This window comes from Acinetobacter towneri DSM 14962 = CIP 107472 (genome assembly GCF_000368785.1).
In the GTDB taxonomy this organism is placed as follows: domain Bacteria; phylum Pseudomonadota; class Gammaproteobacteria; order Pseudomonadales; family Moraxellaceae; genus Acinetobacter; species Acinetobacter towneri.
The window spans coordinates 492,796-549,491 of record NZ_KB849689.1 but is presented as its reverse complement, the minus strand read 5'-3'; the positions used below and the strand labels follow the sequence as shown (position 1 = coordinate 549,491).

General features: G+C 40.4%; 66 protein-coding genes, 1 tRNA gene and 1 pseudogene (2 of these 68 only partly in view). 18 read left to right on the top strand and 50 right to left on the bottom strand.

All coding sequences use genetic code 11. From position 1 onward, the window contains the following. Positions 1-1,091 carry the 3' portion of an ISNCY family transposase gene (locus F947_RS06990; RefSeq protein ID WP_026438381.1) on the top strand. It extends 244 nt beyond the left edge of the window, so the window shows 1,091 of its 1,335 coding nt (coding positions 245-1,335); the start codon falls outside the window, past its left edge; the stop codon is at positions 1,089-1,091. Positions 1,092-1,281: 190 nt separating this feature from the next. Here F947_RS06990 and F947_RS06985 read toward each other — a convergent pair whose 3' ends face one another. After that, positions 1,282-1,740 (bottom strand): DUF2147 domain-containing protein, encoded by a 459-nt coding sequence (locus tag F947_RS06985; protein WP_004973733.1) that lies wholly within the window; start codon positions 1,738-1,740, stop codon positions 1,282-1,284. 421 nt (positions 1,741-2,161) lie between these two features. On the opposite strand from F947_RS06985, the gene F947_RS06980 reads away from it, so the two are divergent. From F947_RS06980 to F947_RS06965, 4 genes are all read left to right on the top strand, one after another. Then, the gene (locus F947_RS06980; protein ID WP_004973731.1) at positions 2,162-4,021 is read left to right on the top strand and encodes an ABC transporter ATP-binding protein; all 1,860 of its coding nucleotides are present in this window, start codon (positions 2,162-2,164) and stop codon (positions 4,019-4,021) included. A gap of 227 nt (positions 4,022-4,248) precedes the next feature. Then, the gene (locus F947_RS06975) at positions 4,249-5,277 is read left to right on the top strand and encodes a helix-turn-helix domain-containing protein (protein ID WP_004973729.1); all 1,029 of its coding nucleotides are present in this window, start codon (positions 4,249-4,251) and stop codon (positions 5,275-5,277) included. 71 nt (positions 5,278-5,348) lie between these two features. After that, positions 5,349-5,723, top strand: coding sequence for a glycine cleavage system protein GcvH (gene gcvH, locus F947_RS06970; protein ID WP_004973727.1), 375 nt, complete (start codon positions 5,349-5,351; stop codon positions 5,721-5,723). 294 nt (positions 5,724-6,017) lie between these two features. Then, positions 6,018-7,208: an MFS transporter gene (locus F947_RS06965; protein ID WP_004973725.1), complete on the top strand. Its 1,191-nt coding sequence runs from the start codon at positions 6,018-6,020 to the stop codon at positions 7,206-7,208. Between the two features lie 123 nt (positions 7,209-7,331). Here F947_RS06965 and F947_RS06960 read toward each other — a convergent pair whose 3' ends face one another. Beyond that, on the bottom strand, positions 7,332-8,390 hold the full coding sequence (locus tag F947_RS06960; RefSeq protein WP_004973722.1) for a 3-deoxy-7-phosphoheptulonate synthase: 1,059 nt from the start codon (positions 8,388-8,390) through the stop codon (positions 7,332-7,334). A gap of 517 nt (positions 8,391-8,907) precedes the next feature. Then, entirely contained in the window at positions 8,908-10,023 is a 1,116-nt protein-coding gene (locus tag F947_RS06955; protein ID WP_004973720.1) for an S-(hydroxymethyl)glutathione dehydrogenase/class III alcohol dehydrogenase, read from the bottom strand. A 237-nt stretch (positions 10,024-10,260) separates the two neighbouring features. Here F947_RS06955 and F947_RS06950 point away from each other — a divergent pair, with 237 nt between their 5' ends. Then, entirely contained in the window at positions 10,261-11,784 is a 1,524-nt protein-coding gene (locus F947_RS06950) for a phospholipase D family protein (RefSeq protein WP_096902554.1), read from the top strand. A 77-nt stretch (positions 11,785-11,861) separates the two neighbouring features. Here F947_RS06950 and F947_RS06945 read toward each other — a convergent pair whose 3' ends face one another. Together F947_RS06945 and F947_RS06940 are read right to left on the bottom strand one after the other, a co-directional pair. Continuing rightward, the gene (locus F947_RS06945; protein ID WP_004973715.1) at positions 11,862-12,446 is read right to left on the bottom strand and encodes a uracil-DNA glycosylase family protein; all 585 of its coding nucleotides are present in this window, start codon (positions 12,444-12,446) and stop codon (positions 11,862-11,864) included. A gap of 391 nt (positions 12,447-12,837) precedes the next feature. Then, entirely contained in the window at positions 12,838-13,665 is an 828-nt protein-coding gene (locus F947_RS06940) for a BRO-N domain-containing protein (RefSeq protein ID WP_004973713.1), read from the bottom strand. A 169-nt stretch (positions 13,666-13,834) separates the two neighbouring features. Here F947_RS06940 and F947_RS14940 point away from each other — a divergent pair. Further along, positions 13,835-13,966 (top strand): annotated as a pseudogene (locus tag F947_RS14940) (Arc family DNA-binding protein); the annotation flags it as partial. A gap of 410 nt (positions 13,967-14,376) precedes the next feature. Then, the gene (locus F947_RS06930) at positions 14,377-15,048 is read left to right on the top strand and encodes a hypothetical protein (protein ID WP_004973710.1); all 672 of its coding nucleotides are present in this window, start codon (positions 14,377-14,379) and stop codon (positions 15,046-15,048) included. Positions 15,049-15,107: 59 nt separating this feature from the next. Here F947_RS06930 and F947_RS06925 read toward each other — a convergent pair whose 3' ends face one another. After that, on the bottom strand, positions 15,108-17,087 hold the full coding sequence (locus F947_RS06925) for an ATP-binding protein (RefSeq protein WP_004973709.1): 1,980 nt from the start codon (positions 17,085-17,087) through the stop codon (positions 15,108-15,110). A gap of 204 nt (positions 17,088-17,291) precedes the next feature. Here F947_RS06925 and F947_RS06920 point away from each other — a divergent pair, with 204 nt between their 5' ends. Together F947_RS06920 and F947_RS06915 are read left to right on the top strand one after the other, a co-directional pair. Beyond that, positions 17,292-17,966 carry a hypothetical protein gene (locus F947_RS06920; RefSeq protein ID WP_004973708.1) on the top strand — a complete coding sequence of 225 codons (675 nt, stop codon included), beginning with the start codon at positions 17,292-17,294 and terminating at the stop codon, positions 17,964-17,966. Between the two features lie 120 nt (positions 17,967-18,086). Beyond that, the gene (locus tag F947_RS06915; protein ID WP_154648278.1) at positions 18,087-18,389 is read left to right on the top strand and encodes a hypothetical protein; all 303 of its coding nucleotides are present in this window, start codon (positions 18,087-18,089) and stop codon (positions 18,387-18,389) included. Between the two features lie 33 nt (positions 18,390-18,422). Here the strand turns inward: F947_RS06915 and F947_RS06910 are convergent, their stop codons facing one another. From F947_RS06910 to F947_RS06715, 41 genes are all read right to left on the bottom strand, one after another. After that, entirely contained in the window at positions 18,423-18,998 is a 576-nt protein-coding gene (locus tag F947_RS06910; protein ID WP_004973704.1) for a glycoside hydrolase family 19 protein, read from the bottom strand. 5 nt (positions 18,999-19,003) lie between these two features. Beyond that, positions 19,004-19,372, bottom strand: a complete 369-nt coding sequence (locus F947_RS06905; RefSeq protein ID WP_004973697.1) for a hypothetical protein — start codon at positions 19,370-19,372, stop codon at positions 19,004-19,006. Positions 19,373-19,430: 58 nt separating this feature from the next. After that, the gene (locus F947_RS06900) at positions 19,431-19,661 is read right to left on the bottom strand and encodes a hypothetical protein (RefSeq protein WP_004973696.1); all 231 of its coding nucleotides are present in this window, start codon (positions 19,659-19,661) and stop codon (positions 19,431-19,433) included. Then, positions 19,654-21,732, bottom strand: coding sequence for a hypothetical protein (locus F947_RS06895; protein ID WP_004973695.1), 2,079 nt, complete (start codon positions 21,730-21,732; stop codon positions 19,654-19,656). Before F947_RS06895 ends, F947_RS06900 begins: the two co-directional genes overlap by 8 nt. Before the next feature lie 17 nt (positions 21,733-21,749). Further along, positions 21,750-22,136, bottom strand: a complete 387-nt coding sequence (locus tag F947_RS06890; protein ID WP_004973694.1) for a hypothetical protein — start codon at positions 22,134-22,136, stop codon at positions 21,750-21,752. Continuing rightward, positions 22,133-22,399: a hypothetical protein gene (locus F947_RS06885; protein ID WP_004973693.1), complete on the bottom strand. Its 267-nt coding sequence runs from the start codon at positions 22,397-22,399 to the stop codon at positions 22,133-22,135. Before F947_RS06885 ends, F947_RS06890 begins: the two co-directional genes overlap by 4 nt. Beyond that, positions 22,396-23,634 (bottom strand): hypothetical protein, encoded by a 1,239-nt coding sequence (locus tag F947_RS06880; protein ID WP_004973692.1) that lies wholly within the window; start codon positions 23,632-23,634, stop codon positions 22,396-22,398. The genes F947_RS06885 and F947_RS06880 overlap by 4 nt, the downstream gene beginning before the upstream one ends. 52 nt (positions 23,635-23,686) lie before the next feature. Continuing rightward, the gene (locus F947_RS06875) at positions 23,687-25,303 is read right to left on the bottom strand and encodes a hypothetical protein (protein ID WP_004973691.1); all 1,617 of its coding nucleotides are present in this window, start codon (positions 25,301-25,303) and stop codon (positions 23,687-23,689) included. 11 nt (positions 25,304-25,314) lie between these two features. Next, positions 25,315-27,285 (bottom strand): hypothetical protein, encoded by a 1,971-nt coding sequence (locus F947_RS06870; protein WP_004973688.1) that lies wholly within the window; start codon positions 27,283-27,285, stop codon positions 25,315-25,317. Beyond that, positions 27,285-27,686: a hypothetical protein gene (locus F947_RS06865; protein ID WP_004973687.1), complete on the bottom strand. Its 402-nt coding sequence runs from the start codon at positions 27,684-27,686 to the stop codon at positions 27,285-27,287. Before F947_RS06865 ends, F947_RS06870 begins: the two co-directional genes overlap by 1 nt. Then, positions 27,686-31,198 carry a tape measure protein gene (locus F947_RS06860; protein ID WP_004973686.1) on the bottom strand — a complete coding sequence of 1,171 codons (3,513 nt, stop codon included), beginning with the start codon at positions 31,196-31,198 and terminating at the stop codon, positions 27,686-27,688. The genes F947_RS06865 and F947_RS06860 overlap by 1 nt, the downstream gene beginning before the upstream one ends. Before the next feature lie 71 nt (positions 31,199-31,269). Continuing rightward, the gene (locus F947_RS14055) at positions 31,270-31,752 is read right to left on the bottom strand and encodes a hypothetical protein (protein ID WP_004973683.1); all 483 of its coding nucleotides are present in this window, start codon (positions 31,750-31,752) and stop codon (positions 31,270-31,272) included. Continuing rightward, positions 31,752-32,165, bottom strand: coding sequence for a hypothetical protein (locus tag F947_RS06850; protein ID WP_004973681.1), 414 nt, complete (start codon positions 32,163-32,165; stop codon positions 31,752-31,754). Before F947_RS06850 ends, F947_RS14055 begins: the two co-directional genes overlap by 1 nt. Next, positions 32,165-32,452: a hypothetical protein gene (locus F947_RS06845; protein WP_004973679.1), complete on the bottom strand. Its 288-nt coding sequence runs from the start codon at positions 32,450-32,452 to the stop codon at positions 32,165-32,167. The genes F947_RS06850 and F947_RS06845 overlap by 1 nt, the downstream gene beginning before the upstream one ends. Before the next feature lie 52 nt (positions 32,453-32,504). Next, positions 32,505-33,074 carry a hypothetical protein gene (locus F947_RS06840; protein ID WP_004973678.1) on the bottom strand — a complete coding sequence of 190 codons (570 nt, stop codon included), beginning with the start codon at positions 33,072-33,074 and terminating at the stop codon, positions 32,505-32,507. 74 nt (positions 33,075-33,148) lie between these two features. Beyond that, a complete protein-coding gene (locus tag F947_RS06835; protein ID WP_004973675.1) occupies positions 33,149-33,679 on the bottom strand; it encodes a phage antirepressor Ant in 531 nt (176 codons plus the stop codon). 268 nt (positions 33,680-33,947) lie between these two features. Then, positions 33,948-34,709 carry a phage tail tube protein gene (locus F947_RS06830; RefSeq protein WP_004973673.1) on the bottom strand — a complete coding sequence of 254 codons (762 nt, stop codon included), beginning with the start codon at positions 34,707-34,709 and terminating at the stop codon, positions 33,948-33,950. After that, a complete protein-coding gene (locus F947_RS14715) occupies positions 34,709-34,876 on the bottom strand; it encodes a hypothetical protein (protein ID WP_004973671.1) in 168 nt (55 codons plus the stop codon). Before F947_RS14715 ends, F947_RS06830 begins: the two co-directional genes overlap by 1 nt. Positions 34,877-34,885: 9 nt before the next feature. Beyond that, positions 34,886-35,308, bottom strand: coding sequence for a phage tail terminator protein (locus F947_RS06825; RefSeq protein ID WP_004973669.1), 423 nt, complete (start codon positions 35,306-35,308; stop codon positions 34,886-34,888). Next, positions 35,301-35,849 (bottom strand): phage virion morphogenesis family protein, encoded by a 549-nt coding sequence (locus tag F947_RS06820; RefSeq protein WP_004973666.1) that lies wholly within the window; start codon positions 35,847-35,849, stop codon positions 35,301-35,303. Before F947_RS06820 ends, F947_RS06825 begins: the two co-directional genes overlap by 8 nt. Positions 35,850-35,856: 7 nt before the next feature. Beyond that, positions 35,857-36,300: a gp436 family protein gene (locus F947_RS06815; protein WP_004973662.1), complete on the bottom strand. Its 444-nt coding sequence runs from the start codon at positions 36,298-36,300 to the stop codon at positions 35,857-35,859. Between the two features lie 5 nt (positions 36,301-36,305). Next, positions 36,306-36,485, bottom strand: coding sequence for a hypothetical protein (locus F947_RS06810; RefSeq protein ID WP_004973660.1), 180 nt, complete (start codon positions 36,483-36,485; stop codon positions 36,306-36,308). A gap of 10 nt (positions 36,486-36,495) precedes the next feature. Further along, positions 36,496-37,575, bottom strand: coding sequence for a major capsid protein (locus F947_RS06805; RefSeq protein WP_004973658.1), 1,080 nt, complete (start codon positions 37,573-37,575; stop codon positions 36,496-36,498). A 3-nt stretch (positions 37,576-37,578) separates the two neighbouring features. Continuing rightward, positions 37,579-37,944, bottom strand: coding sequence for a hypothetical protein (locus F947_RS06800; protein WP_004973656.1), 366 nt, complete (start codon positions 37,942-37,944; stop codon positions 37,579-37,581). Positions 37,945-37,947: 3 nt separating this feature from the next. Further along, entirely contained in the window at positions 37,948-38,907 is a 960-nt protein-coding gene (locus F947_RS06795; RefSeq protein WP_004973654.1) for a hypothetical protein, read from the bottom strand. A 56-nt stretch (positions 38,908-38,963) separates the two neighbouring features. Continuing rightward, positions 38,964-40,169 (bottom strand): phage head morphogenesis protein, encoded by a 1,206-nt coding sequence (locus tag F947_RS06790; protein ID WP_004973652.1) that lies wholly within the window; start codon positions 40,167-40,169, stop codon positions 38,964-38,966. After that, positions 40,147-40,350 (bottom strand): hypothetical protein, encoded by a 204-nt coding sequence (locus F947_RS06785; RefSeq protein ID WP_004973650.1) that lies wholly within the window; start codon positions 40,348-40,350, stop codon positions 40,147-40,149. Before F947_RS06785 ends, F947_RS06790 begins: the two co-directional genes overlap by 23 nt. Next, positions 40,350-41,837 (bottom strand): phage portal protein family protein, encoded by a 1,488-nt coding sequence (locus F947_RS06780; RefSeq protein ID WP_004973648.1) that lies wholly within the window; start codon positions 41,835-41,837, stop codon positions 40,350-40,352. Before F947_RS06780 ends, F947_RS06785 begins: the two co-directional genes overlap by 1 nt. Positions 41,838-41,847: 10 nt before the next feature. After that, entirely contained in the window at positions 41,848-43,410 is a 1,563-nt protein-coding gene (gene terL, locus F947_RS06775) for a phage terminase large subunit (RefSeq protein WP_004973646.1), read from the bottom strand. Beyond that, positions 43,388-43,864: a DUF2280 domain-containing protein gene (locus F947_RS06770; protein WP_004973644.1), complete on the bottom strand. Its 477-nt coding sequence runs from the start codon at positions 43,862-43,864 to the stop codon at positions 43,388-43,390. The genes terL and F947_RS06770 overlap by 23 nt, the downstream gene beginning before the upstream one ends. A 46-nt stretch (positions 43,865-43,910) precedes the next feature. After that, complete coding sequence (locus F947_RS06765; protein ID WP_026438383.1) at positions 43,911-44,540, bottom strand: putative metallopeptidase; 630 nt, start codon at positions 44,538-44,540, stop codon at positions 43,911-43,913. A 177-nt stretch (positions 44,541-44,717) separates the two neighbouring features. Then, the gene (locus F947_RS06760) at positions 44,718-44,918 is read right to left on the bottom strand and encodes a hypothetical protein (protein WP_228619193.1); all 201 of its coding nucleotides are present in this window, start codon (positions 44,916-44,918) and stop codon (positions 44,718-44,720) included. 335 nt (positions 44,919-45,253) lie between these two features. Then, a tRNA-Arg gene (locus tag F947_RS06755) sits at positions 45,254-45,330 on the bottom strand. A gap of 214 nt (positions 45,331-45,544) precedes the next feature. Further along, positions 45,545-46,099 carry a hypothetical protein gene (locus tag F947_RS06750; protein WP_004973638.1) on the bottom strand — a complete coding sequence of 185 codons (555 nt, stop codon included), beginning with the start codon at positions 46,097-46,099 and terminating at the stop codon, positions 45,545-45,547. Then, positions 46,096-46,494 carry a DUF559 domain-containing protein gene (locus F947_RS06745; RefSeq protein WP_004973636.1) on the bottom strand — a complete coding sequence of 133 codons (399 nt, stop codon included), beginning with the start codon at positions 46,492-46,494 and terminating at the stop codon, positions 46,096-46,098. Before F947_RS06745 ends, F947_RS06750 begins: the two co-directional genes overlap by 4 nt. Before the next feature lie 5 nt (positions 46,495-46,499). Then, on the bottom strand, positions 46,500-47,243 hold the full coding sequence (locus F947_RS06740; RefSeq protein WP_004973635.1) for an ATP-binding protein: 744 nt from the start codon (positions 47,241-47,243) through the stop codon (positions 46,500-46,502). Beyond that, on the bottom strand, positions 47,240-48,133 hold the full coding sequence (locus F947_RS06735; RefSeq protein ID WP_004973632.1) for a YdaU family protein: 894 nt from the start codon (positions 48,131-48,133) through the stop codon (positions 47,240-47,242). Before F947_RS06735 ends, F947_RS06740 begins: the two co-directional genes overlap by 4 nt. Then, entirely contained in the window at positions 48,130-48,453 is a 324-nt protein-coding gene (locus tag F947_RS06730) for a hypothetical protein (protein WP_004973631.1), read from the bottom strand. Before F947_RS06730 ends, F947_RS06735 begins: the two co-directional genes overlap by 4 nt. Next, complete coding sequence (locus F947_RS06725; RefSeq protein ID WP_004973629.1) at positions 48,450-48,716, bottom strand: hypothetical protein; 267 nt, start codon at positions 48,714-48,716, stop codon at positions 48,450-48,452. Before F947_RS06725 ends, F947_RS06730 begins: the two co-directional genes overlap by 4 nt. Before the next feature lie 56 nt (positions 48,717-48,772). After that, on the bottom strand, positions 48,773-49,219 hold the full coding sequence (locus tag F947_RS06720) for a phage regulatory CII family protein (protein WP_004973627.1): 447 nt from the start codon (positions 49,217-49,219) through the stop codon (positions 48,773-48,775). Positions 49,220-49,242: 23 nt separating this feature from the next. Next, positions 49,243-49,488: a transcriptional regulator gene (locus F947_RS06715; protein WP_004973626.1), complete on the bottom strand. Its 246-nt coding sequence runs from the start codon at positions 49,486-49,488 to the stop codon at positions 49,243-49,245. Position 49,489: 1 nt separating this feature from the next. On the opposite strand from F947_RS06715, the gene F947_RS06710 reads away from it, so the two are divergent. The 4 genes from F947_RS06710 to F947_RS06690 all read left to right on the top strand — a co-directional run bounded on the left by F947_RS06710 (position 49,490) and on the right by F947_RS06690 (position 53,590). Continuing rightward, entirely contained in the window at positions 49,490-50,269 is a 780-nt protein-coding gene (locus F947_RS06710; RefSeq protein WP_004973622.1) for a LexA family protein, read from the top strand. Positions 50,270-50,342: 73 nt separating this feature from the next. Beyond that, a complete protein-coding gene (locus tag F947_RS06705; protein WP_004973620.1) occupies positions 50,343-52,076 on the top strand; it encodes an AAA family ATPase in 1,734 nt (577 codons plus the stop codon). A 28-nt stretch (positions 52,077-52,104) separates the two neighbouring features. Then, a complete protein-coding gene (locus F947_RS06700; protein WP_004973616.1) occupies positions 52,105-52,965 on the top strand; it encodes a DNA adenine methylase in 861 nt (286 codons plus the stop codon). Between the two features lie 280 nt (positions 52,966-53,245). After that, positions 53,246-53,590 (top strand): hypothetical protein, encoded by a 345-nt coding sequence (locus tag F947_RS06690; protein ID WP_004973613.1) that lies wholly within the window; start codon positions 53,246-53,248, stop codon positions 53,588-53,590. An 8-nt stretch (positions 53,591-53,598) separates the two neighbouring features. Here the strand turns inward: F947_RS06690 and F947_RS06685 are convergent, their stop codons facing one another. After that, positions 53,599-53,919 carry an addiction module antidote protein gene (locus tag F947_RS06685; RefSeq protein WP_004973611.1) on the bottom strand — a complete coding sequence of 107 codons (321 nt, stop codon included), beginning with the start codon at positions 53,917-53,919 and terminating at the stop codon, positions 53,599-53,601. After that, a complete protein-coding gene (locus F947_RS06680) occupies positions 53,912-54,229 on the bottom strand; it encodes a type II toxin-antitoxin system RelE/ParE family toxin (RefSeq protein WP_004973609.1) in 318 nt (105 codons plus the stop codon). Before F947_RS06680 ends, F947_RS06685 begins: the two co-directional genes overlap by 8 nt. 269 nt (positions 54,230-54,498) lie before the next feature. On the opposite strand from F947_RS06680, the gene F947_RS14050 reads away from it, so the two are divergent. Both F947_RS14050 and F947_RS14710 read left to right on the top strand, forming a co-directional pair. Next, positions 54,499-55,077 (top strand): hypothetical protein, encoded by a 579-nt coding sequence (locus F947_RS14050; protein ID WP_004973606.1) that lies wholly within the window; start codon positions 54,499-54,501, stop codon positions 55,075-55,077. Between the two features lie 205 nt (positions 55,078-55,282). Then, on the top strand, positions 55,283-55,456 hold the full coding sequence (locus F947_RS14710) for a hypothetical protein (protein WP_004973602.1): 174 nt from the start codon (positions 55,283-55,285) through the stop codon (positions 55,454-55,456). On the opposite strand, the gene F947_RS14705 is transcribed toward F947_RS14710, so the two are convergent. Beyond that, on the bottom strand, positions 55,453-55,623 hold the full coding sequence (locus F947_RS14705) for a hypothetical protein (protein ID WP_004973601.1): 171 nt from the start codon (positions 55,621-55,623) through the stop codon (positions 55,453-55,455). The genes F947_RS14710 and F947_RS14705 overlap by 4 nt on opposite strands. A 195-nt stretch (positions 55,624-55,818) precedes the next feature. On the opposite strand from F947_RS14705, the gene F947_RS06670 reads away from it, so the two are divergent. Both F947_RS06670 and F947_RS06665 read left to right on the top strand, forming a co-directional pair. Next, a complete protein-coding gene (locus tag F947_RS06670) occupies positions 55,819-56,043 on the top strand; it encodes a hypothetical protein (RefSeq protein ID WP_004973600.1) in 225 nt (74 codons plus the stop codon). Then, a protein-coding gene (locus tag F947_RS06665; RefSeq protein ID WP_004973599.1) for a YqaJ viral recombinase family nuclease crosses the window boundary here: on the top strand, positions 56,043-56,696 show its 5' portion. It continues 324 nt past the right edge of the window; the window shows 654 of its 978 coding nt (coding positions 1-654); its start codon is at positions 56,043-56,045; its stop codon lies off the right edge, out of view. The genes F947_RS06670 and F947_RS06665 overlap by 1 nt, the downstream gene beginning before the upstream one ends.

The window sequence follows — 56,696 nt, the reverse complement described above, 5'->3', positions numbered from 1 at the left end:
AACATCTGCTGGGCTTTGGTTCCACCTTGGCGCATGAGAAACTCAACAGCATGTTTGACCTGAATATCCCTGTAGAAACGCTTCGGCGCTGGATGACTGCAAATGGTCTCTGGATTCCGCGATCCAAGCGCCAGAAACGTCCATATCAACCTCGATATAACCGCGATTGCTTTGGTGAGCTAATCCAGATTGATGGCTCATATCACGATTGGTTTGAAGGACGTGACGCTAAATGCTGCTTGTTGGTTTATATTGATGATGCCACTGGAAAGCTGTTGCATCTGCGCTTTTGTGAGGCCGAAACGACCTTTGATTATATGCTTTCAACCCGAGCCTACATTGAGCAATACGGCAAGCATTTGGCCTTTTATAGCGATAAACACTCAGTATTTCGAGTCAATCAGAAATCCAAGCAAGACAGCCAGATCACGCAATTTGGCAGGATTCTCAACGAATTAAACATCGATATTATCTTTGCCAACTCACCACAGGCCAAAGGACGTGTGGAACGCGCCAACAGAACTCTGCAGGATCGCCTGATCAAGGAAATGCGTTTGGAAGGCATCTGCTCAATTACCGAGGCCAATGCTTGGCTGCCCTGCTTCATTGAGCAGTTCAATCAGAAGTTTGCCAAGTGTGCGAGAAACTCGAAGAACTTGCATCGACCTTTAACGGAATCTGATGCTGAGCTAGAGGATATTTTTACCTGGCAGGAACCGCGTAAGGTCACGAAGAATCTGACTATCACGTATGACAAGTGTATTTATATGCTTGAGCCAACACCACTGAACCACAAACTTGTTGGGCAATACATAACATTTTTAGAGTATCCAGATGGTACTGTGGCCATCATGCACGAAGGACGGAAGATCAACTACAGTATTTTCAATAAACTGGCTAGACTGCAGCAGAATGAAGTAGTTGAGAATAAAAGATTAGGTGCGGTTCTGGCCCATATCCAGCAACAACATGAAGAGTTGGAAAAACAAAATAAAAGTTCCCGTGCCAAGAAAAGTATGCCGAGTCGTAAAGCTCAGAAAGTTGTTATTGAACAAAGAAATTTAAATCCTGTTCTTGACTCTTGCAGTTAAAAACAGGACATTTTAAATGGTTTATCGCATAGACATTTTAATTGGTGAATAACATGAATATATTAAGCAATTGATATATATGGGTTTATTTTGAGTGTTCGGTGTCTCAATTTATCTTATCATTCACAAAAAGATAAAAAGCTACTCAATCTTTCAATCAAGTAGCTTCAAAAATACGCCGTACAATCTGTTAAAGTTTTTTCCAAGTCATCGTGCTAATCGCATTCGCGCTCTTGGCTTTGCCATATACTTTCATTTGATTATTCGCCGCATTTAATTGAGCATCAATTTTATAGACATAACCATCTTTCGGGTTAATCCATTGTCCTTGCGAAAATTGTTTCGGATTTGAATTTGCCACTAAGCCTTCTAATGCCTGCATGCCTTTTATGGGCTGATTCTTTAAGTTGCCTTGGCATTTACTGCATACCTCTAATTGAATTGTGCCTACCGATAACAAATTTCGAGTAATTACAGCACTATATTCCGAAGTTTTAGAGTTCTTACGAATCACAATTTCTGCAACATAATGCCCTGTATGATCATCAATGACTTTCCATGTACCAATCAATGGATCAAATGGCATGGCTTGAGCAGGAAAAATAAATCCCAAATATAGTGCAATTGCACCTAAAAAATTACGCATCATAAAAATATCAACTTAAAACCAATTTACAGCACGGTTGTGCTAAAAATGGGCGTGATTATAGCAATCAATGTTGAATTTAAATTAATTTTTTCATTAAAATTAAATGTTTATATGCTATTGGTTCGATGAAATATCATTAAAAATGTGAACCAATACGCTTTTTGTGGATGGATAATTTTTGATGTGTTGCAGCTTTATGTATAAAAGTGAATCTATAACGTGATTTTGTATGCAAATTAATCATCTATATTTCTATTTTCAACATTTGCTGTGTTATGGCGTAAACTAGACCTACAAGCTGTATCACTATAAGTTAAGAAATATTCACAGGAATGCTCTTAACTTTATCCTAAGTTTTTGTTTTTACTGTCTTAAATTTATCTATCTTTAAATTTAGGTTTAGTCATCAAGGTAACATCGTATGCTCAAGTGGTTCGAGAAACTTATAGATCCTTATCCAAATAAAGGTTTGACCGAACCCTTGCCAACCACGTTTTTTGCCTTTGTTTGGCAAGCAGCTTCAGGTGTACGTCCATATTTATTGTTATTGGTTTTATGTACTGCAGGCGCTGCCAGCTTTGAAGCTTTGCTATATGCAAAAATTGGCGATTTAGTCACATGGCTTAGTCAAAGTCAGCCAGATACTTTCCTTGCGCAACATCAGCAGAACCTTACTTTGCTGTTTTGTATTTTATTGGCCAATATCTTTTTTGCCAGTGCGCAGTCAATTGTGAAGCATCAAATATTATACAGTGGTTTTCCAATGCGTTTGCGTTGGCGTTTCCACAATTTAATGTTGCAACAAAGTCTGGATTTTTTCCATAATGATTTTGCAGGAAGACTCTCTGCCAAAGTCATGCAAACCGCCTTAGCAGTACGTGAGTTTTGGGTCATTTTGGGCGATATGCTTGCCTATGTATTCATTTACTTTATTACGATTAGTCTGGTATTGGGCGCAATTTCTCCAATGCTCATTTTGCCGTTATTGCTATGGTTGGCTTTATTTATTCTTGCAGCAGCTTATTTTATTCCGCGTTTGAGCAAAGTATCTAATGAACAAGCCGATGCACGTGCGGTGATGACAGGACGCGTGACCGATGCTTATACCAATATTCAAACCGTAAAATTATTTGCGCATGCAGGTCGCGAAAGCCAATATGCCAAAGCGTCGATGCAAGAGTTTATGTTGACGGTTTATAAACAAATGCGTTTGGGCGCTCAATATGAAATCAGCATCAATTTATTAAGCGTGGTGTTGTATGTGGGCGTTTTAGGTACAGCAATTTGGCTCTGGTTAAATGGCCGTGCAGAATTGGGGATTATTGCTGCCACTACAGCCATGATTCTTAAACTCAACAGTATTGCCGAGTTTATGATGTGGCAGACCTCTGCCCTGTTTGAAAATGTCGGCACCATTCAAGATGGTATGAAAACTCTCGGACGTCCAATTGCGATTCAAGACAAAGCCGATGCAAAACCATTACAAGTTGCTCAGGGCGAAATTCAGTTTAAAGATGTCAGTTTTGCTTATAACAGTAAAAACGTGATTGATCAGTTTAATCTGCATATTCGTGCAGGCGAAAAAATTGGTATCGTGGGACGTTCAGGCGCAGGTAAATCGACCTTAATTCAATTGCTTTTACATTTTTATGAGCTCAAACACGGCTCAATTATGATTGATGGGCAAAATATTGAAGATGTAACCCAAGACAGTTTGCGTAAAAATATTGCACTTGTCACTCAAGATACTTCGCTATTACACCGTACTGTGGCTGAAAATATTAAATATGGTCGTCCTGACGCGACTGATGCAGAAATGTTTGAAGCTGTACGCAAAGCCAAAGCCGAAGAATTTATTCCACAATTGACCGATTTACGTGGCAAAAAAGGCTATGAAGCCTACGTGGGCGAACGGGGTGTTAAACTTTCAGGTGGACAACGTCAACGTATTGCCATTGCCCGTGTTTTCTTAAAAGATGCACCTATTTTAATTTTAGATGAAGCCACCAGTGCGCTCGACTCTGAGGTTGAAGCGGCAATTCAATCGAGCCTCGATGAACTCATGCAAGGTAAAACTGTAATCGCGATTGCACACAGACTATCTACCATTGCACAAATGGATCGTTTAATTGTGCTCGATCAAGGACGTATTGCAGAACAAGGTACGCATGATGAACTGGTGGCTATGAACGGAATTTATGCACAACTTTGGCAGCGTCAAACAGGTGGTTTTTTAATTGAACAAGATAAAATCGTAAAACCATCGACTGATAAAAATTAGCATCTCCAGCAACTTTGCTGTAACTCAGGCTTTGATGAAATGCAGATTTATCGCATATAGTCAAAGCCTGTTTTGTCTAACAATTTCCATAGAATTTCTTTAATTTTCATGCCAAGATGCAATATGTCATCTACGTTCTTATGTCGCCGTTTGGCAAACTAAGATATGCATAGATGACAGTCGCTAAGGCAAATTAAAATAAAATTAGCAAATGCAATGGAACATGCATGAAAACAATATCAGCACGTCAGGAACAAGGTGTTCCAGGGGTTTATGGCTTATTGGTTTTGGATGTTGTATCCCGTTGGGGTTATAACGCAGATACCTTATTTGCACCATTTCAACTCAATAGCGAAATGTTGGCAGACCCAGAATGTCGTATTCCTACACCTATTGCCAATGAGTTGGTTAAACATGCTTTAAAACTTACAGGCGAATCGACGCTCGGTTATCATCTTGGTACGCAAATGCGCATTTCCATTCATGGCTTTATTGGCTATGCGATTATGACTGCGCATGAAATTAGTGATGCGTTGATTTTAGCCAATCGTTTTATTCAACTGCGTATGCCCTTTTTACAATTGTTTTTCTCAACTTTTGGTGAAAAAGCCAGTCTGCAATTGCAGTGTGATATTCACATGGAACCTTTACGCACAGAAATTGCCATCGCTTTAATTATTGGCATGATTACCATGAGTAAAGCCATGACAGGTACCGAACACTTTACAGGTGAAGTCGATTTTGACTTTCCTAAACCTGCAGGTTTTGATCAGTATTTTTCGAAATTTCCTTATCATCAATTCCGTTTTGATCAGCCGTATTTAGGTTTAAGTTTTGACAAGCAATATCTAGGCTTAAAAATGATTAATGCCGATCCTATTGCCAGTCAAATTGCGATTAATCAATGTGAAGCCGAACTTTCTGCTTTAGGTGAACGTCGCCGCATTTCTATGCGAGTACGTGATATTTTAACCCACGCAGAACAGCATTATTTAAGCATTGAAAATGTTGCCGACTATCTACACATGTCCGACCGCACACTCAAACGTCAACTGGCTGCAGAAGGTACTTCATTTTCAAACTTGGTCGATGAAGTACGTTATCGGCATGCAACTTCCCTGCTTTCCCGTACAGACTACACGCTAGAACAAATTGCCGATGAATTGGGTTATAGCGATGTGGCAAATTTTAGTCGTGCTTTTAAACGCTGGAGTGGACGCAGTCCGAGCAATTGGCGTAAAGATCCGTATTTATAAACTTTTGTTTTTAGCAAAAAGCATGTATAAAACATGGCAAAAAGATTCGATACAATTTAAGGAGTTATCAAATGAATCACCCAGCGGAATTAAAATATGCAAAAACACATGAATGGGTGCGTATTGAAGGTGATTTGGTCGTCACAGGCATTTCAGACCACGCACAAGATGCTTTAGGTGATTTGGTCTATGTAGAAGCACCTGAAGTTGGTCAAAAAGTAATTGCGGGTGAACAAGCAGGTGTGGTTGAGTCTGTTAAAACAGCTTCAGATATTCACGCCCCTGTTTCAGGCGAAGTAGTTGAAGTAAATAGCAATTTAGACGATGACCCTGACTTTGTAAATGATGAACCGTATGGCAAAGGCTGGATTTATAAAATCAAGCCAGACAATATGGCAGATGTGGAACAGCTTTTATCAAGTGCGGACTATGAATCTGGCTTATAAGCCTTAAATTTGTAGTGTTTAATCGCTCAAATTCAAAGAAATCAGCTTCGGCTGATTTTTTTTGCATTGCAATTTGCGAAATAAATAAAATTATCTTTATTTGATAAAACAATTAAAAAAATAGAATTAAAATCTAATTTTAGTTTTAATTTTATTAAATAACTATACTTTTCACACAAATAGGTTTATTATTTTTTGCATGATCTTACTGTGTGATGACTTCCAATAACAAAGCATCTGTATAACAAAGTACACATTGCACGCTACTCCACTCACCATATATAGGTTTAAGTTATGTCAGCTATAAATGTCGAACATTTATGGAATAAGTCGTTTATTCTCTGCTTATTCAATAACTTGTTCTTATTCATATTTTATTTTGCGCAAACGACAATTTTGCCTATTTATATTGTGAATGAGTTGGGTGGTAGCTTGTCACAGGCAGGTTTAGCCATGACTTTGTTTATGTTATCTGCAATCGCGATTCGCCCATTTAGCGGTTTGATTATTGAAAAATTTGGTGTAAAGAAAACCTTATATGTTTCTGAAATCATGTTTTGTCTGTGTAGCGTGGCATACATTTTTGTAGATAGTTTACTGTTTCTACTCGTACTGCGTTTTTTACATGGGATTTGGTTCAGCATTGTCACCACAGTTACCGTCCCTATTGCCAATAACTTTATTCCAGACAGTCGCAAAGGTGAAGGTATGGGCTATTTTTTGGTGTCAGTAAATTTAGGGATTGTATTGGGACCTTTAATTGGTTTAAGTCTGATTCAAAGTGTTTCTTATGCCAGTATTTCTACCTTACTATCCGTCAGTGTTTGGGTAGGTTTCGCCTTCTGTTTAATGATTCCAATTGCGACCCAAAAAGTAAAAACTGAAACAACACCTAAACGTAAATTAGGGCTTCAAGATTTTATAGAGAAAAAAGCAATTCCTGTATCACTCATGGCGATGATGGTTTCTTTCGCGTATGCCAGTATTATGTCATTTATTTCCACCTTTGCAGAATCACGCAATATGCTGTCTTATGCGAGTTTATTCTTCGTGATATTTGCAGTTTCGATGATGATTTTGCGCCCAATTACAGGCAAAATTTATGATCGTAAAGGGGCGAGTTATGTGATTTATCCTGCAATTATATTATTTGCTTTAGGATTAATTGTCTTGAGTCAGGTACACAGTGTATTCGGTTTTATGTTGGCTGCTGCATTAATTGGTGTAGGGTTCGGGTCTGCCCAACCTTGCCTGCAAACCATTTCAATTCAACGCTCCCCTAAAGATCGTATTGGTCATGCCACATCTACGTATTTTTGTTGTTACGATATTGGTATCGCCTTAGGCGCGTTAATTCTAGGTTGGATTATTGCGGGTTATGACTATACCGCAGCGTATTTGCTCTGTGCTGTTGTGACCTTAATCAGTTTAATTTTCTATAAATTTGTTGTGGCTAAACAACCTAATGCAGATATTCAGGCTTAGTTTTTAATAGCAGCAAAAGAATTGTTATTTTAAAAACTAATCTAAGAAGAGTTGATTTTTAAATACTCTCCCACCCAAAAAACCTGAAATTTCAGGTTTTTTGGGTTTCTGGAGTTTTATTTTTTATGCAGTTTTAGCCAAAACCTGACGATTTAAGCTTTCAGCGACCTCAATAAGCAGTTGTTCAGTCTTATCCCAACCCAAGCAGCCATCGGTAACAGATTGACCATAAGTCATCTCGCAAGAAATCTTTTGATTTCCATCCACCAAATGACTTTCTAACATGATGCCACGGACTTGCGTCTGTTCACGTTCTGCCACAATGGTACGCAAGACTTGCGGTTGTTGTTGTGGGTCTTTATGGCTGTTACCGTGACTACAGTCAATAATCAATGCAGGCAACTGCCCTTTGGCTTTTTGCTGAATTTTCTCAATTTCTACCAATTGATAATTTGGCCCTGAATTTGCGCCACGTAAAATTAAATGCGCGTGTGGATTACCTTGTGATGACAAAATAGCAGGTAAACCCGACTGGCTCATTCCCATGAATTGATGTGGATGACTTGCCGATTGAATTGCATCTAATGCAATTTGAATTGAGCCATCAGTTCCGTTTTTGAAACCAATGCTATACGGCATGGCGCTAGAAATTTCACGGTGAATTTGTGATTCACTGGTACGTGCGCCAATTGCACCCCAAGCCAGTACATCATCAAAATATCCCGTTGCCATTGGGCTTAAAATTTCAGAAGCAATTGGTAAACCCATTTCTATAATTTGTAGATACAGTTCACGTGATTTTTCTAAGCCTAATTGCATGTTTGCAGAGCCATCTAAGTCTGGGTCATACAAAAAGCCTTTCCAGCCTACCGTAGTACGTGGCTTTTCGATATAGGCGCGCATCACCAAGAAAATTTGATCTGAAACTTGGCTTTGTAATTGTTTTAATTTTTCTGCGTATTCGAGTGCTGCTTGCGGATCATGAATTGAACAAGGTCCTGTAATGACCAATAAGCGAGGGTCTGTGCCCGCTAAAATGTTCTGAATAATCTGTCGATGTTGTGCGATTTGTTGTTTTAGCGCAGATGAAAGTGGGAGTTGCGCTTTGAGTTGATGCGGTAAACTTAAACTAATTTCAGTATTGTTGGTCTGTTGTTGTAAAGCAGTATTTAAAGCATTCATTGGTCTGTTCCTTTGGACTGTTTCTCTTTTTTACAGTCCGATCATTTATTTCAGCGTTATGGGGCTAATGGATTGCAAGGTTTGAGTCATAGATTGACTAAAGTAAAACCAATAAAAGTTGCTAAAGTATGAATAATTAACGTTGTACATGATTAAATCTCCGAAAAACCTATAAAATTCAAAACACCAGACATAAAAAAACCTGATCAGGGTTGCCGATCAGGTATCAACTGGTGGGCAACCTTTTGCCCGAACGCGACTCAGGCAATCATTGAAACTGCCAAAAGTAATAGTAAGCGTTTGCGATTAAAGGTTGCTTTAACATCTTGTTTTCATCAAAAAATGAGCTGTTAAAATTAAAATACGCTGTATTGTTCCGTTTGGCAATCCTTTTTGTAAAATAATTTTTATTGGATGTATTTATTAAAATTAAGCTGCTGTTTTAGCGAATTCAGGGGTTAAAAAAACCAAGCCGAAGCTTGGTTTTTGTTGGGTCTTTATTTAAGCGCGTTACTCATCATTGATCAAAATGAATCACACTACGAATAGATTTACCCTCATGCATTAAATCAAAGGCTTCATTAATTTGGTCTAGCCCCATGGTGTGCGTTACAAATGGTTCGAGTTGAATATCACCCTTCATGGCTTCTTCAACCATGCCTGGCAATTGCGAACGACCTTTTACACCACCAAACGCAGTTCCTTTCCAAGTACGACCTGTCACCAATTGGAATGGACGAGTTGAAATTTCCTGACCTGCACCTGCAACACCAATAATAATGGATTGTCCCCAACCACGATGCGCACATTCCAAAGCGGAACGCATCACATTGGTATTTCCAATACATTCAAAAGAATGATCTACGCCCCAACCTGTTTTTTCCACAATGACTTCCTGAATTGGGCGGTCATAATCTTTTGGATTTAAGAATTCGGTTGCACCAAATTGTTCTGCCAATTTGAATTTCTCTGGGTTGGTATCAATGGCGATAATACGGCTGGCTTTGGCTTTATGCGCACCTTGCACAACTGCTAAACCAATACCACCTAAGCCAAATACCGCAACGGTATCGCCTTCTTGGACTTTTGCAGTATTTTTAACTGCACCTAAACCAGTTGTAACACCGCAACCTAATAAGCAAACTTGCTCATGATTGGCTTCAGGATTAATTTTTGCTAAAGATACTTCAGCAACTACCGTATATTCACTAAAGGTTGAACAGCCCATGTAGTGATAAATCGGTTGTCCATTATAAGAAAAACGTGTCGTGCCATCAGGCATTAAACCTTTACCTTGTGTCGCACGTACGGAAACGCATAGGTTGGTTTTACCAGATTTACAGAATAAACATTCGCCACATTCTGCTGTGTAAAGCGGAATCACATGATCGCCTGGTTGAACACTGGTCACACCCTCACCAACTTCAACCACAATACCTGCACCTTCATGGCCAAGAACTGCAGGGAAAACACCTTCAGGATCTTCACCCGATAAGGTAAATGCATCGGTATGGCATACCCCTGTGTGGGTAATTTTGACCAAGACTTCTCCAGCCTGCGGCGGTGCAACATCAATTTCAACAATTTCAAGCGGCTGACCTGGGCCGAATGCGACGGCTGCACGTGATTTCATGAGCAAATTATCCCTAAAAAATACATTAACAGATGATAAGGGGCTGCTGACAATTCGTCTATGTTTGCGATGTGAGAGAGATATCTCGCAAGCTATTTATAAAATATCAACAGACTCTCACAATACCCTCTTTCTATTCAGAGTTTCAAGCATTAACATGAGGATAATCTCCATGTATAAATACAGAATGACTTAAGAATAATCATGAAGATCCAAAGACCTTGTTACTGGCTTGGAATGTTGGCTTTTTTCGCTATTTTACTGACAGGATGCAGTTTACCGATGAATCAAGCGAGCAAAGATAGCCCTGTTGAGCATTATGTAGATCATTGGCTGAATGGTCAGGAAATTGATGCACATTTATCCCAAAATTTAACAGCGTATCTTTCTCTAAATGATGCCTTTAGTAGTATCGCCTCGCGTTTATATTTGATTCAAAAAGCACAGCACCATTTAGATTTACAATATTACATTTGGGAAGATGATTTAATTGGTCAGTTGATGTTGGCTGAACTGCTCAAAGCAGCAGATCGTGGTGTAAAAGTTCGTTTATTAATTGATGATCAAAATGGTACGCAACTTGATCCAACCTTAAAACGGCTTGCTCAGCATCCTAATTTTGAAATAAAAATTTTCAATCCGTACAAATATCGGCATTTTCGTGTGATGGATTATTTGTTTCGTTTTAAACAAATCAATCGCCGTATGCACAATAAACTAATTATTGCCGATGGGGCGATTGCCGTGACAGGTGGGCGTAATATTAGCCGTGAATATTTTGATGCCAGTGAAAATTTTCAATTTACTGATATGGATATTCTATTCTATGGCAGTGCTGTCCCCCAAGCCAATGCCGTGTTTTTAGAGTTTTGGAATGACGAACTAAGCTATTCAGTAAAGCAATTATTAGGCACAGGCAACGCGTTGCAATTGAGAGAATTGCGTAATCGCTATGAATTAAATGCCAAATATAAAGATAAAATTCGTGAACGTGTGGCTAACGCGCAAGAAGAAGTCAGCATCAAATTAGAACAACATCCTGTACAGTGGGTACGTGCGCATTTTGTGGCAGATTCTCCGAATAAAATTCGGGGTACAGCTCAAGGCGAGCAACTGATTTACAAACAAATGTTAAAGTTAATGGGTGAGCCCAAACAACATTTAGAACTGGTTTCTGCCTATTTTGTCCCAACAGAAGATGGTCTTAAAACACTCACTCAACTGGCTGAAAAAGGAATACAGATACGTGTATTGACCAATTCATTTTTAGCCAATGATGTGCCTTTGGTACATGCATTTTATCAGCAGTATCGCGTAGATTTACTTAAATCAGGTATTCGTTTATATGAATTTAAGCCTTATATTGAACGAAAAAAGCGTACTTGGTATGAAGTTGCAACGGGTAACGTAATTCCTGCCAAAGGCAAAAACGCCTCGAGTTTACATGCCAAATTCTTTGATATAGATGGCATGGTCTTTGTAGGTTCTTTTAACCTTGATCCTCGTTCTGCAAAATTAAATACCGAAGTTGGCTTGGTGTTAGAGTCTGAACAATTGCAAAACGATGTTTCTCAATCTTTAGACCGCTATTTGCCACAAATTGCGTATGAACTGCAATTAGACGAAAACGGTCAAATTATTTGGTTAGATCATCAGGCAGATGGCAGTATTCAAACGTATCATCATGATCCTGAAACCACACAGTTTCAGCGTTTTATGATGAAAACAGTTTCATTATTCCCTATTGAATGGATGATGTAATGACAATAGATAGACATTAATTATGGAAGCGTATTTTTCTTTCTCTGCCATCACTGTCTACAATTATTTAAAGTTACTTATAGTAAGCCTATTTCTTTAAATAAGTTAAAATACGCTTCTGCCTTTTTCTCTAAAGCTAAAGGATAGGCTCGTGAAGATGAAGGCATCCGATATAAATGCAGCTCACGCTTGGCAAAATAGCAATGTGTCGCCTGCCCAATTTGAGGTTTTTCGGCAGATTCAGGCATAGATAACATGAGTGTATCAGTCGCTTTATCGCCTGTGGTCATAATGCTTTGACATAAAGGTATCTTGCTTAAAAGTGCTGCAATATCCATTGGTTTTTCAATCTGTAAAAATTTGTCTGATGCATTGCCTTTTAAGCGAATCACCTGCTGCGCCGTATCTGAAATAGCAATGCCAGTGGTGTTTAAAAAATCAATAATTTTATGAAGATGAAAATTTTTAGCTTCTAAATCTAAAAAGTAGTTTTTATCTTGAAAAAAGCATAAGCCCAAAATTCGCCACATATCATTTTGATAATTCGGATAATAAAAATCCATTTTCCAACGGCTTTTAGGTGGTGGAAAACTCCCAAGCATTAACAGCTTGGCATTGGCTGGTAAAAAGGGTTCGAGTGGATGGGTTTCTATTTCTGACATTGTTTAAAATCAATAAGTTATAATGCAATTTAAAAAATAATTTTGACTAAATACCAAAAGATTGTTTATTAAATTTTAGCATAATTACAGGTTTTTCAACGATACAATACATTCCATTAAATGCTTTTTAAATTAATGCCTGCAAAATTCCTGCAAAACTTTTGCAAAACCATTATGGAAAATATAGAACGCATTGACCATTATGACAAAATAAAATTATAAAAATTTGGTACTAAAATGGGTGAATTTTCATAAAAAAATAGCGAAAAGTAAGTCACTACTGACTTAAAAACATCGTCTAATACGCTGTTCTCTGGAATGAAAAAGGCACCATAAGATTAATGCCAGTCACTCTCTTAACTGACTGGCATTAACCCAAAGGTGGCTAAAACTAAATGACAGGAGTTAAACTGCGGCATTCTGACAGTGCTTTGTAGCCTATCCCGCCCTTATGCCAATCATGTCTTTGCGCCAACTCATAAATTGGCATGTAGACTTCCCTGCCTACAATTTGCCGTGCATCTTCTGCAGCAAATTTAAAATGGTCATGGATACCATGTCCCATGGTTGGGCTGAGCTTTCTAATTGAAGCTCCAAATTCTGTCCACCAGTGATTGAGCCATAGCGCATGCAGTGCCATTGAACGTGAGCGATCTGAAACAGCAGTTTGGCTTTTCTCTGCTTGGGAGAATAACGCTATTAAGTGATGCACGTATTCTACTGCTACTGGTATAGCTTCATACGGAATATCTTCGATATGCTCTACATTGAAGCGTTGATGCACAAGTTTATAGGCTTCTGAGTAATTTAAGTGTTTGGTTTTAGCCACGAGCATATTCACAGCATTGGTTAGTGGTTCACGCTCTGATTTGTGGGTTTTGGCTACTGGTGCATCTACCGCTTTGTCCAAAATATCTAAAACCCATTTTCGGAATTGCTTAGCGATAACTGTTTTGGAAAACATAGCAATTAGGTGAGCACCACGAAGCGAGAAAATACGGTTTTCCATTTCCACTTTACCCGTCTTTCTAACGACACTCATTTTGAGGGTCGTTGTCATTGATGCAGTAAACTCATCTTTATTACGCTCATACACTTGAGTAACTGCATCAGATTTTACATAACCTAGTGCCCCTGCCAATTCGCTCGCAGTTAACCAAACTTGCCCATCTTGCTGTATGGGATTAAATTTAACTTCATTAAATGTTAGACTAATCATGTCTTTTCTCCTGGTAGAGAATTAGATAGAGCCCCTTGTTTGATGTGAGAGTCGCAAGGGGTTTTTTATCCCCATTGGGGATGCATTAAACTGTATTCTTCAAAATATATGTTGTCAATCCCCATTGGGGATATTATTATAAAAATAATTTGGACTGAACTAACTAAAAATGGCTAGAAATTTAGACGTCGAATACAAAATGCGTATGACGCAAGAGCTAAAAGACAAAATTGTCGAATCGGCTAAAGAACTAAATCGCTCAATGAATGCGGATATTGTGGCTCGACTTGAAGAAAGCTTTTTGAGAAATGAGAGTTCTGCTCCTGCCAGTTCTGATGTAAAAATCATTCATTTAAAAAATGGAAAAAAACGTGTGGTTTATGGAAAGTTGCTCAATACGCTTGATTTAGACTACACACAAGAACTCTCTGCCCTACAAAATGACATTCACCTTTCTCTAGAAGTATTAAGTGGCTCTTCTTTTTGGAATTCATTAAAGTTTTTCAATAAAGATGTTTTGGTTTTTAAGGGCGACAATCATATTGATGTTGTAGATAACGGTAAAAGAAGTCTTGGTTGGTTGGTTGTAGAAGATCATGATGTCAGTACTTAAAAAAGAAGTGATGAAAATTAATTTTAAGCTTAACTAAAACTCTTAAATTTAATAAGTATGAATATCAGCAAACTAAATTATCAATGGGGCCTTTTTAAATGGATATTTTTTCTAATATATGGGGCTTTCTTAAAGAGTATAGTGGTATTTTTGCTAGTATTCCTGTACTGATCTACTTAACAAACCTTGTTATTTTAAAATTTATTAAAAAAGATGAACTGGTGCTTCAAAAGGACTTAAACATTCAATTAGAGCGAGAGAAAGCTAATTTTAATGCCAAACTTGAACGAATAAAGGCACACTATACTCAAGAGAATGAAAAGTTAAAAAGCGAATTGTCATATCAAAATGCAAGATTACAAATTGCATATTCAGGCGTATATAAAGATCAAGCTGAAGCATTACGTTCACTTTATACTTTAATCTTAGAATTTGAAGTAGCAATACGGGATAGAAGGAATCCAAATATTATAGATTCGAGCAAATATAAAAAGCCTGCCGAAATACTAGAAACTTTTAAGATTGAATTCTACAAAAATGCTATTTTTTTACCTCATCATCTCGATGAAAAAATATTTGAAATTATTGGCTTTGGATTTTCGAAATTTCTTTTCGATAAGTTTTTGCTTGCTGAACAAAAGGCAATTCAGGGTGATTTGGATGAGGCAAACAAACTTAGTGATGAAGGCTTTGTTAATGATGCTGAATTTATTAAACTTAGAGATGATTTTAGAAATGAAATAAGAAAAATCTTAGCCATCAACGAGTAATAAAAAGCCCCTCAAGGGGCTTTTATATTCTGTTTCTGACTCTGAAAATTATTTCATCCTTAAATCTTAGGGATGAATTTATCATGTGCCTCTTTTAAATATTTTTGAGAGCTTTCTTGAGTAACTTCATATTGAAGATGTTCGTTAATAAACTGCAACTTAGCACGTGCATTAGCAATAACCTCTGACCACGTTTTAGCCCATACTGTAATATTATGCTGAGCTGAATCATGAATTAAACCTTTAGGTTTATTTCTTTGGTTAGCTTCATCTTCAGCAAAATCGTCTAACTCATTGGAAATAGCTAAAAAGGTCCACTTAGCTGGAATATTATGAAATCGCTCATCTGTGGCCACAGCAGTGGCATATTTTTTGATTTGAACAATAACTTCAGCATCTACTTTTTTAGATGGTCTCTTCAATTCAACAATTAAATAATCAAACTCGCCATGACGTGTTTGATTGACTTTACTTAACATCAAATCAATACGCCCAGTTCTCCCATCGGACAAGAGCACTGGATCAATACTTTCTATTGGATCTTCACGATCTCCAAGTTTTGATATATGCTTTTTCAATACTGTTTCTAACCGTTCCTCAGACAGAGACAAAGTAAAGTTTTCATCAAAAATCCAAGCTTCATTTTCCAAAATTTTGTGTAATTGATCTCTTTCAGTGAATACCTTTTTAGTTTTCTCTCCATATATAAGATTTTCTAATTCATCAAGAAAATTTAATCTATTCGCCACAATTGTGGCAGAAGAAATAATAGAAGACAGTGTTGTATTATCTAATAGCTCAGCCAATTTATCTTGATCCTCTTTCTTTAAGTCCAAAACCTCAGTAATAATTTTTTGAACAGATTCTGGATTTTCTGTAATAGCTTGAGCAATTAGTTTAAACATAAATTTCTTAGAAGTCTTTTCGGTTTTTTCAAAATTAGGTAAAAATGTTTGTACATTCGCGGCAAGAATGTCAAATACCTCTCGCTCCGCTTTTTCAACAGAAGTGAAACTTGTTTTATCTTGATATGGATAAATATTTTGGTCTTTCCACTCTTGAATAATCCCACTGTATTTTTCAGCCATTCTTTTTCTGAAATGTTCTTGAGTTGTAGAAACAGCTATATCAAGAATTTTCACTACTGTGGGTTCAAGTTCTTTTAATGAGAGCATTCCTTCATTTTCTAATTCCTGAAAATACTCACTTTTCAAATAAGCAGTAAAGTTAAATCCCTTTGCTTTAATCCTATTTTTAGGCTCGTACTCTTCTAAAGAAATTCCTTTAGCTGAACATAAGTTTATAACGCGCTCTGTTTCAATATTCCATTCAATAATAGTTAGTTTAACTGGGTGTGTTGTAATTTCACTGCAATCTTCAGTTAAATCATAATCTTTTGAACAAGCTTGTACACTTTTTGGATCAATTTTGATTCCATTAAAATTTAACTGAAGATGCGGAAACTCTGTTAGGTAAACTGCAAAAATTTTTGTAAGCTCATTTCTTGTTTTTTCTTTTAATAACTCATTTGCCTTATTATACAAGTTAGAAATAGTAACTTTAGTACCCTTTTGACCATTATTATTACTTTCTAATGCACTAGTTTTAAATTCTTCAATTTTATTATGATTACCAATTATTGAATAAGTGCTATAGGAGTTCTGATCTTCAAATGTAGTATTCCATTCAATATCTGCACCTAGACAAAAAGCTTTAAATCTTCCCCTGCCATTTTGACCATGTAAAGGATGATGATAAGTTTCTTTTTTAAATTTTTTCCATGAATCGCCAATTGCTCCAAAATATGTATTTGCGTCCTTAAAAGGGATCCCGTTACCTTGGTCTTCAACGATAATCGTATCTAGTCCGCCTAAAGAGGTTGAGTTAAGCGTCACCGAAACAATTTTAGAAGATGCATCAAAACCATTCCAAATGAGTTCACTTAATGCTTTCGTTGCAGAAGCTTCTGTTAAAGTTTTAATGTGTCCTGGTGTTGCCACTATTTTTAAAGGCTTGAAATCCTTAACTCTATTACCCATGTTCCCCCTTCCCAAATGTTGCTGATACAACAATTATTTAATTGAAAATATGGAACATATTGAAGCATCTTTAGCAGATCCGTCAATGATTAAAGTTAATAATAACAGGTATATAAATAAATATTTTTAATTTTGTGCATAAAGTTGGTGTTTTGTGCGTAAAATTAAAATATCATGTTAATTCATTGTAGTGAGATTGTCAGAATGGCCTTTAGAGCAGATGAAGAAATAAAAGATGGACGAGCTTGGGCTGAAAACTATCTTCTTTCTCGACTTAATGATTTAAGCATTGAGGAGCGAAGAGAGAGTAAAAGTTTTCTAGAAGATTTGTTTATTGATTTAGGCCCAGTTATAGATTGGTATCCTGATTGGCATCCTTTATTAAATATCCAAAAAAATTCTAGAAATGTTGTTGTTCCGCATGCAGATTGTGGATACAAGGACTTAGATCATACAGTTTTCTTTGCTCATGGTTTTATTACTTGTCCGTATGCTGATGGACAGCGAGTCATTGATTCTGTGCATCAACAGTTAAGAAATAATCATGCTTTGATTACTGCAGAACGCTTAGGAGTGAAATTTTATAGCTCAAAAGCAACAGCAATATTGGTAAAGTGTGAATGGAGCAAACCACTCTACGAAGATGGAACCATACCTTTGTCTACAGCTATGCCATTAATCTTAGAGAAAGCCATAGAAGCCTCAAAGATGAGTAGTTGTGCTGAAACGTGGGATAATATGTTGCCACACTTATTGGGTAAACCTCATGGGCGTAGATCTTCTTTATTTGTAAATCAAGAAACAGGTCAGGCTATAAAAAAAACATGGGAAATGTTAATTAATTCTGGAATGTTTGGCCCAATTAATACACGCAAATAAAATGGGCACCTTTGGGTGCTCTTCAAAAGGATCTTAAAGGATGCTTAGCACAGCTTTGCTGTGTACTTATTTATTTGAATGTTTTATGCTCAAACTAATTGTGTTTTTATTATGGTTCTCATGGATTTAATTGTTCGTTTTTTTGTTTGGGTGGCGAATTGCTTTTTAAGTGGGAAAGCTAAAGCTTGCGCTTTTGCGGTACTAGGAATGTTTTTATCATACCTATTTTTAAAGATTGCACCCCTTCTTTTGAAAGTTGCACTCATTTTTAACCCAAATCTTGAGTTATATATTTTTAATAACTTAATGGCATTTGAAGTCGGCTTTTTTGTTATTTACATGCTACCTGTCCTGATCGGATCGTATTTAAGCTATAAGCAGCTTAAATTTATATACTACAAAGAAAGCCATAGATATATTTAATAAAAATACAGCCCGCACTTAGCGGGCTTTTTATCACACCCAGCCTTTCAGCTTTGCTAAGTGTGATTTACGATCTTCAAAACCGTTATAACCACCATTGATACGACGTGTCACAGCCCTTACATCATCTTGATCTGCCAACAAATTAAGTCCATTGTCAGCCCAGAACTTGCAAGCGACCATCAACCCGATGCTTGGGATTGCTACAATTTCAGGATTATTTTCAAAGTCGATGCCTAGTTGTTGTCCATACTTACGATAGTTTGCGCGGCCAGTGAGCTGAATCGGTCCGCGTCCTTTAAATCGCTTGCCATCCCCAACTTGTGTATTACCTAAATCAGCACGTCCTTCATAAGCAGAACCTGAAGCTATTTCTTCCATGTATCGGAAGTTTCCAGATTCATGTGCTAACTGTGCAAAGAAGTGCGTGAAGCGAAGTGAGTTATCAAGAATACCGAAGTTTCGCAGATGAACATTAGCAGCAAGACCGAGTTCTTCAGCTCGGCTTTGTGAAGCACCAAGTTTTCTGAATACTGCAGTTAATGTGCCACGACCAATGATGCCATCATCCGCAACACTGACTATTTTTTGCAGTTTCTTAATTTGCATCTTATTCACTTACCACCCCCGATAATCGCAACGAAAGCGGCTTTCACTTCAGCAATAACTTCTGCTAATGATTTACCATGCATGAGTGCGATGGATTGATAAACAATACCGATGGCCAACAATCCGAATACAGCAAAAATCAGCATCACAAAGCCTTGTGCCATGTGTGAATACTGGCTTAATTCGTAGTATTCAATGAATGCCGCACCGCCATATAAACTGACCGACACACTGAATAAGAATTTACCGATCACGCCTAACGTGACTTGGATTTTCCCGTCTTTATCAATATCCCCGCTAAGCACTAAAGCAAGGATTGCCCCCACAACTGCTGGAACTAATTTAATAAACCATGGTAATGCGTTTTCTTGCATTGTCTTTTCTCCAGACATAAAAAAACGCCCTTTCGGACGCTTGCTTCAATTTAAATTTTTACACTTCAATCTGCACTACATCGCCGCTTGCCGCCAAGCGTTTAATCTCCCCATCTGAAATGAAAACCGTTGAACCGACGTTGTAGCGAGTCGTACTGGTACACATCACCAAGCCCGACCCATCTACAACTAAAACTTTATAATTCGGATGATTTTCATGCGTGATTTGCCCCACAAATTCAGGCGCTTTAGGCATTAAATCAATCAATCGCTGCAGTGCATTACTCACGATTCACACGCTCCACTTTGACAGTTTGGTTCACCTTTGCATGGCTAAATGACACACTGACACTTTCAACAATACCCCACCACTGGGCATTAAATGCAAAAACTTCACCTGGTACACATTCACCGACTTCTGCAGAAATAGGCATAGTCAATGTGTGTGTTTCTACCATACCTGCTTTGGCCAACTTAGATTTACCAAACGCACCCATGCTGACCACATCAAACAAAGGATTGTTTTCAGGTGGTAATAGCACGTCTGCTGCTGTGCCTGCTCGTTTGACTTGCGCCTGCTTGCCTGTACGATCATTGGTTAGCGTGATGCCATTGTAATCAGGATAAAGCTCATAGTCTGTGGACTGACTGGTAACGAGTGAATCAGGCACTAAGCGGTCATAATCATCAACCGTAAGCGCATCCCAAAAGGTCTTTTTATAAAGCGGTTTAATTGAAAGCGTATTACTACCCTTTTCGCTATAAATAAAACCACCGCCACTTTCTGCAATCAGTTTAATCGCTGCGATGGGCGCAAGATTCGAATAACTTAAACTGTTGTTTGCCACGATCCAGCCTAGATCATCAATCAATTTCCAATTCAGCACTGTATCACTAAAAACTCGATCTAGTTCAGCTTGAGCAAGTTGTACCGATGTGCGCTCATTCTCTTGTAAAAACGAGCGTAAAGGCGCATACGGTGCATCAAGTAAAGCGGTTTGACTGCGACCTATGAGTGTATAAGTAATATTGCCGAAATTGCGTGAACGTGTGCGATTCTCAAGTAGCATGTGATGCTCATGCCCATTCACCATAATTTTAAGAATTACAGGCTGTCCATCGATTGGCTCTAGCTTTGAAATTTCAGTATGCGGCACAGTTAAGCTATACGACCACGCCCAGCTGCTGCGGTCTGAACGATAGTTGCCGTCATACACTAAAATTTCTGCATCATTATCAAGCCGTGTCACAGATAAACTATTCAAGATATACCACCAGTTTTGATTTGGAATTGCGGGAATACAGTCATCAACCCCAAAGTTTAAAATGACGTTATGCGCATCAACTTCATGACATAAGCAGATAAAATTTAAATCGCCCGTGCCTTCGTATTGCGGTAATTCAGGTTGTGGCCATGGCTGCACTGGATGCTTACGATAATGAATTGCCTTGGCTTTTTCCCAAGCCAAATCATCAGTCGTGACAAGCTCTAAACCCTTATCCCATTCAAATGTGAAATGCTTTTCAAAGACGTGTGCCACTTCATGCGCATAAGTGATACTGCGACGCTTACGAATCATTTCATACCAGTCTGTGACTCGATTGATACGCAGCTTTAGCGTTTCATCAAATAAGTAGCTCTGGTGAATGAATCGCTTGTCACCTGTTTGCCAAACTAAATACGCATCGGTCTGCAGACCAGTAGCTTTCTCATACTCAATTCGGACTGCTTGTGTAAGCGAATCAGACTGATCAAAACCTGTCATGGCTTGCTGACTGAGCACCAAACCTTGGTCATAAAAAAGAGCCTCATTTGAGACTCTTAATACTGGTTTTGCCCACGGCATTGCTGCAACACTTAAAGCAGCGATTGCCTTGTGATAAGCCGCATCAAACGCATAAGACACCCCGATGATGTGATTAATATCGAATACAGCATCAATTTGAAACTGAAACTCAGTATCTAAAACCGTATCAATCGTGCATAGGTTTTCAGTGAACTCTGCAACAATTTCAAAACTAAAACTGGTGTCTAATACCGTGTCAATCTGCCCGATGACATCAATATTGTCTTTAAAGACTGCGACAACTTCAAAGCTAAACTCAGTATCCAGTACCGTATCTATGACTGCAGTATTTACACCACTTTCGGCATAAATTGCAGTGACTTCAAAACTAAAATCAGTCTCTAAAACCGTATCAATAACTGCGGATACATCATCCCCAAAGTTGAGATTAGTCGAGCCATCAGCTAGATGCTCAAAATTAAGAATGATGTTGTGGCTATCGCTATTATCAGGCTTAAAATTTAAGTTTAAGTTGTGAGCATCAACGGTGCCGAGCTTATTTTTAAAATCCACATGAGCACCCTTTTTAGTTACGGTCTAAGTTTGATGGACTGGATAAACAGCGTACCGCCCACGACTAAATTGGTATTAGCCAAGCTAATGTCAGCACCCACAGTTAGATCCGCTGCCACCTCGCCCGCACCGTTAAAAATACGCGCCCATGTGGCTGTACCAGTCTTAATAACCGAGCCTGTATCAGTTGGGTGTAATTCAACATAAGTTGGCGTGGTTTCTTTAATGCAAGGTTCAGGAAATACCAAAGTGACCAAAGCATTGTTAGAATCTGCCGCAATTGCTGTACTGGCAGGCTGCACACCTTCATAAAAAATAACGGTAGCACTTTGGCTACCGTTATCCATAAATTCTGCAAAGGCTTGAATCATGGCAAGCCGAGCATTGATAGATGTTTTACTCATTTCGCACCCACATTATCTTGAGCTGTTGCATTAAATATTTTGTTTTCATCTATACCAACAATTAAATATGCAGCATCATACGGTAGGTATGCTTTATAGTAGCCATTTGAATCGCTTTTGATTTGCTTTAATAATGCGCCATTGCCACGACTAAAAATGCGCACTAATTTTGATTTTGGTACACCCAGTTCTAATGTACGCCCCGAAATTAGCTTAACTTTAGGCGCTGAGTAGCCTGCATGTGTAATCTTCATTGTGCTCATAACGACTCCATAGCAATCGCGTAGTTTTGTGAGCCATAATTACCAAGGTAAAGGGACAAACACTTGATTTTTCCATCGTCCGTGAAATAGGTTCCGCCTCTACCACCCCCCATTTGCATACGAGCAAAAGGAATAACGCCACGAAAAACAAAGCTGCTATCTAAGATTGGCATTTGTAGTAAAAAACCACTTGATGATGCAGCATCAATCGCAGTGTTATTGGTCATAAAACCTAAAGCAATCGCACGTGAAATCTTTTGATCTTGACGAATCGCAGCAGTGTTATACCACAGCAAACCTGTTTGCGGCTGACTTGCGCTCCCACCAGGACCAATATTGTTATTGTAACCCAACATTATCCCGCCACGTGCCGTTACATACCTGTTTTGCGCTTGTGTTGGGTTGTAGTTTAGTCCTGTTGCCGCAAACAAAACATTTTGACCACGGATTTCTGTATCATAAAATTCAAATAAACCATAAAGTGCATTACACCACTGGTTTTGAACACTGAGAAGTATGGATTTACCATCTACCACTAGATCAAAAGTACGATTACCAGCTAATGGGGCTTGTGTGTCATTTCGTTGATCGTAGGAGTTGCCGTACTGTGGATTTGCGTAATACCACTTCGCACAGCCATGGTATGTGCCATCCCAACCCCAATTATTGGCATCTTCAGGTAGTTGATTTCCAACAATCGTGTCAATGTCAGTCATGCTTTCAACAAGTCCAACTTTTGCAAATTTAGCCCCAGCAGTTGCTGCACCAATGCTACAAAAATCATGTACAAGCAAAATCAAGCCGAGTGATTCAGGGTCGGTTGAGCGATATGCCCTTTTTGGTTCAGTAGATTCGCTCGGTGTTTGATGCACAATTTCAAAATCTGCGGGTGCTGTAAAACACGATGCCGCACCAGAAATAACTATTGGATGCTCTGCAGTACATTCAATTGTGATTGAGCTAGTGTCAACACTTAGGACTTTATAATCGCCATCCCAGCCATTCGTAGAACCAGCAATTCGCACCACCTGACGATCAATAAAGCCATGGTCACTACCTAAATTGATTGTTGCGGTGATCGAGGCTGTATTGGCTTTTGTGATGCCAAGAATAGTGACATGATTAAACCCATTTACCAGAACAGCATCAAACAAGTTAATCAAAGCACCCCAATCATTCGTTAGCCGAGGGATGCCTTTCATCGTATCTTGATAGTGTTTTACAAGTCCTGCCATTTTTATTCACTCATTAAAAAGACCGCATAAAGCGGTCATATTTGATTTAATTTTAAACCACGCGGTCAATGTCACCACGTAGCATGATTTGGAATTGATCTGACATAACAGTTGGCTCGGATTGCTTCACTGTACGAATCACCCAAACTGGGAAGTTTGCAGCTACAGTGTTAAAACGCAGCACGTTACCGTTTGCCCAACCTGCACCCCAACCTTCCTTTTTCACTGTGAAATATGGCAAGCTAGTCACAGGGTTAATCGGTGCAAAATCTGCGTTCACACTACCCGTACCAATCTGACCTGAATATTCACCAACACAGCGGAAATTCGTGTTATCCGTGAAAATCAAAGCCCAGCGTTCTTGAATAGCGCCTTTGTTGGTCACAGTAATGGGATACAAAGCATCGTTATAGTTGGCTGAAATGCCACTACCTGTTGCTTCATCTGCCCAAGCATTGTTCCACGTTTGTTGCACAAATTTACGGGTGTAGCGCGATTGCATATCACCAATCACTAAGGCTGAACCAACAATTGTATCTGCTGCATCGTAGTTGTGCGTTAAAGGCTTGGTAAAGGTCAGCTGCCCACTGATCTGCACATCACGAATCAAGCCCATATCTTGATAGCGATACTTGGCCACAATTGGTGCAACCAAAGTATTTAGTGAAAAATCACCGTTTAATGTGACTTTGCCATAATCATAATCAACCACATACATATCGAATGGAACTTTGATACCTTGACTGTCCTCAAGCTCGCACCATGAAATACGCTGGTCATTTAGGTTGTAAATCTGACCCGCCACATGGCTTGGCAATTCCTGAGTTTTGCTTGAGCTAACAATACCAATGTCACCAACACGGAAAATAGGCACACGACCATCCAATGGCAAGCGTGTAGCAGACAGCCCCAAAATTTCAGAATCAAGCGGGATGTAGGTATAGGCAATTGCGTTATAACGCACTGATGAGCCATCAATCCACACGGGTACATTGATGTAGGTTTTGCCTGCTTCCTCATACTCCATCAATACGTCATACCAATCTTTAGCTTCAATTTGTGAGCGGTTGGATTCGGTAATTTCAGTTTTAGTGTAGAAGTAAATATCTACAAAACCAGTGTCGTGATTGATCTTGCCGTGTGCCTGATTGGTTTCAATGACCCCATTTTCATCCGTGGTCAGCGTTAATTGACCATGTTCCAATGATGCTACAACCACAGTCAATGATTGTGGTCGAATTGGAATTACTGGTGTTCTAAAGCTGATTTGATTCATTGGCGGCAAGTCGGTTGTAGTTGTCAGTGAGTCTAAACTGACAGTGTTGTCACCGTTTGGCGTCCATGACTCAATTTCAACCTTTCCTGTACCGTACTGAATTGAACCTGACGCAATACCGCTATTATTTGATGGGTCTACATTGCGATAAAGCTGCCCATCTCGATCTAAGAAAGTATCAGCGCCAACTCTAAAGCGTGCTGAACCTGTCAAAATCTGCTCGTCATAACCCGATGATAGATCAAGCCGTAACTTATCAGCCACAGCAATGGTGTTACTTTGGTTTACACCAGAACTATCGCGGTATTTCACTGAAATAGATGTTTCGTTATAGGCTCGAAATACATGTGTCGTGCCATTAATTACGGATATAACTGGAGAATAAAAAGACATTTAGACCACCTTTATGCAGACGCATAAGTTGCTGTAAATCGCGCCTCATACACATAGTTAAATGTTTTGTATGAAGCTGTTGGCGTCACAATGCATTGACCTGTGCTGTAATCAATCGTGCCTTGAATATCGCCTGCATCATTAATTAAATTACCCATATTGCCGCTTATTGGGTCATCTTTAAGATGCACATAGAGAGTGTTTAAGCCTGATTGATCTGTCACTGGAATCTCTAAAGCCACGCTACTCGGCTGAATACTTGAACCCGTGCCAATGGTAAACGTCAGTTGTTGGTTGGCATCAGGTATCGCTGACTTAGATTGGTTGAGCTGTGAACCGTAGTTATACGTGATGTTGAATTGCGTATTTTTCTGCGGCAACTTGTTCGGAATGATTCGCCCTTTGCCTGTGGCGTAGTTGATATATCCCGCTGCATCACCTGTAAACAAGCCTTTTGAGTTACTAGATGCGGTTTTAGTTGCACCTTCTAACACCCAAGTCACAGTTATGCCTGCTGCAACACCCGTATGCCCAAGATCAAAATCAAAGCCTGCATTATCTACATGCAAACCTGCCCGCACGAAAGTTGCAATTGGAGTGCCCCAGTGTGCCAAAATTGGCGTATCAACATCAGGCAAAGCACCTGTAGTTAGCAAAAATGAACCCGTTTCGTAGTTAATCATGCCTGAGCCAAAGGAGCTATGAACACCTTTTAACTGACCTGATCCATCGTCTTTTAGCTCATAAAACTTGCCTTGCGACATATACGAAAGCGTCAAACTACCAGGCGCAGGAATCGGAATTAAAACGCCCGTCCAGTTGGTGCTTTGGCTATTTTGCGTCACAGGAATGGCATAGCTTTGAAAATATTGTCTTGGTGCAGCAGCAGGCTTAAATGTAATTGACAAGGTAGTCGAGCCAGTACCTGCAGCAGAAGTCCACTGAATTAAGCCACGCTGATAATCAATCGTACCGACTTGTGTGCCTTGGTTGTTTTTAAGCAAGCTACCTTGGTCACTTACAGGCTGACCAAACAGCGTAAACGCAATGCTTGACGGCATCACGCTTGAGCCTAAATACAAGTTTTGACTTACACCGACTGTAGTTGGAAAGTTGGCAGTAATGGTACCGTCGTTACCTGGTACCAAAATAACGCTCTCGCCTGCAGCATTCACATCAATAATCGGGGTTTCAGTCTGTGCCGATGGAATCAGCTGTGTGAACATGCTCGACGCATTCACAGTGAACTCACCGACTTGCGCATCCGATGCCAATTTTACCGATGCACAATATTCGCCTGTATCTGCTACCAGTGATTCGCGAATGATGGTTTTAGACTGTGTACTGCCAGCGTACCATTGACGCGCTGTCAATCCGATAAAATCACGCTCTAACGGATCGTTAATGGTGTACGTGGCAATTTTGTATTCCACGTTTTTACCATCAACCACCATGATTGCAATACGTGTTTCAACTTTAGTGATACGCACGTATTGCTCAAATTGAAGCGCCTTGCCTTCGTCACTGACTAGAACAATGGTGTCGCCAACGCTTGATTCCGCCTCTTGCGGGAACATCGCCACTTGCAACTGCTTCATGCCTTGCCAGTGCGTATCCAGTGGCGTGCCTGCAATCTGCCCACCTTTAGCCAAGTAATTTTCTACACGGTTTTGGGCACTACGGCGTTCATCCGTCCAGTTTTTTGTACTGAATAGCAAAGCCGACACGTTTGGGTCTTGCGGGTTTTCAGAGATGAATACCGTTGCACCCATCAATGCGTCTGTATCTTCGGTAATCACCGCAGGAAAGATTTTACGCATAGACACGTCGCCCATGGTTCGATCCATTTCTGACACGTCATTGAACAAGTTATTACTTTGGCCATCTATGATGACCTGACCTGAATATTTACCGCCACCATCATCGGTATCGGTTAATCGCTCCGATTTATAGAGCACCAAGTCTTTTGTTTCAATTGCCATTATTCGCTCCAAAATCTTAGCGTTAAACGCATCATTTCATCTGAACTGGTTGCTGGTGAACCCCACACGCTGACCGCTTCCAGTGCTGTATCTTGATGATTAAAAATCACATCAAATTGCCGATTGTCATGTGGCCATTCAAAATGTAAGCGGAATTTCTCGCTTAAAGCTAACCATTCCTGTAGCTTGCGCACATCACTTAACTTTGCCCAACCACGGTTGCTGTCAGGTGTTAAAGTGATAGGTCGAGCACCGACCTTAATGCCTTCCTGAATAATGGCTGCACCACTAATGGCACGTTCCACGGTTTGCTCTTTGGGCTTCCATTCAAATTCGTCAGACCATAAAAAACCGTCTTCTAGTGAGACGGTTTCGGATGTTGCTAAGCGTATTAATTTCATCACATTGCCTTTTTCAGCATTTCAAATTCACGCAAGATGCTTTCCATCATGTCTCCATCTTCCTGCGAGCCTTGCATTTCAAAGCGTTTGCCGCCTGATACAAACTCAAAGCGCACGTTTTTGGTTGGTGCATCATTCTGCAGATCGCGGATTTTTGGTTCAGAAATATTAGGTGCATAATCATTGATTTTAGGCGTGTTGCCCGTACTTCTCACATCAAGATTACGAAGTAATTCATTGATCTTGTTTGTACCGTGCTGTGTGGTTAAGCCTTTCGCTGCAGCGTTATTAAATTCTTGCTCGATGAGTTTATTCATCGCCAAGTTACCGCCTTTGCCGTATGCAGCAAATTTGGCATCACGATCTGTAGCCATGGCTTGTGACCAGATTGACCCTGCCAATTTCTTAGCCTGATCTTCACTGTATCCCATGCTCTTAATCTGAGAAATTACATCGTTTTTGCTCATTGATTGATAGCCTGAGATAGCCGCGCTTAAACCTTTTGACTGGCGTTTCATTTCTGCATCCCATTTCTGAGCTGCTTCCTGAGATGCCTTATTCCATGCAATTTGTGCTGCATTGGCTTCTTCGCGTGCAATCTGCCCCGCTTCACGATAACCATCACCAATACTGCGTGCTGATTCACGTACGCGGTGGTTCGCTTCGGTTAACTCATCCATCGCTTTAACAGAGGCTTTGCCTGTTTCGTCAATTTCGATGCGTAGGTCACGACCTGCACCTGCTGCATTAGCCGATGCAATTACTGCTTGGTCGCCCGATAGGGCAGCCGCTTGTGCTGCTTTTTCATAAGCCTTTTGGATACCTTCCGCTGTAGCCTGACCACTATCACGGATAGTGATGTAATCCATTAATGCCTGTTGTGCAGACAGCTTAAGATTCTCTTTGGTCTCAATCCCTAATCGCTTAAAAGCAGCCGTTACAGGATCAATATCATCTGGCAAACCTTGTGCTTGATGCTTAATTGCAATCAGGCCTTGTTCGACTTGCGAAGTTGATAGCTTGCCTTGTTCACCAAACTGCTCAAGCTTGGCTTTGGCCATATCAATTTCAGCTTGGTTTTTGGCAGTTTCCAACCATTTAAGCCATGCTTGGTAAGTCACGTCACCAGCCTGCTTCCCTTCTGCACCCAAGCCCTTTAAGCCAACAACAAATGCATCGATTTGTTTTTCATTTTCACCAAATTTTTCAGAAACGCGATTAAGTGAAACATCTAAATCCAAACCTAGTGCTGCTGCGGCTTTGCGTGCTTTTTCCGTAGCATTGCTTTGCGCATCTGTAGCAACAACACCATCATCCATTGCTTTTACAATAGCTTTGCCTGTGCCATCAAACTCAAGTTTTAGACCCTGTGCTGCGAGATATGCCTCTTTCTCCTTACTGATTACTTTTGATGTCTGCTCATCCATCGTAATCATAGAGTCTATATATGCCTGAGCCGCTTCAATCTTAGCATCGGTAATCTTTTTACTTTCTGCTTGATATGCTTTTTCTTTGGCATCAAGATCAGCTAAACCCTTAACAGCAATATCTATTGCAGCCTGATTGCCTGACTTTCTGGCCTCATGTAGCTGCTGCTCTAGTTTAATGCGCTCATCACTAATGGCTTTATAGTCAGCACGATGCTTTTCCTCTTGAGTTTTTAATTCATCAAGGGTTTTTTGACTGTTGGCAATTCGCTCTTGGTTTTTTTCCTCATCTGTTTTACGAATATCCTCCAGTGCTGCAATCGTTGCTGACTTTGACTCTAAAGCAAGTCTATTTGCTTCTTTCGCATTTTTTTCAGCTTGTGCAAATAGGCGATCGGATGCATCTTGTGCCTGCTTTGCTAGTGTATCGAAGCCGATAAAATCAAGCACCTTTGCCTGTAAAGCGGTTAGACCGCCTGCTAGAAACTGCAGACCTGACAGTAAGAGTTTAAGTCCAATATTTAAACCAGTTGCAGCATCTGAAACCACACCTAAAGCTACACGAAACACATTAAACAATGTGGTTAAGCCGCTAACATTTTGTTGACCACTCAGCATGGCATTAAATAACGGAGAGATGGCATCAAGTGTAGAAGTGAACGCGCTCCATGCTGTTTCAGCTATACCAGCCATACTTTTGATTAGGTTTTTAACCACATCATAGGCATCAGATAGTGCTGATCGCATTGCATCAATAGTTGCAGGGTCAATTTCAGCTAATTTATCTCTAAACCACCCAACGCCCTCTGCTACATCATCAAAGAATACTTTTAAAATTCCTAAGTTATCTGCAATGGTGGATAGTGCTTCTGCTACAACAGAGCTTGCGCCATGCGCCTGATCCATTTCACCAATCAGTATCTGCCAAGATGTAGCAATTTTTTGTAAAGCATTACCAATCGTTGTTGGGAATTGGTCATAAGTTGCTTGGACTTGTGCAGCTTGGCTTTGCAGTGCTTTTGCCACACGTTCGGAAGTTAGCTCTCCATTTTCAGCCATTTTTCGGAGTTCACCTGTAGTGACTCCCAAGCCTTTAGCTAATGCCTCAGCTAAGCCATAGCCGTTTTCCATGATTGAGTTAAATTCTTCACCACGCAACACACCGCCTTGCATGGCTTGAATAAACTGGGTAATTGCAGCTTCACTGGCTTGAGCTGAACCACCACCAATCTGAATTGCTTGCGTAACTGTCTTGGTTAGGTCTAACGCCTGTTGCTGCGTCATCCCCATTTCTTTGCCGACTGCATCAATACGGGTGAATAGGTCACCAGTCGCTTGCAGGCTTGAATTTGTGGCTAAGGCAACCTGATGCACGCCTGCCATTGCTGATTCAAAGTTTCCACCCTCTTTGGTAGCAATCTGAATGCGTGCAGAAAGTCCAGTGTATGCGTCTGCGGCTTCTGCTAATTCACGCAAGCCAAGCCCAACACCCAAAGCAGCCATAGCACCCATAAGCGCATTGACTGCAAACTTAGCCCCATCTAAACCTTTTTTTGCCGCTGCTGCTGCGGAATCAGACTCTTTAAGTTTATTGTTTGCCTTGCCAACTTCTGCCTGAAAGTCGTTAAATGCTTGGTTAGCCTGTTGAACTTCTTTTTCAAGTTGGTCTACTTGGCGTTGTGCAACTTCAATGTCTGCAGGCGACGCATTGGAATTAGCAAACTCTTGCAGCTTCTGCTTAGCACTTGTTAAGTCTGATTTTAATAGGTCTAAAGCCTTATGTGACTTGTTGCCAAAATCCGTAAAGTTACCCGCAGTAGACTTTGCGTTTTCGCCTGCATTTTTAATAATCTCTGTGGCACTGGATAATGATTTAGTTAAGCCTGCAGCTAACTCACTTGTGCCTTTCGGGATGATATTTCCAAGCTCTTTTGCTGCTTCTGCCGAGCTTTGTTTTAACTTATCAGACTCGGTTTTAATTGCTTCAAATACTGACTTTGCAACACTTTCAGATTGTTTTACACCGCTAACAAAGCCTTTGCTGTCAGCGTCCATGATAAGTTTAAAAGTTAAATTTTTTGACATGCTGACCTCAAATTTTAGGCATTAAAAAACCCACCGAAGTGGGTTAAGTGTTATGAGAATATTGAGAGGTATTAACTACGTGACTGCAGACACATCAGCAAGTATTCATCCTCAAAGTCTGTAATAGCGTTTTGTTGATACTGAGATGAACTATATCTTGGTTTTGTGTAAGCCAGTCTAATCATTGACTCCATAACACCTTTAATTGCTGGATCAGCCGCTGGAAGTAAATTATCCATCTGATTGTTCATTGATATTCCAAGCTGCCTGTTACGCATTACCGCACTAGCGGTCTTTGAAGCTGAACGACAAATTGCACCCCAATCTTCCTCTGAATATTTTCCGCCTTGCTTACTAGAGCTTGATGGGGTTGTGGTCGCAGTTGAATATTGCGATGCCTGCTTTCGCTCTCTTTCTCTCTCACCCACAGTTTTGCCAGACCCAACACATGGCTTACCCTGATATACAGTCTTGCCGTTCACAACACAGGTATGCACACCAGCAAACAAGCTTTGTGAAAGAGCTAAAATAAACAACCCTAATATGTATTTCATTATTCCACCATGCTTCCACAATGCTTGCATTTACGCGCATCAAATCTAATTAATTCCATGCAATCGGGGCAATTCTTCTGCTCTACGCCATTTTCACCTAGCTGCATTCTTTTACCCGCATTGTAGGAAAATACGTCATGAGCTACAGGTGCTGTTTTCCCTTTTGACACAACAGGTTGTGTAAAATCCACTTCATTAACCTTAGGCTGCAATTGTCTAGGTGTTGGCACATAGAGTCGCACACCATGACTTCCACAGGCGCTACAGACCTTTCCACCTGATCTTCTCCAAATCTCATAAATAATACCTGGCAGAAGACCTATAAATAATAAAATGATAGTTATAGCAAAACTGCCTTTCGTTTTGGGCTGACCAACATGCCCACATGCTATACATTCAACTGTTTGAGCCATCACTCACGCTCCCAACCAATGCTATAGACTTTCCCATCTACAACAGTGATTTCGTAGCGCGCGTTATTCATACGGTATGTGTAAGTTGTGGCTTTGTGCGACCAACCTTTACGGTCTTGGATTACATGGCGATATGATGAATCAGGATTACCCAAGGCTTCCATCATGCGACTCTGTGAATGCCCCACTTCAACAATCATCGTACTGCCACGCACAGCATTGGTATACTCCAGAGCAAATACAGATGATGACACAAGTAAAATTGCAGCAACCAATATTTTTTTCATAAAACACCCCTCAAAATTTATATAATTTTCAGGCATTTTAACAATTGGTTAATCAATCAACAACTTTTAAATCCTCCATAAGTTTTTTAAATTCACGGTTTTGAGCATGTTGTGCTGAGCGCATTAAATTGACTTGTGACCGCATTTTTCTAAGCTCACTTCTTTGTGCGGCTTTTATATACTGCAGGTACGCACCATATGACATATTCAAAATGTCATCGTGACGATGGCCAGACTCAATTAAATACTGGAACGAATCAAACCAAGTGCTTTTCTCATTGCTTGGCTTACTGCCACGTTTAGGCTTTTCAGGCTTGAAATATGCTGTATTCACAGTCAATACAGCACGCAGCATATCTAAAAATAAAGCCTGATCTTTAGCCACATCAAAAATACGGTCTGCTGTTAAATTGGTAGTCATGACGCAGACTTGTATTACTTCAACCGTGTGAGCCTTAAATAACTCAATCAAAATTTCATCTGAATAATCTTTGTCTTTCAAATATTCTTTGATTGTTTCAGCATGTCTGCAGAATAGATCAAGTGACTTCACCTGAATCTGCTTCACTTCAATTTCGCCAATTTGAAACGTTCGATTATCTGCTAAGAAAAAATCATTCATGATGGAATCTCAAAAAAGCCACCCGAAGGTGGCGGTAGCTTGAATTTCAGATTTAGAATCCAGAATACTTTTCCTTATTCATCTTCTTTAAAATCTAGGCTGGGTTGCGCTTCTTTAATCAGCTCATCCAACTCTTTGAGCATGGCTGGTTTTGTCTGCTTGCCATTTACTGATAAAAACCGCCCCGCTTCCGATAAGCACTGTGTAATCAATTCAACTTGTGCTGAAAGCTTACCAATGCGCACCTGCAAACCATCTTTTAGATGACGTGCCAATTCTTCTTGCTCGATATAGTATTTGCGGATCTCATGACCCTTTTTATTGCGCTCCATCATTCCAAGGTGCTTCGTCATATCCACCGAGATGATGTACTCAATTAGGTTTTGTCCTGTTTTTGAAAGCTCCTCTTTTTTGAGGAGCTTAACGTAGTCAAAATTCTCTTCAAAACCACATTGTTTAATGCGTCGCTTAATCCAATCCGAAAAGTCCGTCTTAACCTCTAGCATTTTGTGAAGGTCACGCGCATTCACACCCAGTTGAACTTTTCCATTTAATTCAACTTCGATAAATGGGGTTTGTTTTTCATGGTTTACCATCATGTTCATAAGATTTCCTCTTGTATGCTCATGTTCAAAAAAAGAAACTGGCAGGCACGTTGAACATGAAAACGTGCTTTTCGAACCGTCGTTCTAGCCAGTGGTTTGCCTGAAAAACAGGCATAAAAAAACCGCCCATAAAGGACGGTTTGATTAAGTGGTGGGATGAATCCCTTTCGTTTTCATTAATCGCTTAATGCAAATGAAAGAAATTTAAAAAACAGGCACAAAAAAAGACGCTTATGCGTCGTGGAGTTTTCTTGTGCCTGTGTTGGTTTTAAGGTGCTTGTACCGATGGAATCGTTACGATATGACCGTACAACCCAAGCGCTGCGTCGCTTTGTTTTGAAACGTCAGACAACGCTTGACCTGAAATAGAGTATTGCCCTAATTCTTCGTGAATCAGTGGAAATGTGGTTTCAGGTGACTTCTTAGTACGCCATAAACGAACCGCCATGTGCTCGCTAGTAGCCGTGTTAATACCTTTGAAAAACAGCTCGTATTCTGTTTCAAAGTCCGATGCTAGTGTCGTATGCGTTACTGCACCAGTGGTGTAGCTTGCCAAAAGTGGCATAGTGAGGTCTGAAACATCGTTAAAAACAACCGTGCCGAACTTTAAGTCCACTGTGTACTTTGATGGGTCTACTGTAACCGCTGATCCACTAGTTGAATCTTTAAATGACACGGTAGACAAGTTATAACCACCAAGCTTAATTTCCTGACCTGCCACCACAGTGCCAATATTTGCGTCGGTAATGGTTTCAGTGGTCACTTCGGTGGTTTCACCTGAAACAATGTATTTCAAGTTTTCTTTATCCACTTTTTCAAGCTGACCTGAGAAATTAACCGATGTTGTCTGAACCATAGTGAAGTCGGTTGTACGCTTGCCTGTCATGGATTCAACGTGCTCTAAAACCTCAGCACCAATTTCCAATTCAAACTCTGGTACGTTACCCAAATGACGCATTGCGCCTGCTACACCGTTGGTGATTTTTGCTAAGTAAAACTCACCTTGTAGCGAAATATATTGAGTGCTCATTATTTAGCATCCCCTGTGGCTTTCTTCGTTGTGGCTGCTGCGGTTTTCACTTCCTGAATTACGCAATCAGCAATTAACTTTTTGATCTGTTCATCTGACAGACCACCCACCAGATCGCCGACTTGAAAGCGACCTACTGGCTTTAAGGCTTTGTATTGTTTCGCCATGATAGGCTCCTAAATAAATAACGATGACTCAAAAACCATCGTGATATAAACGCATGTAGGTGAAAAATCTTCACTGATACGCACCAGTGATAATGGGCGTGTACTTGATTTAGGTTTCCATCCACTTAAAAGCGGTATTACCTTGGCAACCAACTCGCCCGCCTGATCAATTGCTTTAGACCCATCTGATAGCTGCGAGGCTGCATGACGTTCAACAATGGTGATGTCCCATTCCTGCTTTAATGAGTTCAGGCTGCCACGGCCAACTTCATCAGCTTTACGAATACGAAGATAGTTCACATGAGCACATGGGGTGTTTTGTGAGAGTTCGGTTGTGCTGCCAATGTTGATCGGCGTATAGACTCTCTTAAACTCAGAAATTTCTTTTAACTTCTCGGCAATTTCAGCACGTACCGCAAAGAAATTACTCATCGAAAATTACCCCTTCAATTGAGTTGAGAATCTTTTGCTCTTCGTCTTCAGTAATACCCAGCCATGGACGGCGTGGTACGTTGACGCTATATGCTCTACCCATTGACTCTTGGGCAAAGTTGGAGCGTGACTTACGCACGAAACGATTACCCACTTGCCCTGTTCTTTGGTTTTGTCGAAAGAACAAGGTGCGTGAACGGGCTTCATGCTTGATCTCACCACCGAAGTGATGAATTGCGCCATAAACCACATCAGTACCAATTTCGACACCATCAGGTAGAACATTGTAGGTAACGGAATTCATCAACCGAGACGTGTCTCGTAATGTGGTACCACCCTTACGCATCACACGAATTGATAATAGCCACTTTCCTTCTAAACCCTCTCCACCTTTCCAGCGTGAACGAATCCCCTCAACAACGGTACTGCCTACCGTGTCGAATAAATCCGCTTTACGTTGTTCAAAATCTGCAAGGTTTTTAAGGATGGATAGAATTGGTGAATCACCTTCAACATCAATAGTTATCGCAACACCACTCACATTCACCTCACTTGATGCTCGGCATCAGGTCTAAAGTGGAATCACCAAACACGCCACCCGTGTAGCTGGTACCGATTGGCATGGTAGATGGCTTGTTCTTTGGTTGGTCTTCCACGATTTGGTTGGTTGCAGCATCCTGAATCTGCAAATGTGCCTTACCAGCTGCCACCAACTTAAGAAATGAAACAGCATCCTCATAGCGCTGCCGCACTTCCTCGGTTGGTTGCTGAAAATAGAGGCGATAACGTGCAATGTCACACGCCATGCGCTCTAAATTGCTAGGCACATTTGGCAACGGCAAAGCATAACGACCACCGATGTAGCCGTTAATTTCTTCTGATGCGTCCTGAATGGAATCTTGAATGGCGGTTGATGCACTTGCATGCATCAACTTCAGTTCTTGAATTTCCTGACCAAATCGTGCAACCAAATTTGCTTCAGTTGCATACATAAGACTTACTCAGCGGTTGAGCGGGTACGACGTGCAGGCTTTTCTTGAGTTTCCTCTTGATCGGCTTCCACTTCTTTAATCGCACCCATAACTAAAAGGGCCTTAGCACGTTCTGCACTAAGACCCTCGACAGTTTGTCCTGGTAGGTACTGCCCTACGGACTGCGTTGCAATGTATTTAGCCATGCGTCACTCCTTAAATCGTGATGAAGCCAGTACCACCACAAATACCATTTTTATTTGATGGTACGACCAATGGAGCCGATTCAGTCATGAGTAAAATGCCGCTTGGATCTTCTTCGTACCATTGGCGGTCAAAGTATTCCAAAGCCAAACCGTTAGCATGAATGTTTTCGATCTTACATTGCGTCACATAACCATTGGTATCTGAAATAAGCGCAAAGTAATCGACAGGGATAAAACGCTTCACCTGTGCTTTGTGGCGATACGTTGCATCGTATGTCCAGATTTCAATATCACCTAAGTAGCCTTTGAACTTCGCAGAACGTGAGGCATTTAGTCCTGGGCGATACGGCACACTGATACCCGCATACGGCTCAACAAATTTGGCTTTGAAAGCAGCGTTCTTTTCCAGTGAAGCCCATACTTTGCCTGTGGTTAGAATCATAGTGGCTTCACCACCATTTTCATCCAACATGCGTTGTGCCATGGTTTCAATGTCTTCAACAGGCGTAGCACCTGCCTGATCCCAAGCATTTGTAGGGGTAAATGCAAGTGAAGATTCACGGCCAAATGACACTACGTTTTTGGTGTAGTCATCTGACTCAAGCACAATTTGACCAGTTGTCACCAATTCAGCAGCCATCAGGATTTTACGATTATCAATCGAGTCGTGGTTGCGCTTCATGGTTTCAATCTGAGCAATCATGTATTGCTCTGCTGTGCTCAACTGATTATTACCTGTTGAGATGATGCCCGCATCACGCAAACGTGCCAATAAAGCAGTATCCCAAGCTGTTGCAGGTGTCACCTGATTTTTAGGCTTTAAGTACGCTGGCTTTACGTGGCTGACTTGAATTGCCGTATTGCGGTCAAATGGCTTACCAGGAATCTGCGGTGCAACAAGTGGTGCAATATCCGATTCAGTTTCAAGCTCAGCAATTGGCACTACATCAGTAGTGAATGATTTACGACGTGGAAATAGCTTATCTAAAAGCCATGTATCCATCGGCTCGTAGTTTGAATGAATTAACGCTAATTCATCAACGCCCAATAGCTCCAGTGGAGCACCATCAATAGAAAAACTTTGTGGCATGGTTTACACCTTCGATAATTCAATGTTGTTTTTAGATGCTTTAGCGCGTGCCGCATCGTATTTGCTTGTTGCGAGTGCGGTACCAGCAATTGATACAGCCTCAATGTTAAATACCCCACCGTTATAAACAGGGATTTCAGTACCGTTTGCAGCTGCTGCAGTTGCTTGTGCAGCTGTTAGTGTTGCACCGCAAATAACGTCCCAACTTGACTCATCGGCCGCTTGGGTTAAGACGTTTGCTGCAGACAGCGCCAGTAAGTCGCCTTCTTTGTATGCAGTAGCAGTTGTGACTTTTGCATTAACACGGCGTGTTTTACCCACATCCAAATTAAATGGACGTGATTCATGTGTAGCTGAAACAGTAGTCATGGATTACTTCCCCTTTTGCTGTGCCGCAAATGCTTTAGCACCTGCAGATAATTGATGCTCTTGATTGCCCGATGATTGCGTCCCACTTTGAGCACTCGCTTGATGTGTGAACAAGTGAGCAAATGCTGGATTTGCTAACGGTGCTTGTTGCTGCTGACCTGCAGGTGGTTGTTGTTGAGTCGATGCTGCAAATTGCTTAAGTGTTGCTGCCATCAAATCAAATGCATCATCAGGCATAGCTGCAAACTTGGTTTTTTCTTCAGCAGTAAATTCCTTGCCCAAATCTTTGGCCAAAGCATCAATGGCTGAATTACGTTTATCTGCAGCAAACTGTTTGTTTTGCTCAGTCAGAGTATTCACCTGACCTTCCAATTCTTGGATTTTCGCTTTCGCTTGTTCTAAGTCCACGTCTGTGTCCTCTTTGCTAGATTGTGTTGGGTTGTGGCTGGCTGCCACAGCGTTGGTGTTGTCATCTGCACCCAAAGCACAGAAAGACACTTCACGAATACGACCACCACGAAATACCGTGATTGGCCCTTGGTGAACTTTTCCATTGACCGTAACAGATGCATCTGCCTGAATTTCTTCTACTGATGACGGCTCAATACGAACCGACATTTGCCACGGAAAACCATCGTCAGAGTCTTGGGCAACTTCGGTACCGAACTCATTACTCATTAAGTCGCCTGAAACGACTAGGCCTTGCTGGTGATTAATGCTGTGTTCATTGATGACACCTGCACGCTGACGAGGTGAGTGATCGAGTAACGCGGGAATACGCCCCTTAATTTTCATTGAATCCAAATCAAAAATAATTCGGTCCCAATACCAGTGGTCTGTAATCACTTCACCGCTATATGCCACGCCTGTGAATGTGCGTTTTTTCTTGCCGTCTTCGGCTTGATTGACGTTCAGATCGCCAAGCCGAAAGCAATATTTGTCCTGTGTTTCCTCTACTGGCATTTTTCATGCTCCAATAAAAAACCGCCCCAAATGGAGCGGTCATATTCATATTTAATTCAGTTCAGCAAAGGCTTGAGCGTATAAATCAGTTTGCCTTTGATTGTTTCAATCGAAACCACTTCAAACGACAAGCCAAGTGGTATCAAAACCCCTTGCCCTGCATTTAGCTTTTCCAGATCAATACCTAAACCTTTGGCGTTTTGAATCTGAATCACGATGTCACCTGCAGTATCAGCCATAAGCAAAGGCGCATTGAATTGTACTGTCTGCCCGACTTGATACGCTGCCACTTGCTGAATTGTTGCAATACCTACCACGGTTGAAGCCGTATTGCTTGCCACAGCCTGAATCGCTGCCATGTCAGCACTTAGCCACCGTTTCAGCACATCATCAGCCAGTGAAGCTGCAGACGCATTTAAATACGTGCTTAGTGCCGTGTCATTGCCCTGCACATAATCAATAAACGTCCGAATCGCTGTTGGTCTGATCTTTGGATCGAGTGGAATGACTGTATCTGCAATCGTGTTGAACAAATCCCGACTCTTGTCATCCATAGGTGCAAACAAACTTGTCAGCTTTCTGGATGCTGTCCACTCAGCTTGAATGACTTGCTTTTGTTCAAGCAAGAATTCTTTATCCAGTGATGAATCAGCAATCTTTTTATCGACCAAAGATTCAAGCTCACCAAATTGCAAAGGATGTGAGGACCAGTCCAAAGACTCAGCAACATCAGGCAATTTGTCATCTGGTGTAATGCCATATTTCAATGCTTGTTTTTCGGTTAAAGCTATGCACGTGCACCTACAACGAAATCCCAATGGCGGGTAATGTGTCAGCCAAAAAGGATGGTCAAATGGCAAAACGATCTTGTCTAAAGCCAAGTGACTCGGACGCACTCGACTATCATTAATCGCTGAATACATCAAATACGGACGTTTAGCCTTGTTACGGTTTTGTTGAATCCAACGACCATGACCATAAGCGCTCTGGATATTGGTACGAAACACATTGTCCAGATAGTGCTTTGGCAAAATGATTTCAGATTCTTCAATCAGCTTCTGAAAATCTTTGAATGTACCGCCATCCGCAATGGATTTATTCACTGCCTTGATGACCGTTTCAATCTGCTCAAGACTCGACAAAAAGCTCACCGTAGTTGCCATTTGCCGTGTTTTTAAATCCAGTGAGTAGAATTCATCAGGTAGCACGATATTTTTACTGTGAGCGTACTGAAGCGCCTCAAGAAACGTGACTGGTTGCATTATCAACCTCTCCACTATAAACGCGCTTTGCGTTCAACCACATCTTGAAATATTCATCACGAATATCAAAGTAATGACCTAATTTCTTACGCTGATATATTGAGAATTCATCAAAAATCAGTCCACAATATTTGGTGCTAAACTCTTCAAACTCATCATATAAGGCCTGAATATCTTCCATCACTGTCCATCCTTCGCCATTGCATAACCAAGCACATCTGCAGCATACAAAGCCTGATCTAACTTGGCTGTAAACTCAGTTTTAGTGGCTTTTGGAATAAGCTGCATAAGATTGAATGCCAACGCCTCTGGGGTTTCCGATGTGCTTGCTAACTGCCTAATCTCAGCATCATTTAGCAGCATTAAATCATCCTGCCCATCTGTCAGTTCTTCAACTTCTTGCTGGGCATCGGATAGCTTGTTTGGCTTGGCTTTGAAGTTGAATGCCTGGCGAGGTAATGCGGTGAATTGATTAAAGGCAGTTTGGACTTGATCAACCAGATCTTCTTCTTGTAGTCCATATTCACGGATGAAATAAGCATTCGAGAAGTTTGCACCTGCATTTTTTAAATGCACATCACGTTCCGCCTTTTCAGGTTCAAGTGACTTTTCCTCGCCAAGAATAATCTGTCTGCGCTTCCAACCATTAAGATCGCACAATGCATTAATAATCGCCTGCACTGTTGGGGTAATCATCCGAATGTCCGCACGGTATTTCGCATTTTGAACTTCCAAATGCACATCACCTAAAGCACGAGAGCCTGATCCATCGGTACCGCTGGTGAGCGTCTGACCCAAAACCACCTTTTGAATACGGCGTTCCAAATTCTTGTCGAATGTTTCATACGCTTGCGAGCCATTACCTACGGCCGATGCACTATGCAGTTCTACAGAGTCCATACTTGAAATCGCTAGAACAGAAGTTGCATGTGCTTTTAGTAATGCATCCCGCATATCCTGGTTGTGGCCAGTAGATGACTTGCCCACCAACAATGGCATACCGTACTTTTCTACAAATTTTGACCAGAACTTAAAGCCATTCGTTTTAAAGAACCAAACCCAGTACAAACGACTAAGCAATGCCTCTCCATAAGGATTTTCAAACGTAGATTTACAGCGTGTTAAGAAATGCTTAAAACGCTGGTCTACTTCCTGATCCTGATGTGTGTGGTTGTAGTTCTTTAAAAGAAGCAAACTTCCATTATTCTTTGGTTCATACCATTGCAGAGGCTTTTCACCAATCCATTCAAAGCCTATGAATGGTGTGACAACATCACCTTGAATATGAAGTTTAGGGTTTTCAGGTCTGGAGTAAATTCCCTCAAGCACAGAATATCCGTACCATCGCGCGTTTTGTGCACCTAAAATGATTTCAGACCACCATTCACGAAGATGTGCATACAGAATTTCAGTTTCTATACCTTCTGCTGGCTCTAGCCGCCATGGAGCACTTTCCAATTTATCCTGTCGCTTCTCAATCGACTGATATACCTCATCGTCATACATCATGACTTTTAAGCGGTGTCGGGTAATACCTGCTTTACGCAGTACCTCATCCACATCAGGCATTTTAGTCAAATAATTGAGTAGCGCTTGTTCAGCCTCATGCACACTTAAGTTACCCGACACAGGCTTTTGACTTTCGGGATTGCGTTTTTTCTTAGCCATATTTAAAACCTTATGCCGCTGGTGGGCTGTAATTCAACATCACGACTGAATCTTCAATCGCATCAATTAAGGTATCGACTTGGTCGTCGTGCTCATGGGTCATTTGGGCGTTAAATGCCTCACACTCATCTAGAAAGGATTGCTTCCAAGTTGCATTTCGAGGCAGCATGACAAACCTGTTTTGATTTTCAGGGTAAACATCAAAGTTGTTCTCTAGGTGTGGTGCTACATCCATAAAGCGGGTCAATTTGTCCTTTTCACGTTGAACAGGAATAATTGGAATACCGCCATATTTTTGCCATGACTGTACCAATTGGGTTCCATGCGCCTTATCCTCAACTTTCATATATCGAACAGGCTTGGTTCTAAGGTCATACACCTTGTGTTTATCGATAAATGCTTTCGCTTTTTTATTCATCTCTGGCGCTTCCCATTTGCCGCGCAAAAGATCAATCAAATAAAGTTTGCCATCTACCCCCATACCAACCAAAAGAAAGACAGTGAAGTCATTTTCTTCTTTGACCTTTTGAGCGGTATCCACATATACAGCACGCCAAACCAGTTCAGGTAATTCGTGATATTCACCAAACCACTCGCCCTTGATTAGATCACCACCTAATTTCTTAGGTCGCTGCATGTATTGGCTGCTGAACGTGTAACGTGAAACTGTTGCGCCATCTTTGTCTTGGCCGCCTTTCTCCAACTGCAGCAAAGACTGCAATGATTCTTTCAATGGCCAATAGCTTTGACGCCCTTTTTCGTCTCGCTCAACGTCACGTGGTACCTTTTTTTGTATATGCTCAGGCAGTGACTGAATGTAATCATCATCAATCAAGGCGGGTATTGAAATTTGATGCCATTCGCCTGGTACGTTGCCAGTCATCACAAAGTTAGTCGGATCCTCAACGTGCAAACGCTGCATGATCAAAATAATCGGTGTAGATGACTTAGCTTTACGTGAGTTCACCGTGTTTAGAATTTTACGGTTTGCTTTATTACGTGCTGTCTTACTGAATGCATCTTCTGGTTTAAGTGGGTCATCAAGAATGATAGCCCCTGTAAACCCAAGATCAGCTAAGGTACCAGCACGACGCCCTGTAACCTGACCACCCATCGAGGCGCTATACACATGCCCCGCCTCATAGCCATCTACTGTGGTTTTCCATGATGCCTTTGCATCGGTACTGGTTGAAATTTTGACTGGCCATAAGGCTTGAAAGTCTGGTGACTTCACGATATTTCGAGCTGTGGCCGAAACATCCTCAACCAAAGACTGTGAAAATGATAAATACAGAAAGCGTGAACGCTGGTTACGCCCAATCCCCCGTGCAATCAGGTTGGTAAGTAATTCAGTTTTACCACTGCCTGGTGGTACGTTAATCACAAGGTTGGGAATTTCACCACTGATAACTTTATCAAGCGCATCAGCAATATATTCATGGTGCCAATTCACCAAGAATTTAAACCCCATACGTGGCAGGAAAAATGCCCGAGTAAAAAATAAATGCTCATCTTCACATTTGATTCTTTTTGCTTTTAATTTGACTGGGTCAATATTCGCTCTCGAGTTCATTTATCGCCTGCCTTACCTGCTCATCAGTGGCAGTAACAACTACTGTATTTTCGTTCTGAATCGGTCCACCACCTGCGCCTGTGATTTCTTGTTTATTTGTAAACTGCCCACCGCAGTCTTTAGCAGCCTGTTCAAGAATCTTGAGTGACATCACTGTGTTCTTTGCATTGCGCTCTAATTGCTTCTGATACTGCTTTAAGCGGTAATGCTTGTTTGCAATCGGGATATCAATTAAGCCAGCATCAAAATCGGCGCGGGTTTTATGAAACAGCTCGACGAATTTTTTTGATAGGTTTTTGCCTGCCGCTTTGGTTGGGTCATACGAAGCGACCTGAACACGATCTATGGAAATTTTAAATTCTTGTTTAACGAGCTCAGCAACTTCTTGGGGCGTATCACGACAAGCAAGAGACTGAACTATAAAGATTTTTACAGGCTCTTTAAGTGTTGCCATAAACACCCCTTCGTATAACAACGTATAACAAAGCAGGCAAAAAAATTTAAGCCAACTTCAATAAACACGTACCACATGCTTGAGCAATTTTTGCCTTGCCGATTGTTGGGCCATCATTTGCAAGATCCACCATTTTTTGAACGTCTGGTGATGCACCGTAACGCTGAACGACACCGTGAAATTCTTCTACATCATGCGGTCGCAAATAATATTTATACTCACCTGTAGACGGGCTGATTTGGTAATTACCATCTTCATCTTTTTTAGCACCCACGTGATACAGCTCATGTTCGATCAACGCACAAAAATCAGTATCACTGGCATTGTGTGCAAACCATGCATCAATCGTGATGATGAAATTCGGTACACAACCAAACCAGTCAATCATCTGTTTTTCTTGACGCATCTTTCGCCAGCCGCCCGCCATCGGCGCAAACTTTTCAGTCTGACCTAAAACAACTTTTTCAGATTTTTTAAACCCACTTGATGCCCATAGCACCATAAATAAATCATCATCCCATGGCGATATGTGCATGTGATCAGGGTTGTGTAGCTCGCCATCCTCATCAATGAATGTTTTTAAAATCCATTCCTTTAGCTCATGTGCAGGCTCAAACCCCACTGGTTCTTCAGGATCAAGATCAAGTAAGCTTTGAGGCGGCATCGGTCGTTTCACAGCAATACATTCCGTAAGTTTCTAATACGATCTTTCAAGCGGCGCATGATGCCGTCAATCGCTAGCATCTCTGCCCGCGTCAATCCCGATCTACTGAGATTCTGATACTTAGACAGCTCAGCACTGCAAAATTCTAAGTCTTGTTTCGCCTGTACTTTGTCTGTCATAAGAAAATCCTTATTTATGACCTAATCGACGCGCATTCAGCCGACGTTTCTTTTGACTAATACGATTTGGTTTTGATTTATATTTTGATGGCTGTGTTAAGCGCATAATTCTTGATAGCGCACTCAGGCTTTCACCTGCGCGGTTCAATTCATTTCCAAAAGCTATTGTACCCAGCGAGGCAAGAGCTATACCCAAACCCATTCGACCCATTCGCATATTCACCACCAATAAGAAAAGAAAAACCCCGCCAATAATGCATATTGAGCAGGGTCTTATGTGCCGTAATACGTTCGGCAAAATGCCACCGAAGTGGCGAGGGTCACTTCGTTTTACCACACTTGCGACATTCAACTTGAATAAAAATATCCGACTCGTAGTCGTAATCGTGAATACAAAACAATCGTTTTAAAAATTGGAGCATGTTTTCTCCACACATAAAAAAACCCACATTTGGGGAAATGCGGGTATAAAACTAAGAACTACAGAACGCTCTGAATAAAGTGTATGACACTGTTTAACCAAATTATATGCCGTTCATCGGAATATGGCACGCCATGCAGGACTTGAACCCGCAACCAATGCAATAGAAGTGCAATGCTCTATCCAATTGAGCTAATGGCGCTAGAAATGGCGGCATTCAATTTAAACCACTACGATTAAAGGGAATCCGCCATAAAAAAAGCCCGCTCTGGGTGTAGTGCGGGCTATAAACTAAGAACCTTGATCGTAACTATCAGTCTTTCCTGATCGTCATTTGCTTTCGCTTATTAAGCTAGATAGCCATAATATGACCATCTTATAAAAACTATAGCTTAAATTCCGTTTAAATGGAATCTTCAGGTCCGCAATTCTTTGTAAGTATTTTTTTTATACATTTCAATTGCCTTAGATGCCTCATCTATCGCTGATTCTATAGCGATTTCCATCATTGCTTCATACGGTTTCCAAGTTTTTCGATAATTATCAACCGTCATCTGGTGGCAATTAATACCCGCATAATACAAACGCCCCTGTGCTGTGAAATTAGCCTCAAGCTGAGGATCCAATGCAAAGTCTATGACCATACGCGCAATCAGGTACGCCATGTGATTTATTGTGATGTGTTCAGGTTCGCGCTTTTTATCTGCCATGGCGTTTTTAAGCATGATATTTACCAGATGCCCACGAACATATTCGTAATCACTCTCGCATTTACCATCAAATACAATCAAAGCCGTAACTGACTTGGCTAACTGTGTCTCCATAGATGCAATAGCACCCAAGCGATCTTCATAATTCAAAGGCTTCTCTCCAGTGCCACGCACATTAGGTTCAAAATTTGGCGACTTAGCCGTAATGCCATGAGTCAGCCATTCAAATTGTTCAAACTTTTCCGCCACTGCTGCATTCATCCCTTCACCAACCCTTCAATCTGTTTAATCGCAAAACCGCTCGTCACTTGCTCTGTGCTGAACCGTAAAACCTGAAAACCCAACATTGTTGCCGCGTTATATTTTTCCATGTCCCCTATGTAGCCCTTGCCCCTTGTGTGACGCCCACCGCTCCAAATACCGCCTTCAACTTCGATCAGCAGCTTCGTATTCTTGATATGAAAATCTGCCCGCCATTTACGTGATGTGTGAAATTTAAATTCCTGCACAAATTCGATTTTTAACGCTCTGAGCTGCTGGATCAGTGCAGCTTCTCCCTTGCTCACAATCTTCTGCTTAGGACGCGCCGTAGACTTCGCTTTTGGCTTTTGCTTGGGCTTGATTAAGCGGTTATATTCCGCAATGCTTAATCGCATGCTGTTCACCCAATTCTCGAATCCTGCCAATTACACTCCACCACCGTAAGCCCATCATGCTGGAAGCGCGACCAAAGTCGATCGCCTAAATTTTTATTCAACTCGTCCGTAGTGAAATTTGAAATCACGATCGTAGGTTTTTTCGCGTCATAGCGGGAATACAAAACCTTGTGAACCAGTTTCAAGCGATTCTCGTGTTGGTCGTGTAAGCCGTACTCATCCACGATCAGCAAATCATATTCGGTGAATCGGTAAATCTCCGTAGATTCGCTGCTGTCAGGTTGTGTCCAAGCGTTGGCGATACTGTTGGCCATGTCCTCACTGGTGATGTACCGAGCAAATCCACCAAGGTGCAAAATATTCCGAATCATGGCGCATGCAAGATGGGTTTTCCCTGTGCCTGTGCGTCCTGTCATGATCATGTTGCCTGCTTGTCCCTTCACAAAATCCCCAGAGAATTTTTTGCATTGACCAACGGCGTACTGCTGCGCTTGTGTGTTGGCAACGTAGTTTTTAAAACCACAGCTTGCATGCCGAGCAGGAATCATGGCTGCGTTTACGCGTTTCTTGCGGGTACTCTCAAGCAATTCCTGAGCGTGTTCAGCTTCCGATTTTCGTAAAAATTCACGTGCACAGGTTTTGCATGTATCACGTCCCAAAACTTTCACCATCCGCTCATTGTGGATCTGGCAAAACATTTCGGATGGCTCAGGTTTAAATCCTGTCAGGTTGTTTGAAAATGCGTTCATACCCAATTCTCATCCCAATCTTGTTGACTCACACCTGGTGGTGGTTCGTTTGGATCGTAATCTTCTGACACGGGCTCCTGCTTTGGGATTTCACCCCATGCGTCGTTGACGTTTCGAGACACCGTCTTTTGCTGTGATTTCCCCGATTTGGTGGGTCTAGGAATTTTTTGTTTGTTGAATTCCTGAATCAACCACGTAGCAAACTTTCGAGTTTTTTGGTTTTCAGTGAGTGTGGTTTTGTTTTCCCAATGTGCATTGAAATTCCCAAGTTGAAATTCATAATCAGGTAATTCAAGAACTGATTCGGCTTGCTCACCGACACTGGTCCGTATCACGGTAAGTAAAAACTCTCGGTCTGGATTCCAAGCTTCAGGTTCCGAAAATTTTTCCTGCGCGTTAGTGTGTGTATTAATTATTGGTTCTTGGTTATTGGTTAATGGTTTATGGTTGGTTGAAGGGTCGTTTAACGGCTGTTCAACGTCCGTTGAACACTCGTTAGATTCCTCTTGAACAGGCGTATTATTTTCCTTATTCGGACTATTAACAGATGGTGCTTTTCTGTTGGAACGCTTTTCAGCAGATGCACGACCTGCCTTGGACTGTTGTTCCTTTTTCGCATGATATTCAGCTATTTCACGCTCACAACGTGATTGAACGTATGTGTTGTCCACTAATTCAAAGAATTCACTTAATACAAACCGCAAAGCAGTCTTTTCTTCATCAGTACGACACAATAAACGGCGTGCCAATCGCTCAAAATCACTCGCATCAATGGCTTTTTCGCTATCGTAGTACATCTCAATTAAGTCACGGTACAACGCCCGTTCAACGAGCGTTAAATAGCGTGTAGCATTATTGAAGTCACCAATGTGGTGTTGGTAATAGTTCATTTCATCACCTGTTCCCCAAACACGCTTAAGTGTTCAGTTAATATTGGCTTCACATACCCACCAAATGCTTCAACTTTTTCAGCCTTCACCAAGCTTGCTACAATATCTGCAGCTAACCATTGTGTGATGCGAAAACGTCTGGCCATTACCTCACCAAACTCATTCTTGGTAATAGCGGCATTGTTTTCGTCATAGCCTTTTGAGCGTAGGTTTCTTTGGTTACGCTCATATAGCTCCTGCAGAATTTTTAGGCTTGGTTCGTAAAATGACTGCACTTGCTGCAGCTGCTTGTAATCAGGTGGATTATTAAAGTGACTCATGGCACTTCTCCCTGGGCATTCAATGCTCGTGCATAATGTATTTCCACATCACTCACAAACAACGCCACGGTATGTTCTGGTTTGTCTTCCCAATAACAGTCAGCACAAATAAAACCATCATTGTTTTCTGTACGGCTGACCATGCTGTCCGATCCGCAGTAATCACATTGCGGCACTAAGATTAAGCAGCTGCTGCACTGCTCTTCTTTAAATTCCGTGCATTTGCCCTGACATGGGTGTTTTGGTAAAGTATTTGTGTTCATAAAGAATTTCCCTCTGAATTGAACGCAAAAGCCTGATCCCTAACAATCAGGCTTTTTTATTCCTCAATACATTTGTGTACCTGAGCATTTAGCTCAGCCAATATTTCATGCAATTTATGGATGACTTTGGATAAATCGACTGCTTCACCACGTGTGATGCGTCCGTCAGCCATCATTTCTTTAAATAGCGTGTAAACATCACCACCACTCATTCCAAAGCTCAGCACAAGATCAGTTAACGCCGTATCACGGCATTCAGGGATTTGTGGCAAATCAATAGCAACCTTGCCCAGTTGCGCATTCATACTTTGCAAAATGCGGTAATCATTGGTGATGACCATTATTTTTATGGCTTCTACCAGCGTAATGTGGTGCGTATCCGTGTTCGGATTAACTTTGCTGTTGAGCACGGCTGGGCTTTTAATGCCGAGTCTAGGTGCTAACGCCGTTGCGCCACCTGGATAATCGTGGACAGTGTGATAAGCCGCATCGATGATGTTCATTGAAAGTCCTTTTGAACGTGTTATTAGATAACGGCTTCTTTACTATTTTGAGTAGAACGTACATACGCCCAATTAATGTCAGGACGTAGTTGCTCAGCTCGAACTTTTCCTTTCGTAAATTTCTCAATTGGAAGACAGCGATCTTCTGGGATTTTATCGAAATTCCATTTACTTAAAGCCCAAGGCGTTATATCCAAATTTCGAGCTAAAGCAGATTTACTGCCTGCGATTTTGATTGCTTTTTCAAAAGCGTCTTTTGGAGATGACATAATGCTACCAATAAAACTACTTAAAGTAGAAGATAATATACTACCAAAAATAGAATTGGTGCAACCTAAAATACGGGTTAATATTCTACCTAGCGTAGAAAATGAGAAGGTTTGTAAGGTGCAAACAGCCAAATACCAAGAATTTGCTTCACGGCTTAATAGCCTTATGCAAAAAGAAGGCTCACCAATAAAAAACGTAAACCAATTAAAAGATGCTATTCATGTCACTTATGAAATGGCACGACGCTATACGCTTGGAATTGCAAAACCTCGTGAAGAGAAAATGCAAATACTGGCTAAAAAATTTAATGTAGATATTAGTTATTTGGATCATGGCTCAGGTATCGAACCCAACGTCACTGCTCCCTTTCCTCTTACTGGTCGATTGGTACCTGTCATCTCTTGGGTACAAGCTGGATCGTGGACCACAGTAGAATCTGTACCTGCAGGTACGCAGTTTGAAGAATGGCTGCCACCTAACCCGAAATGCGGCAAGAACGGATACGGGTTGACCGTAGTTGGTGAGTCGATGCTTCCAGACTTCCGCCCTGCAGACAAAATTTATGTAAATCCTGACTTTCAAACAAATGATTTAAAAACAGGTGATTTAGTCATCGTCTCTTGCGAAGGTGATTTAGAGGCAACTTTTAAAAAGCTGATTGTTGAAAGCGGCAGTATGTATTTGCAACCGCTTAACCCAGACTGGCCTGAAAAAACGATTCCATTGGTGGATGGATGTAAGTTGGTGGGTAAGGTTGTTGGGTTGTATCGGGATGTTTGAAATTTAAATATAATTCTAGTTCACTAATTAAGCTATTTAAAACCGTTTGAGGATATCGTAGGGGAATCAGAGAGTGAATATTACCAAATTGACTAATATTAATGTACAAAACTTTCGAGCTTTAAAAGATGTAAATATTACTCTTGGTTCTGATATAACAGTCATTTGTGGTAAAAATGGTACAGCTAAATCAACTATTTTAGGTCTAATAGCACAAATTTTTAGTTTTGAAATGAATTATGCTACTGGAGAAGAATTAAAATATATAAATGCTGAAGGACTCAAAGTAGATTATAGAACTTTAACTGGAAAACGGTTTACTTCACAATTTAAAGAACATTTTAGATTTTCAAAAAAGTTTGATGTTGCTGGTAGTATGCAATGTAGTTACCACCTTTATGATGGTTTACTAGATAAAAATATTGATACTTTAAACCTTACAATGACGAATACCGAAGGACGTGATTTCCGAACAACTGTGCGAGGGAACCTAACAACAGATTTTACAGCAAACACCAGTAGAAATGTTACACACCCTGTGATTTACCAAAGTTTAAAACGACTTATCCCACTTGCTGAAAGAACCAAGTATGATAAAAATGATATTGAATATTTAAATAAAAATAAATCTCTTTTTATTACTATCAGTAATAAGATACTAGGAAAAAGAAATAGTAGCTCTTTAACCGCAACTTCAGGAACATTAGATTCAGCAGTTGCACATGGTGAAAACTACGATCATGAATCTGTTTCAGTTGGTGAAGATAATTGCGGACAATTAGTTTTGTCTTTAATGTCCTTTAAGAAACTTAAAGATGACCTTGGTGAGAAGTATAGCGGTGGTATTCTGTTAATTGATGAGGTGGATGCTGGTTTTTTCCCTGCAGCTCAAAAAAATCTAATTGAAACATTAATGACATATGCGAAAGAATTAGATTTACAAATTATCATGACATCTCACTCACCAATAATTATAGAAGAAGTGAAAAAGCGATCACTATACAAAGGTGCCAATGAAAAATATAAAGTTATTTACCTGTCAAATGCACATGGTTCTATCAAGGTTTATGATGATTACAGTTGGGATAACATTAATGCAGATTTAAATATTGAAACTCTGCCAGAAAAACAAAAGGCTAAGTTACCAAAAATTAATGTATATTTTGAAGATAAAGAGGCTTCCGATTTTTTCGCTGCTCTTGTAACTTCAAGACATCTCAATTCGTTCTTAAATAAATTTGATAATATTACGAATGGTAGTAACTTTTATATTTCCTTGATGGATAAAAAAATTCCAGAATTTACCACGAAAAGTATTGTTGTTTTAGATGCAGATGTAAGAAATACAAATAAATATAAAAATGTTCTGAAACTGCCAGGTGGTCTCCCGCCCGATCAATTAATCTTTGATTTTTTGTTTCGCTTACCAGCGAATGATAGTTATTGGACTAATTCAATTCAATTCACCAAAGAGATTTTCCTAAGTGATGCATCTGATATTTTAGATAGATTAAAGTTAAAAGATGAACCTAGTTCAGGTTATGATTTGCCACAATTATTAGCAGCAGATATCCAAGCTGGAAATAAAAAAATTCGAGATCTTTTTAAAGGTTTTTATAATTCTAGCAACTTGCAAAGAATGATCAAAAAAGCTGAAACAAATCCTTTTAGATATTATCTTAAGCACAATCCTAACATCTCAAGCACATTCCTAACTGATCTTGAAGAGAAATTGACTTTCGTGTTAACTGAAGGTTATGCATTAAATTTGGCATATGTTAAAGTAGAATTGGGTCATAACACGTAATTTTCGTAAAATGTTGATGAACTTTTAAATGCCTATTTTTTACACTCCCCTCCGCTATCCAGGTGGTAAAGGTAAATTTGCTCCGTTTGTAAAAGATCTTATGGAGCTTAACAACCTTACTGGAGACTATCTCGAGCCTTATGCGGGAGGGGCTGGTGTTGCTTTAGACTTATTGTTTGGTAACCACTGCCAAAATATTCATATCAATGATTTTGATTTGGCAATCTTTAATTTTTGGAAGTCAGTTACAGAAGATACTGAAAATTTTCTAAAACTTCTAACAGACACTAATGTCACAATTGATGAGTGGCAAAAACAAAAAAATATCCTTGCTACTCCAAACGAGCATACTGCTCTCGAACACGGCTTTTCTGCTTTCTTTTTGAACCGTACCAATCGCTCTGGCATATTAAAAGGTGGTGTAATTGGCGGGAAAAATCAGGATGGCAATTACAAGCTTGATGCTCGCTTTCACAAAGAAAATTTATCAAAACGAATTGAAAAAATTGGTCGTTATAAAGACCGCATAAAAGTTTACAATGAAGACGCTTTATCATTACTTCAAAACGTTGACAATCTATTGCCTCAAGGCTCTCTAATTTATTTAGATCCACCCTACTATGTTAAAGGGCAAGGATTATATCGAAATTTTTATGTCCATGAAGATCATGTTCAAATTAGAAAAGCTTTAGATAGTGTACAGACAAAGTGGATTGTGTCATACGATAATTGTGCTGAAATTAAAGAAATTTATTCAGGATATACACAAGAAGACTATGAGTTGAATTACAGTGCTTATTATAAAATGAAAGGTGCTGAAGTGATGATTTATTGTGATGACTTACAGCCTTTAAAAGTTCAGTCAAAGCAACTAAGTTTTGCCGATTAATCTTTACCCCATGGTGGGTTTTATTTTAAATAAAACCCAAGTGCAAACAGTAACACCCCAGGCAACATACACAAGAAACCCGCAGCTCGCGCATCTGCGTAAGTATGAAATTTTTTATGTAGAATATGAGAGCCAAAAATTATCCCAATACAAGCGAGCATAAACCCAACAATAATCAAAAGATGACACCATTTCCCCCAAAATGCTCTGATTTTATATCGCTGCATATTTTTTAACATTTAGTTTATAATTTTAGATGCAATAACAACAAGACAAAACTATGAAAAAAACAACCATAACCACCCTACTCCTTGCCTTTATCATCACTGGCTGTCAAAAGCAGCCAGCTGCCCTACCTGAAGAAGAACGTGCAGCGATAACAAAGCAGTTTGAAGAATCGGATGAAAAAATTAACGGCTATTTTGATTTATTGGAAAATCCAGGCACTTCACAAGATGTACGCAAACAAATCCTTTGCAAAGACTGGCCAAATGTCTATTACAAACAGTACGTCCCTGCTTTAAAGCAACTGTCACCAGAATATACCGATGAAGAATTAAGTCAGGCACTCGATAGAGCCGTGGACTACTACAAAGAAAAATACGGGATTAATTGCAACCTGTAAAAGTTAAATCAAGCCTCTGCAGGAGTGGTTTTAGGTGTTACAGTCAAATTTAAACCCAACGCATGTACCACTTTTAGGACAGTATCAAAATTGGGTACAACCTCACCAGATAACGAGCGATATAATGACTCACGCCCTAATCCTGTATCTTTAGCGAGTTGTGTCATACCACGGGCACGTGCGATCGTTCCCAGTGCTTTGGCAATAAAAGCTGCGTCATCACCTGCTTCTTCAATACAGGCCTGTAAGTAGGCTTGCATATCCTCTTCAGTTTCTAGGTACTCGGCACTGTCCCATTTTGTTGCAACTAAATCAGCTGGATCAATCATGGTGTCTCTCCTTTAATTCCAAATAGGCTGCAGCAAGTTGTACGGCTTTTTTAATATCGTCCTGCTGACTGGTTTTATCGCCACCAATAAGCAGCAAAACAATACTTTCATTTTCCTGCAAATAGTACACACGGTACCCATCGCCAAAGAAAAACCGCATTTCACACACAGGGTGCTCTACCGTCTTTACATCACCAAAGTGCCCTGTTTCCTCTAAACGATCAAGTCGAACTTGTATCCGAGCTTTGGCCTGTGAATCCTTAAGTTTTTTAAACCATCTATCAAAAGGTGGTAGTTTTTTAATCTGCATCACAGTATATCTGTAGCTTTTATAAAATTGTATCTTTTAAGATACACGAAAGCAAGGTTAAACTTTATTTGAGATTAACTGTAATCCTTAAAGTAAAACTACTGTCACATCTACTGATTATTATCTAATCAAGGTCAATCGCACTCCTGACCTGTAATAACGAAGCAGCGCAAACTACCCCACCATTGCCTATCATGGTGGGTTTTTCTTATCTAATTTATTGATTTATAATCATAACCCGCTCTAAAAATATAGTAACCAAAACTTATATGCAAACAGACGCTTTCTTGCCTCAAAATTTACGTGACGACTTTCTTATTAGATTACTTTTCAATACAGCAGATGGATTTGAGTATGCGGGGATTCGTAAGGCTTATTTGGACTTTAATCGCACATTAAAAATTAATGATAGAGATTTGCATCCAAGTAATAAGATTAAATGTGAAGATTTTTTAAAAAGCCAACTGCTTGTACTTATTTCAAAAGAGCTTGAATCACAGGAAGATTTCGATTCACTACACCAAAAATTATGTGATTCCTTAATTGGTACTTGGAGCGTCTTAACTTATGGCCAGGCGCAAAAATGGATAAATATGACACTGAAATACTGGCTGGTATTAGGTGAACACAGAATTAAAAATATTGAAAAAAATGCACGTTTTTTTCATATTCCTATAGATAGTTATGTTCAGAAAGGCTGGTTTCAGGAAAAGAAACCTAAAGCTTGGAGCAAAATCAACAACTATGATGACTACATGGAATATCAAAAGAAGCACAGGGCAAGCGCTGATCCTAAAAGCCATCCTCTCCTTGAGGAATTTAAATTTTTTAATAACTATCGCCCTTAAAACACCAACCCACCCTGCGGTGGGTTTTTAATTTAGCAAAAATAACCCACTAAAATTATTGTATGATCCTAGATGCGTAAAAATTTTATTCATACAGGCGATACCTGCTTTAATCGCATTGACTGCTGTATTTTAGGAATTTAACAAAAACTACAACTGCGAACCCGACGCAGTCCTTTAAAACAGATCGGGTGGAGGAAATAATATGGCTTCTATTGAAGAAAAACGCTTAGCTTTAGATATGGCCGAGAAGATTATAAAGCAACGACAAGTGTGCCAAAACTCAACCCATCTTAGAGATAATAGCCAATCTGGACTTGTTAGCTACTGGAAAGAACTTTATCTTGAGTGTCTAAAAGTCATTAAGGAATCAGATTAATTTTGAAACCTTTTGATCAGGTTTTCCTCATCAATCTTAGTATGTTTCTTTTTGTCAAAAACAAAGGATTCAGCAACATGTATGTACTCTTGTATTAATGCATGGTCATTCATACCAGTAGATACGTAAGTTTGATATAAATTTGCTCGAAATTCTTCTCTAGTCATCTTGTAAACTCCAAACAACCCACCCCAGCGGTGGGTTTTCTTTTGTCTACTATAAAACAAAAAACAACTAAAAGTAGAATTATTTTCTACAAAGTATTGACTTTAATTCTACTTAAAGTAGTATTTATTTCACTAGGCACAAAAAAGCACCCCGACCTTCGACCTTCTGGGTGCTCTGCATATAGCGAGATAAGTATGAAACAAAACACATCCCATAGCAAGTTAGTCGCAATGTTGATACAGCGCCAAAATAAAAAGCGCCTATCACTTCGCTTCAAAAAAATCCTTTCCGATGCTGCGGCATCTGCAGTATTAGCTGCATGCATTTTCGGTTTTATGGCCATGAGTTTAAAGGCTTGTGACGCTGAATACGAAAATCAGATCAATGCAACCAAGGCACATTTGGAGGCTACACGATAATGAACGCAATCAATTTACAAAGCGCTGAAAACGCTCGCCAAGAATGGCTTGAGTCTCGTCGTTTAGGCATTGGTGGTTCTGATGTGGCGGCAATCCTTGGTTTGAGCAAATACAAATCACCTTATCAATTGTGGCTTGATAAAACTTCACGGTCTGAACTTGAAGATTCTCAATCCGAGGCTGCTTACTGGGGCAATACTTTGGAAGACATTGTTGCCAAAGAATACGCAAAACGCCACGGTGTAAAAGTTCAACGTGTCAATAAAACACTAGAGCATGAAGTCCATCATTGGGCACGCGCCAATATCGACCGTGCAATCATTAATCCTGAAATTGCAGGTAATGTGCGCATCAAAAATGGAAAGCTGACCACAGACCGAATCCTTGAGTGCAAGACTGCAAACCAATACTTGGCAAAACTTTGGGGTGATGAGCAAACCGAATCGGTACCTGATTATTACCTGACTCAATGCCAGTGGTACATGGGCATTACAGGTGCATCGTTGTGTGATCTAGGTGTGTTAATCGGTGGTCAAAAGTTCCGTACCTATCAAATTGCTTTTGATCCTGAATTATTTGAAATGCTTATTGAACAATGTTCTGAATTTTGGCATGAGCATGTGCTAGCGGATGTACCACCTGCACCAACCACG

Excerpts from the sequence above, each read along its gene's own strand:
- F947_RS06985 (WP_004973733.1), bottom strand. The coding sequence starts at position 1,740 with ATGATGCGTAATTTTTTAGGTGCAATTGCACTATATTTGGGATTTATT.
- F947_RS06980 (WP_004973731.1), top strand. The coding sequence starts at position 2,162 with ATGCTCAAGTGGTTCGAGAAACTTATAGATCCTTATCCAAATAAAGGT.
- F947_RS06975 (WP_004973729.1), top strand. The coding sequence starts at position 4,249 with ATGAAAACAATATCAGCACGTCAGGAACAAGGTGTTCCAGGGGTTTAT.
- gcvH (WP_004973727.1), top strand. The coding sequence starts at position 5,349 with ATGAATCACCCAGCGGAATTAAAATATGCAAAAACACATGAATGGGTG.
- F947_RS06965 (WP_004973725.1), top strand. The coding sequence starts at position 6,018 with ATGTCAGCTATAAATGTCGAACATTTATGGAATAAGTCGTTTATTCTC.
- F947_RS06960 (WP_004973722.1), bottom strand. The coding sequence starts at position 8,390 with ATGAATGCTTTAAATACTGCTTTACAACAACAGACCAACAATACTGAA.
- F947_RS06955 (WP_004973720.1), bottom strand. The coding sequence starts at position 10,023 with ATGAAATCACGTGCAGCCGTCGCATTCGGCCCAGGTCAGCCGCTTGAA.
- F947_RS06950 (WP_096902554.1), top strand. The coding sequence starts at position 10,261 with ATGTTGGCTTTTTTCGCTATTTTACTGACAGGATGCAGTTTACCGATG.
- F947_RS06945 (WP_004973715.1), bottom strand. The coding sequence starts at position 12,446 with ATGTCAGAAATAGAAACCCATCCACTCGAACCCTTTTTACCAGCCAAT.
- F947_RS06940 (WP_004973713.1), bottom strand. The coding sequence starts at position 13,665 with ATGATTAGTCTAACATTTAATGAAGTTAAATTTAATCCCATACAGCAA.
- F947_RS06930 (WP_004973710.1), top strand. The coding sequence starts at position 14,377 with ATGGATATTTTTTCTAATATATGGGGCTTTCTTAAAGAGTATAGTGGT.
- F947_RS06925 (WP_004973709.1), bottom strand. The coding sequence starts at position 17,087 with ATGGGTAATAGAGTTAAGGATTTCAAGCCTTTAAAAATAGTGGCAACA.
- F947_RS06920 (WP_004973708.1), top strand. The coding sequence starts at position 17,292 with ATGGCCTTTAGAGCAGATGAAGAAATAAAAGATGGACGAGCTTGGGCT.
- F947_RS06915 (WP_154648278.1), top strand. The coding sequence starts at position 18,087 with ATGGATTTAATTGTTCGTTTTTTTGTTTGGGTGGCGAATTGCTTTTTA.
- F947_RS06910 (WP_004973704.1), bottom strand. The coding sequence starts at position 18,998 with ATGCAAATTAAGAAACTGCAAAAAATAGTCAGTGTTGCGGATGATGGC.
- F947_RS06905 (WP_004973697.1), bottom strand. The coding sequence starts at position 19,372 with ATGCAAGAAAACGCATTACCATGGTTTATTAAATTAGTTCCAGCAGTT.
- F947_RS06890 (WP_004973694.1), bottom strand. The coding sequence starts at position 22,136 with ATGAGTAAAACATCTATCAATGCTCGGCTTGCCATGATTCAAGCCTTT.
- F947_RS06885 (WP_004973693.1), bottom strand. The coding sequence starts at position 22,399 with ATGAGCACAATGAAGATTACACATGCAGGCTACTCAGCGCCTAAAGTT.
- F947_RS06880 (WP_004973692.1), bottom strand. The coding sequence starts at position 23,634 with ATGGCAGGACTTGTAAAACACTATCAAGATACGATGAAAGGCATCCCT.
- F947_RS06875 (WP_004973691.1), bottom strand. The coding sequence starts at position 25,303 with ATGTCTTTTTATTCTCCAGTTATATCCGTAATTAATGGCACGACACAT.
- F947_RS06870 (WP_004973688.1), bottom strand. The coding sequence starts at position 27,285 with ATGGCAATTGAAACAAAAGACTTGGTGCTCTATAAATCGGAGCGATTA.
- F947_RS06865 (WP_004973687.1), bottom strand. The coding sequence starts at position 27,686 with ATGAAATTAATACGCTTAGCAACATCCGAAACCGTCTCACTAGAAGAC.
- F947_RS06860 (WP_004973686.1), bottom strand. The coding sequence starts at position 31,198 with ATGTCAAAAAATTTAACTTTTAAACTTATCATGGACGCTGACAGCAAA.
- F947_RS14055 (WP_004973683.1), bottom strand. The coding sequence starts at position 31,752 with ATGAAATACATATTAGGGTTGTTTATTTTAGCTCTTTCACAAAGCTTG.
- F947_RS06850 (WP_004973681.1), bottom strand. The coding sequence starts at position 32,165 with ATGGCTCAAACAGTTGAATGTATAGCATGTGGGCATGTTGGTCAGCCC.
- F947_RS06845 (WP_004973679.1), bottom strand. The coding sequence starts at position 32,452 with ATGAAAAAAATATTGGTTGCTGCAATTTTACTTGTGTCATCATCTGTA.
- F947_RS06840 (WP_004973678.1), bottom strand. The coding sequence starts at position 33,074 with ATGAATGATTTTTTCTTAGCAGATAATCGAACGTTTCAAATTGGCGAA.
- F947_RS06835 (WP_004973675.1), bottom strand. The coding sequence starts at position 33,679 with ATGAACATGATGGTAAACCATGAAAAACAAACCCCATTTATCGAAGTT.
- F947_RS06830 (WP_004973673.1), bottom strand. The coding sequence starts at position 34,709 with ATGAGCACTCAATATATTTCGCTACAAGGTGAGTTTTACTTAGCAAAA.
- F947_RS14715 (WP_004973671.1), bottom strand. The coding sequence starts at position 34,876 with ATGGCGAAACAATACAAAGCCTTAAAGCCAGTAGGTCGCTTTCAAGTC.
- F947_RS06825 (WP_004973669.1), bottom strand. The coding sequence starts at position 35,308 with ATGAGTAATTTCTTTGCGGTACGTGCTGAAATTGCCGAGAAGTTAAAA.
- F947_RS06815 (WP_004973662.1), bottom strand. The coding sequence starts at position 36,300 with ATGTATGCAACTGAAGCAAATTTGGTTGCACGATTTGGTCAGGAAATT.
- F947_RS06810 (WP_004973660.1), bottom strand. The coding sequence starts at position 36,485 with ATGGCTAAATACATTGCAACGCAGTCCGTAGGGCAGTACCTACCAGGA.
- F947_RS06805 (WP_004973658.1), bottom strand. The coding sequence starts at position 37,575 with ATGCCACAAAGTTTTTCTATTGATGGTGCTCCACTGGAGCTATTGGGC.
- F947_RS06800 (WP_004973656.1), bottom strand. The coding sequence starts at position 37,944 with ATGACTACTGTTTCAGCTACACATGAATCACGTCCATTTAATTTGGAT.
- F947_RS06795 (WP_004973654.1), bottom strand. The coding sequence starts at position 38,907 with ATGCCAGTAGAGGAAACACAGGACAAATATTGCTTTCGGCTTGGCGAT.
- F947_RS06790 (WP_004973652.1), bottom strand. The coding sequence starts at position 40,169 with ATGCAACCAGTCACGTTTCTTGAGGCGCTTCAGTACGCTCACAGTAAA.
- F947_RS06785 (WP_004973650.1), bottom strand. The coding sequence starts at position 40,350 with ATGGAAGATATTCAGGCCTTATATGATGAGTTTGAAGAGTTTAGCACC.
- F947_RS06780 (WP_004973648.1), bottom strand. The coding sequence starts at position 41,837 with ATGGCTAAGAAAAAACGCAATCCCGAAAGTCAAAAGCCTGTGTCGGGT.
- terL (WP_004973646.1), bottom strand. The coding sequence starts at position 43,410 with ATGAACTCGAGAGCGAATATTGACCCAGTCAAATTAAAAGCAAAAAGA.
- F947_RS06770 (WP_004973644.1), bottom strand. The coding sequence starts at position 43,864 with ATGGCAACACTTAAAGAGCCTGTAAAAATCTTTATAGTTCAGTCTCTT.
- F947_RS06760 (WP_228619193.1), bottom strand. The coding sequence starts at position 44,918 with ATGGGTCGAATGGGTTTGGGTATAGCTCTTGCCTCGCTGGGTACAATA.
- F947_RS06750 (WP_004973638.1), bottom strand. The coding sequence starts at position 46,099 with ATGAATGCAGCAGTGGCGGAAAAGTTTGAACAATTTGAATGGCTGACT.
- F947_RS06745 (WP_004973636.1), bottom strand. The coding sequence starts at position 46,494 with ATGCGATTAAGCATTGCGGAATATAACCGCTTAATCAAGCCCAAGCAA.
- F947_RS06740 (WP_004973635.1), bottom strand. The coding sequence starts at position 47,243 with ATGAACGCATTTTCAAACAACCTGACAGGATTTAAACCTGAGCCATCC.
- F947_RS06735 (WP_004973632.1), bottom strand. The coding sequence starts at position 48,133 with ATGAACTATTACCAACACCACATTGGTGACTTCAATAATGCTACACGC.
- F947_RS06730 (WP_004973631.1), bottom strand. The coding sequence starts at position 48,453 with ATGAGTCACTTTAATAATCCACCTGATTACAAGCAGCTGCAGCAAGTG.
- F947_RS06725 (WP_004973629.1), bottom strand. The coding sequence starts at position 48,716 with ATGAACACAAATACTTTACCAAAACACCCATGTCAGGGCAAATGCACG.
- F947_RS06720 (WP_004973627.1), bottom strand. The coding sequence starts at position 49,219 with ATGAACATCATCGATGCGGCTTATCACACTGTCCACGATTATCCAGGT.
- F947_RS06715 (WP_004973626.1), bottom strand. The coding sequence starts at position 49,488 with ATGTCATCTCCAAAAGACGCTTTTGAAAAAGCAATCAAAATCGCAGGC.
- F947_RS06710 (WP_004973622.1), top strand. The coding sequence starts at position 49,490 with ATGCTACCAATAAAACTACTTAAAGTAGAAGATAATATACTACCAAAA.
- F947_RS06700 (WP_004973616.1), top strand. The coding sequence starts at position 52,105 with ATGCCTATTTTTTACACTCCCCTCCGCTATCCAGGTGGTAAAGGTAAA.
- F947_RS06690 (WP_004973613.1), top strand. The coding sequence starts at position 53,246 with ATGAAAAAAACAACCATAACCACCCTACTCCTTGCCTTTATCATCACT.
- F947_RS06685 (WP_004973611.1), bottom strand. The coding sequence starts at position 53,919 with ATGATTGATCCAGCTGATTTAGTTGCAACAAAATGGGACAGTGCCGAG.
- F947_RS06680 (WP_004973609.1), bottom strand. The coding sequence starts at position 54,229 with ATGCAGATTAAAAAACTACCACCTTTTGATAGATGGTTTAAAAAACTT.
- F947_RS14050 (WP_004973606.1), top strand. The coding sequence starts at position 54,499 with ATGCAAACAGACGCTTTCTTGCCTCAAAATTTACGTGACGACTTTCTT.
- F947_RS14710 (WP_004973602.1), top strand. The coding sequence starts at position 55,283 with ATGGCTTCTATTGAAGAAAAACGCTTAGCTTTAGATATGGCCGAGAAG.
- F947_RS14705 (WP_004973601.1), bottom strand. The coding sequence starts at position 55,623 with ATGACTAGAGAAGAATTTCGAGCAAATTTATATCAAACTTACGTATCT.
- F947_RS06670 (WP_004973600.1), top strand. The coding sequence starts at position 55,819 with ATGAAACAAAACACATCCCATAGCAAGTTAGTCGCAATGTTGATACAG.